Raw genomic sequence first — 57,671 nt, forward strand, 5'->3', positions numbered from 1 at the left:
GTATTGCCCGGCAGGCCGAGCGTGACGTTTTGGATGACTGTGCGCCAGGGCAGCAGACGGGCGTCCTGAAACACCACCGAGAGTTTTTCGGGTGTTTCTAGCGTGCCGGTTCCCTCGACCTCGTGGTCAAGGCCGGCAAGGGCGCGCAGGAAGGTGCTCTTGCCCGAGCCGCTTTTCCCTAGGAGGGCCACGAACTCGCCTTCTCCGATATCGAGATCCACGTCGTCGAGGATCGTCTTTGCGGCGAAGCGGCGGACGAGGTTTTCGACGTGGACAGCAGGTTTCAGTTGGCCAGGGTGCGGCGCCATGAGAGAGCCCTCCGTTCGATGAGGCGGACGAGACCGTCCGAGACGAGGCCAAGCAGCACATAGACCACGAGTCCGACGAGAATGACGTCGGTCTGGCCATAGGTGCGGGCGAGATCGATCATGTAGCCAAGGCCGCTGGTGGAGTTGATCTGTTCGACCACCACCAGCGAAACCCAGCAGAGAGTGACGGCAAAGCGCAGGCCGAGAAGGAAGCCGGGCAAGGCGCCGGGCAGCACGACCTGGAAGATGAAATCCTTCTGGCTCATGCGCAACGTTTCGGCGAGTTCGACATAGCGGCTGTCGATGCTGCGCAGCGCATTATGCGTGTGGATGTAGATGGGGATGATGACGGCAAGCACGATGGTCGTCACCTTCATGCCTTCGCCGATCCCGAACCACAGGATGAAAAGCGGGATCAGCGCCAGCGTCGGGATGGCGCGCTTGATCTGGATCGGCCCATCGATCAGCGCCTCGCCGACACGCGAGAGGCCAGCAATGACCGCAAGGGCTGTGCCGATGACGAGGCCGATGCTGAGGCCGAGCAACGCGCGGGTCGCAGAGGTCACGAAGTTATCCTGCAGGCGGCCCTCGGCGATCAGCCGTCCAAAGGCCTCTACGACCGTCCAGGGTGCCGAGAGAATGCGCGGGTCGATCCAGCCGAGTGCCGATCCGGCAACCCAGGCCAGCACCAGCAAGGCCGGGCCGATCTGCAATCCGAAGGGTACCTCGCGTCCGGGCCCGAGCCTGCGGCGAGCGCGGGAGGCTGCGGGTTTTGCCGTGGGTGTTACGCCAACACTTTCACGCTGCGATATCCGTGATGTCTTGACGTTATCTGCGTCCCAAGTGGTTGCCATGCTTGCGATCTCCTCTCTTCGCTATGAAACGGCACGTGCGATCACTGGCTTCTCGTCAGAGCGCCTGCAGCGATTTTCTCGAAGCGATTGTCGAAGATCTGTTCGACGTCGAAGGGCTTGTAGCCAAGCTCGTCGGCCAAGAGGTTGATGGTTTCCTGGTGACGCTTCTTCACGTCGGCCCAACTGTCGGGGATGACCTGGGTGCCTGCGAGCTTGACGAGAAAATCGGCGTCTTCACGGCTCAGGCCCTGCTGGCCGATATAATATTCCTTGATCCAGATTTCGGGATTCTGATTGACCCATTCGGTGGCGCGAGCCCAGAGCCGGATATATTCGGCAAGGGCGGTTGCCTTGGCGGGATCGTCGAGAACCCATTGCGGTGCATAGAGATGCGAGGGGTCGTCTCGCAGGCCATGCTCGACGAGGCTCGCGCCATCCTGGCCGTATTGGCCGATGTAACGACGGATATAGACAGTTCCGAGCGGTGCGATGTCGACCTGCTTGCTGGCGAGCGCCTTCGGATAGACATCGCCGGTGCTTGGCAGCTCCACCAGCGTGGCGTCTTTCTTCGTCAGCCCCGCTGCATGCAGCGCGCGAAGCACGAGTGTCCCCTGGGCCTGGCCGGGGCTGAAAGCGATGCGCTTACCGCGGAAATCCGCCAGTGACTTGACGTCGACACCGGGTGCAATGCCGAAACGGTAGATCGGATTGGCAATCGGGTCTTTTCGTTCGCGATAGGCGATGTTGCGGACGGGCAGGTTGTTCCAGGTGGCGAAGATCGACGGGATTTCGGCGACGGAACCAACATCGAGCGCATGCGCGCGGAAGGCTTCCGAGGTTTGTGGACCACCGCTGAGATTGGCCCATTTGACCTCGAAGGTGAGTTCCTTGATGAGGCCGGAAACCTCCAGAGCTTTCTGCGTGACCGGATCACCGATCGTCAGCACCGTTCCCGGCGGCACCTTGTCGAGCAGCGGTGCGCTCGTCTCGGCCGCCGCCACGTTGCCGAACATGCCGAGGGAGATGAGGCCGAGCACAGCCGTTCCCAATGTTTTTGCCAGTATCATCGTTGATGTTTCCCGTTTCAGGTCGCAGTGTCAGGGAGCGATGACGGAAAGGGTGTCGAATTCTCTATTAAATCTATAGACTATTTATTCCTTTCGTTCGCCGGTTAATGAAAAATCCTACCAAGCGTAAAAGACATGGCGGATTCCCGTGTTGCTTGTCGAAGGCGGGGTGATTTTGGTCTCGGCGAGAAGACGCGGCCTGAAGTTGTGATCAGAGCGAAGTCACTGCAGTGAAGCCAATGCAATCGTCAAGCCGTTCGTCATGGAACCGTACAACCGGATCTTCTCTTAACTTTCTGGAAACCCTATCTTGCTTCGGAGGTGGCATGAAAATCTCCTGCTGCGAGACATGGTTACATTCCTTTACGTTCCGCTGTTAAAGTGACAGCAGAAAGATCTGCTGCAGCGACTTTACGGTTGGGATAACGATGCTTGGTGCTGAGATCGTTGCATTCCTGGAGGCGTGTCCGATGGCGGTGCTCGTGCTCGACGCCGCTGGGCAGGTCATGTTTGCCAACGCCCAGGCCGAACATCTCCTTGATCTCGAAGACCGGCTTGCCGGCGCTGATGTTGGCGAACTCATGCCGGAATGGCCGTTGTTGCCAGGCGTCTCCACCGTATTCATCAGCGATCGTCTCGGTCAGCGTCGGCTATGTCGCGTACAAGTCTTGAGCTGGCCCACAGGCACGGAGATGGCAACGGCAGCTTTCCTCGAGCCTGTCGATGACGAGCCTCCGGCAGGCCATGCGGCGCGCGAGGCCAATCTGCGCCTGCGCTATGTCATCGAAATGTTGCCGGAGGCGGTCTGCGTGTTCGACGCCAACGACCGCTATGTGCTCTGGAACCAGAAATATGCAGAGCTCTATGCCGACATAGCCGAGCACCTCAGACCTGGTGTCGCCTTTGAGGATATTTTGAGGACCAGCCTAGCCGGCGACGGGATGCGCGAACTTGTCGACGACAAGGAGGCTTGGCTCAGCGCCCGCATGCAGAAATTCCATCAGCCGGTTTCCCAGGACGAACAGCAGTTGCGGGACGGCCGATGGCTGCGCCATGACGACCGGCGCACGCCGGACGGCGGCGCGATCGGCATGCGCATCGATATTACTGGCCTCAAGCAGCGGGAGGACTGGCTTCGCCAATTGTTCGACGCCAATCCAATGCCGATGCTTTTGTGCGATGGCGATAGTCTCGCCATTCTGCAAGCCAATAGGGCAGCCGTTGATTTCTATGGAGTCCAGCCCGCGGTGCTGCAGTCTAAGCGGGCCTGCGACATGCATACCGATAGCGAGCTCCGGGCATTCGAGAAGGCCCTCCTTAATCTCGACGGTGACTGTGACGCCCGGACGATCTGGCGTCAGAAGACGAGCGACGGATTGGAGCGCCACGTGCTGATCTATATTCGGCTCCTGCACGAGGGATCCGAGCGCCGGCTGCTGCTCACCGTGGCTGATGTCAGCGACAGAATCCTTGCCGAAACTGAAGCCAATCGTCTGGCACATCACGACATTCTGACAGGCTTGCCCAACAGGATGCAATTCTACAAGGCACTCGGAAAAGCACTGGCATCGGATGAACGTGAAAATGTCGTTATCTGCTGCCTGGATCTAGATGGCTTTAAGCCCGTCAATGACACGTTTGGCCATGCCGCTGGCGATGAAGTACTGAAAAATGTCGCCCACAGGCTGGAAGTGCATGCGCCTGGCCATCTGGTCGCCCGCCTCGGGGGCGATGAATTCGCAATCCTGATGACGGGAGAACGGGTCGACGCAGTTGATCTAGCCGAGCGCTGCATCGCCGCCTTCGAGCAGCCCTTTGCCATCAATGGTCTTGCCATCCGCCTTGGCGTCAGCATCGGCATTGCTGCTGCTGAAGGGCTGGACGGCGAGGCCCTCATGCAGGAGGCGGACCGGGCGCTCTATCGTGCCAAGGCCGGCGGTCGCAATACCTGGCGCATGATGTCTGAGGATTTGCATATTCCAAAGCGAGCCAAGGCCTGATCGGTCCCGGCCGGATCGTCAGCCCTCGTCCTGTCTTGCCGCAAGCAGCCAATCCCGAAGCGTTTTTGCCTCGCGCGAGAGGCCTTTCGCCTCGATGAGCCAGTAGGCCTTGTCCGTATCGGACGCCCTCTCGAAGAGGGAAATCAGCGAACCCGCCGCGATCTCGTCTGCGATCAGCGCTGTCGGGCAAAGGCCGACACCCTGGCCACCGATCAACGAGCCGATCATGAGATTGAAGTCGGCAAAAACAGGTCCGAGCTTCGGTGCGGAATGGATGCCGGTGCCTGACAACCAGCGTGCCCAGGCATCGGTCGTCTCGTCGTGCAGGATTTCGCAACCAAGCAGGTCGGCAGGCGTATGAAAGGGACCATGTCGAGCGAGGAATTCCGCCGAGCAGGTTGGTCTCGTCTCGGCATCCAAGAGCTTGATGGCGCCGGAACTCGGCCGCATCCCGTGGCAGATCAGCAGGTCGGCGCCGGCCGCTTCCGGCGTCTTGGCATCGAGCGCATAGACGATGTTGATCCGGATATCAGGATAAGCAATTCTCAGCCTCGGCAGCTGCGGAATGAGCCATCGCACCGCCATGGAGGGAATGCACGCAACGCTGACAGGACGGCTGTTCGCCTCCAGCCGTAATTGCCCGGCGGCGATTTCGATATGCGCCAATGCATGCGTGACGGCTGCGCCGAATTCCCTGCCGGCGGCTGTCAGCGTCACGCCGCGGCTATGGCGCAAAAACAAGGGAACACAAAGCCAGTTCTCTATCGCCCTCACATGCTGGCTGATGCCGGCGGGCTTCAGGTTTAATTCGGCAGCTGCCCTGACGAAGCTTTCATGACGTGCGGCGGCTTCGAATGCCCGCAATGATGCGATGGGAAGGTTTCTCATGTGAGATGGCTAAGCAAAACTTGCCCATTGAGCAAGAAACATCTCGGTTGCCCCATGGTGCAACCGCGCTAAGAGTGCTCGTCGACTTATCGCGTGTCGCGGGGCAGAGCACCCGAAGATCGCCAGCCGAGCGGAAACAACAAGATGTCGAAGCAGTCCATGATGCCAAGCCCTTCTGACGCAGCCGAGCGACGTTCAGCGCCGCCCGTGGTCGTCTATCCCGTAGAAACGCTTCCCTCCGCCGATCTCGAGCTGCTTGCGGCCGCCCGCCAAACGTTGACGAAGGTCACCGAGGTGATCGTGCCGCCGCGCGAAGCAGGCAGCTTCCACGTTGCGCAGGGGCATTTCTTCCGCATCGTCAGCATGGAGGGCCCTCAGGTCGGCGATCTCAATCTGTGGAATGCCGGCGATCTCACCGAACGTTTTTTCAGCGGCAAGACGCGGGCCTTGCACGCCACCCATGTTGGCATTGGTGATCGTCTCTGGAGCACGCTGCCATATCTGCGTCCCATGGCAACCATCACCTACGACAGCCTTGGCTGGTACGGCTGGGACGATGATGGCGCCGGCGTTCACGATGTCATCGGAACACGCTGCGATCCCTATACCAACCGGTTGCTGGAAGGTGGCGATTATCATCACTGCTGCCATTCGAACCTGACACGGGCGCTTGCCGCCGACTGCGGCATACCGATCGAGCAGGCCGAGATGCATGTCCATGACGTGCTGAATGTCTTCATGTGCACCGGCTTCACCAGGGATACACATCAGTATTTCATGAAGGCTAGCCCTGTGCGCCCGGGAGACTTCATCGAATTCTTTGCTGAGATCGATCTTCTCGGTGCCCTGTCTGCCTGCCCGGGAGGCGATTGTAGCGCAAGTCATTCCAGTGATGCGGCCGCCTGCTATCCTTTGAAAGTCGAGGTATGGAAGCCCGATCCCGCGACGCTCGCCAACTGGACGCCGCCGGGGCCCAATCCCTATCCGAGAACGCATCGGTAAAGCGGTGAACCGCACGGGCGTTCGTGGACGAGCGGTCAGACGATTAGGATTGCCCTGAAGTCGTTGACATTGGTGCCGGTCGGGCCGGTTTCGAACAGGTCGCCGATGGCCGTGAAGCCGGAATAGCTGTCATTGCCGTCAAGCACGCGGCGCGGGTCGAGGCCGGCTGCGCGCAATCTCTTGACCGTGCCGCCATCCGAGAATGCGCCGGCATTGTCTTCCGAACCGTCGATGCCATCGGTATCGGCGGCAAGCACGTGAATGGCGTCATGCCCGTCGATTGCCAATGCGAGTGCGAGCGCGAATTCGCCGTTGCGGCCGCCTTTGCCGCCCCTGACGCGCAGCGTCACCGTCGTCTCGCCGCCGGAGAGGATGACGACAGGCTTGGTGAAAGGCCGGTCGCGACCGGCTACCTCGCGGGCGATCGCCGCATGCACCTGTGCCACGTCGCGCGATTCCCCTTCGACGGAATCCGACAGGATCGCCGGCGTTATACCCTCAGAACGGGCCAGTTCGGCGGCCGCTTCGAGCGACACGCCGGCCGAGGCGATGATGTGATGTTCATGACGGGCAAAGACCGGATCGTTCGGGTGCGGCGCATCGGCCCTGGGGGAGTTCAGATGATCGATCGCCGCCTGGGGCAATTTAAGGCTGTATTGCTTGATGATTTGAAGCGCGTCGTGACGGGTCGAGCCGTCAGGAACGGTTGGGCCCGAGGCGACATGGGCCGGGTTGTCGCCGGGAATATCCGAGACGATCAGGCTGATGACGCGGGCTTTGGTCGCAGCGGCGAGCCGGCCGCCCTTGATGGTGGAAAGATGCTTGCGCACGACGTTCATGGCAGAGATCGGTGCGCCGGAGGCGAGCAGCAGCTCGTTGAGCAGGATCTCGTCCTGCAGCGTCAGGCCCTCGGGCGGGGAGGGCAGGAGCGCCGAGCCGCCGCCGCAGATCAGGGCGATGACGAGATCGTTTTCGCCAAGGCCGGCGACTGCTTCCAGCAGGCGTTTACTGGCGGCAAGACCGGCGGCATCGGGAACCGGATGGGCGGCTTCGATGATGTCGATATTCTGTGTTTCACAGCCGTAGCCGTAGCGGGTGACGACCACGCCTTCGAGCGGGCCGTCCCACACGCTTTCCAGTGCGCGCGCCATCTGCGCAGCACCCTTGCCGGCGCCGATCACAACCGTCTTGCCGCCAGGCTTTTCCGGCAGATGCGCCTTGATGCCGGTCACCGGATCGGCGGCGCGAACGGCCGCGGAAAACAGGCTGGTGAGGAACTCGCGGGGAGAGGATAGGGCCATGATGATCTCTCTTGAGATACGACAGGAGGGGAAGCTTACCGCTACCCTACGCTTGGACTGACGGCATATGGATTGTCAATCTCGAAGGCAACTATCCTCTCGGTGCGATTGATAATCGTCGGGCCGCGCTATCTATTCGGGGGAAAAGCAACAATCATTTGGAGAATTTGCAATGGTCAACGAACAGCAGTTGATCTCGAAGATTACCTGGCGCCTCATGCCATTCCTCGGAATCCTTTACCTCATTGCCTATATCGATCGTCAGAACGTGAGTTTCGCCAAGCTGGAAATGGTCGATGCGCTCGGTATGAGCGAATATGCCTACGGCCTTGGCGCCTCGCTCTTTTTCATCGGCTATTTCCTCTTCGAAGTGCCGAGCAACCTGTTTCTCGACAGGTTCGGCGCACGCGTCTGGTTCGCGCGCATCCTGGTCTCCTGGGGTATCGTCACCATCCTGCTCTCCTATACGCAGAACGCGACGATGTTCTATATCCTGCGCTTCCTGCTCGGCGTCTGCGAGGCGGGCTTCTTTCCGGGCGTCCTCTACCTTCTGACACTCTGGTTCCCTTCGGATTATCGCGGCCGCATGGTGGGGCTCTTCATGATCTTCAGCGCGCTTGCCAATGCCGTCGGAGCGCCGGTCGGCGGCATGCTGCTCGATCTTGACGGCTTCCTTGGCCATGAGGGCTGGCAATGGGTGTTCCTGGCAACCGGCATTCCGGCCGTCATCGCCGGCATCGTCACCTTCTTCTATCTCTACGACCGGCCCGAAAGTGCAAGTTTCCTCAGTGACGAGGAGAAGGGCTGGCTTGCAAACCGGCTTGCATCCGAAAATTCCGGCATGGACCACAATGCCGGAAACGGCTTCAAGGCGCTTGTCGATCCCCGCGTCCTGTTGATGGCGCTCTGCTACATCGCCTTTCCGCTCGCAGCTTACGGCCTCAGCTACTGGTTGCCGACCATCGTGAAGTCATTCGGTGTCAGCAACACGGTAAACGGCTTCATCAACATCATCCCGTGGATACTGGTCGCGATTGCACTCTGGGCGGTGCCGGCTGCTGCCGACAAGGTGAAGGTGAAGACGCCCTATATCGTCATCCCGGCCTTCATTGGGGCGGCTTGCCTGCTGCTCTCCGCGCTCGTGCCGAACAACACGGTGCAGTTCATATTCCTCTGCATTGCCGCAGCCGGCATCTTCGCGCCGCAGCCGGTCTTCTGGAGCCTTCCGTCACGCTTCCTGAAGGGAGCCGGGGCTGCAGCCGGCCTCGCCGCCATCAATTCCGTCGGCAATCTTGGCGGCTTCGTCGCCCAGAACGTCGTGCCCTGGATCAAGGATGCGACTGGAAGCACGATTGCGCCGATGTTCTTCCTGTCAATCTGCCTTGCCGTCGGCGCGCTGCTCGTCTTTGTCGTTGCCACGGTGATAGCACGCAAGGAGCATGACGCTGTACCACGCGGCGCCTGAAAGCCTTGAAATATCGAAGTCCCGACACGCTTGTGCCGGGACTTCTCTCCACGGAGCGTGCAGGGCACGGGGTGACGGCACCTAGGAGGATATTTCCTCGAGCTTGCGTCCACCGGTCTCGATCATCTGCGTTGCGGCCAGCGCGCCGATGACGGCGACGATCCCGAACATGATGAAGACCGAATTGATGCCTTGGGCGCCGACCATGTAGCCGACTGTCATCGGACCGACGGCTGAGGCGATGCGCAGCCATGATGTGGCAAGACCCGTTCCGACCGCACGCATGCGCGTCGGATAGATTTCCGGCGTATAGAGATAGAGCACGGCATTGACGGAACCGACGACGCCGTAAGCAAGCGTTGCAAGTAGAATGAGTGACCAGAGACTGTTTGCCCCGCCGGCGGCGAGCGCTGCCAGCAGAACCGCGCCGACGAGGAAGGAAACGACGGCCCAGGTGCGCCTTCCGATGCGGTCGATGCAGAAGGCGCAGGCAAGCAGGATGACGACCTGGGCGACATTGGTCATCGAGGCTGCTCGCAGCGCACTCCCGAGTTCCAGCGAATAGACGGTGTGATAGAGTGTCGGCATCCAGTTGTTCAGGCTGTTGGCGACAAAGAACGAACTTGCCCAGAGGATCCAGGCGACGATAGTGCGCACACGGAAGGTCGGTGACAACAGTTCCCGCCAGCGGCTGCGTGGCCGCGGTGCGGCGGCCTGGCTCTGACCGCCGAGCGCCAGTGTGGCTTCGTTATAGGCGCGGTCGTCGAAGGAATAGCCGGGATCCTTGCGCCGCGCACTTTCCTCGGCCTGGCGGATCACCTTTTCGGCTTCGTCGAGCCGGCCCTGGCCGATCAGCCAGCGCGGCGATTCCGGCAGGCGGTACAGCAGATAGGCAATCAGCAGGCCGGGAATCCCGCCAAGCAGGAAGAGCGATTTCCAGCCGAAGACCGGCACGATCAACGTGCCGACCTGCCCCGTCACCATCAACCCGATCGGGAAGATCAGCTCGTAGAGCATGAAGTTGCGTCCGCGACCCTTGGCGCGCAAAAGCTCGCTGATATAGGTGGCAGCGACGGGCATTTCGCCGCCAACCCCGATACCCTGGATCAGTCGGCAAATGAACAGCATCCGGAAATCGCCGACCAATATGCAGGCCAGACTCATGACCGACATGAGCGCGGTCGCGGATGCGGCCATGTGAACGCGGCCGAACGTCTCTGCAAGCCGGCTGAAGAGCAGCGCGCCGACGAGCTGGCCGATATAACTTGCCGCGATCATCCAGCCGATCTCGGCCGGCGTCAACGCCCAAAGCTTGATCAGGATCGGCAGGACAAAGGCAAGCGAAAGCGCATCGAAGGCATCGAGAAAAGTGGCGCTGCCCATGACGATACGCGCCCGGCGATGCCAGGACGTAAAGGGGATCGCTTCGAAACGCGCGGTCAAGACCACTGCGCGGCCTGGCAATCGCATCTGCTGCGGGCCATCTTGCGAGACTTCACCTGCAGCCGAGCCAGCGACCAGTATGCTATTGTTATCGTGCATATCATCCTCCCAGATCGGCACGGTTAAACAGGCTGGCGGCGCCTCCTTGCCGCCAGCTTCGCCCTATTTGGCGGCAGCTTCAATCATCTTGCCGATCGCCTCTGCGATGACATCGCTGCATTCTATCGGCGTCAGATGCCGGGCGCCCGGCAGGATCGTCAGGGACGCCCCAGGGATCGCCTCTGCAAGCTGGCGCGCACTCTCGACAGGGGTTGCATAGTCCTCTTCGCCGACAATGACGGAAACCGGGAAATGGAAGCCGGGAAGGGCGCCGCGAAGGTCGGCATTGCCGAGCATGATGCAGGTCGCTTCATAGGCGTCGAGATCGTTGCGGACAAAGATCTCCATCATCTCCCGGATCTTGACGGGGTTTTGCGCCCTGAACCCGTCTCCGAACCAGCGGGTCGCCTGGAAGGCCGCCATCGAGGCGAGGCCTTCAGTCCTCGCTTTTTGAGCCCGCGCCCGCCATTCCTGCGGGGCCTTTTCTCCATACCAAGCGGTAGTATCGATGAGGGTCATCGCCGAAACCCGTTCCGGGTGATGGGCGGCGAAGGCCTGCGTGATACAGCCGCCCATGGAACAGCCCGCAACCACCACTTGGTCCCAGCCGGCCTTGTCGAGAACCTCGGCAGCATCGTCGGCGAAGCGCTCGATTGCGTTGGAAAGGGGGGCACGGCTGCTCCAGCCATGCCCCCGGCAGTCGATACAGATTATCTCGGCCTGTCCTTCCAGTCTGGAGACGACATCCGTCCAGATGCTGCCATCAAGGGCAAGCGAATGGATCAGCAGCAGGCGCGGCTTTCCCGGTGTGCCGTATCGCCGGAAGGCGATGGTTGCGCCATCCGAGACGGTCACGAACTCATAGTGACCGTCCATTGCGCGGGTTTCTTGCTTCAGCATCTTGCCGTTCCGATCAGCCGGCCATTGCCAGGTCATTTTCGCCGACCAGCGGCACGTTCCAGGCGTCATAGCCGTAGAGCCATGTCGTATCTTCGTTGCCACCCGACATCCATGTATTGGCGCTGGAGATCGCCTGGATGCGAGAGGTGCGCGGCTTGCGGTTTGCCTCGTAGCGGCGGAAGGCGCCTTCGATGTCGTCATTGTCGACGGCCTCGAGGCAGCGTGCCAGCACGGCGGCATCCTCGATGGAGGTTGCGGCACCCTGGGCCATATAGGGCGTCATCGGATGGCAGGCGTCGCCCAGAAGCGCAACGCGCCCATCGCTCCAGCGTGGCAGCGGTTCGCGTTCGAGAATTGCCCATTTATGGCAATCCGGGCAGGCGTTGAGCACCATCTGAACTTCCGGATGGAAGCCTTCATAGGCGGCGCGCAACTCCTTGACGTCGCCCTTTGACGACCAGGATTCGGTTGTCATCCAGTCGGCCGACTCGGGAACACTGGTGACGAAGTAGAGCGAGCTCCGGTCTGCTGCCGTATAGTAGATGACGATGTGCCGGTCGAGGCCCCACCACTTTGTTCTGGAGGGTGCAATCGTGCCACCGTTCATCAGGCTGGCATCGAAGACTGCGCGATAGGCGATGCGTCCCTTGTGGAGCGGCGCGTCGGGACCGACGATGGTCTCGCGCACCAGCGAGTGAACGCCATCTGCGGCAATGACCGCATCCGCTTCGACCTTCGTGCCGTCGGCGAAAGAAAGGCTCACGCCGCCGTTTTTCTGATCGAGGCCGATGAGCTTCTTGCCGAGATGAACAATCTCGGGCGGAAGCACTGAATAAAGCGCCTCATGCAAGTCGGCGCGATGCATGCAGAGGAACGGCGCGCCATAAAGATCTTCCGGCATCGGCAGCTCGCGCTTGATCTCGCCGGTGTCCCAGACGCGGTTGAGGTGGGAATAGGGTTCGAAGGCAATCTTCTTGAGGCGATCCAGCACGCCGATGCCGCGCAGGACATGCGATGAATTCGGCAGCATCTGAATGCCGGCGCCGACGCGCGCAAATTTCGGCGCCTGCTCGTAAACCTGGACATCTATGCCGACCTTGCGCAGTGTCGCCGCTGCGGCAAGGCCGCCCATTCCGGCACCAATGATTGCGATTTTCGGTTTGCTCTTGGCCATGTCGTCTCCTCCGTGTCGGTCAAGTTGGGACGAGCCTAGAGGCGTGACATGTGCATGTAAAATATTTATATTGTTCAACACTTAAACTCAAAAAGTTCTAGGTTATCGATGGAACTCAGGCATCTCAGATATTTCGTGGCCGTCGCGGAGGAGGGGAGCTTCAACCGCGCCGCCGAGCGCCTGCACATCCAGCAGCCGCCTCTCGGCCAGCAGATCAGGGATCTCGAATATGAGCTCGGCGTCTCGCTGTTCGACCGGTCTCCCCGCCGGGTCGCCCTGAATAGTGCGGGCGAACTGTTCCTGCAGGAGGCACGCGATATCCTTCGGCGGTCGCAGTTGGCGGTCGACAATGTGCGCCGCTTCAGCAAAGGCGAAAGCGGCCGGCTGTCGGTCGGCTTCACCAGCTCGGCCTCGCTGCATGTGCTTGCGCCGCAATTCCTCCAGCAGTTCCGCCGCGCCTTTCCGCTTGCCGAGATCGTGGTCGAGGAGAGCGAGACCTATGAGCTAATCCTTGCCCTTCAGCAGCAGCGCGTCGATGTCGCGCTGCTGCATATCGATGCGAAGCGCTTTCCGGAGCTGACGGCACGGGCTCTCTCGGAAGAGGACATGCTGGTCGCTATCCCGCGCGGCCACCCCTACGCCGAGGCGGAGGGTGAACCGCTGACGCTCGGTATGCTCCACGATGTCGATATGGTCGTCTATCGACGCACGGATGGACCCGGGATCTTCGAGCGCCTGATGGAAACTTTCCGCACTGCCGGTGTTACACCGCGGATCGTCGATGAGGTCTCGCGAATCATCGCTGCCATCAATCTGGTGGCCGGCGGGCGCGGTCTGACTGTCGTGCCGGCATCGATGCGGGTGCTGCATCGGGAATCGGTCGTCTATCGGCCGCTCTTTCCGGGCGATCTGCCGCCGCTACCGCTCTATGTCGCCCACCGCGCCGACGCGCGCCTTGCGCTCATTCGCAATTTCGTCGATCTGACGGAGAGGATCGCATCAAGTTCATCCCCGACCAGCGAGGCTGGGCGAACAACCTAGTAGGTTTAGGCCAATTCATCCTGCAGAGAACGGCCGACGAGCGTCAGGAGATCGTCCCTTACCCGGGGCGCTGCGGCGATGACCGGGCCGCCGGTCAAAAGTGTGCCCTTACCGGGGAAGGCTTCGGTCCATCCGCCGGCTTCACGGATCATCAATAGCCCGGCCATGCAGTCCCAGGCGTTGATATGCGGTTCGTAATAGCCGGCGAGCCGGCCGCAGGCGACCTGTGCCAGCATCAGTGCGCCGGAGCCATTGCGGATGAACATGCCACCGGCTTCCAGCAGCAGGTGGATGAAGATCGAGACCTGCTTCAGCGGGATGCGGAAATTGGCGCCGACGCCGAGAAGGCCGGTACCAATCACCGTCGCCTTGTCGATGCTGATCGCATTACCATTCAGGAAGGCACCTTCGCCTTTCTTCGCCACGAAGAGATCGCCTGTCGTCGGCTGGCAGATAAGGCCGAGCACAGTCTCATCAGCCTTCATGACGGCAATCGAGATGCACCACTGGTCGATGCCATGCACGAAGCAGCTCGTGCCGTCGATCGGATCGACGACCCAGAGATAGCCCGAGGGACCGTCCGCCAGCCCTTCCTCTTCACCGAGCACGCCGTCATCCGGGAAGGCGGCGGTTATGCGGTCGCGGATCATCGCCTCCACGGCCTTATCGGCCTGGCTCACCACATCCTGGCCGTTCAGCTTATGGCCGGTTTCGAGCGAGGCGAGATCGGAGAAGTAGGAGAGCGCCTTTCCGGCCGCATCGAGGATCACGTCTTTGGCAAGCACGAAGCGGGCATCATCAGGAAATTCGCAATGCGTGGGAATCTTTCGGACAGGAATCAGGGCCTGAAGCTCTGGCGGATGACGAGCTCAGGAATGACGCGTTCATACCCCGGCGGCAAGTCCGGATTTTCGAGGCGGCGCTCCATCAGTTCGACGGCACGCAGCGCCATGACGAGCGGATCCTGGCGGAAGGTCGTCAGCTGGTAGCTCAGCCAGGATGCCTCTGGAACATCGTCGAAGCCGATGATGGCGACATCCTCGGGAATGCGCAGTTTCACCTCCTGCCGCACGTAGTCCATAAGCCCGAAGGCGATCTGGTCGTTGGCGCAGTAGACGGCATCAGGGTGCACGGATTTCGAAAACAGGGCGCGGCCGGCGGTAATGCCGCTCTCATAATCCGAATCCGCGCCGCGGCCGATGAACACGTCCGCACCCAGACCTTCTGCCGTCGACAGGAAGGCGTTTTCGCGCTCGATGATGCTCGGTGTGCCGGTGTTGGAGCCGGCGACTGCCAGGCGGCGTCGTCCAGCTTCGAAGAAAACCGTTGCTGCCTTGCGGGAGGCTTCCGAGTTACCCGCGCGCACGTGGTCGGCATCCGGTTCGGAACGGCCGATGACCACAAGCGGCTGGCCGTTGCGCTGGGCAAGTTCGAAGAAGCTTGCTGGCGGCGAACCGGAGAGGATGATGATCGCTTCGGCACGGTGACCGATCAGCATCTTCTGGGCGGCCAGCAGTTCGTCCTCCGTCTGACCGGTATTGATGAGGATTGGAATGCTGCCGCGCTGGATCAGGAATTTGGCGAGGGCGGCGGCGAGATGCGCGCGGAAGCCGACTTCCGGCTTGGTGGCGACGATACCGACGAGGCGGCTCTGATTGGCCAGCACGCCGCGCGCAAGATCGTTGACGTGGTAGCCGAGTTCCTCAGCCGCGCGCAGCACCTTCTCGCGCGTCGCCGGCGCAACGCTTGCTCCCGGCGTAAAGGTGCGCGATACGGCCGAACGGGAAACGCCGGCAAGTTGCGCCACCTGTTCGGCGCTCACGAAGCGCATACGCTCCTTCTTCGGCGTCTTGACGTCGTTCACCGGACCATCAGTCATCGGTTTTCCCTCAATGTCTCACGCACGACAACTTCCGCCTTCTGAAACCGCTCAACAACGGTCAGCATTGAAAACCAGCGCTGGATGAGCCGCCGAAGGACGGGTGATGAGATTCGGCAATCCCCGCCGGCACATATATAGAGAGCGATGGCAGCAAGTTGACATGGGTCGCGGAGCGGGTTGCAACGTTCTGCCGTTTCAGGAAATCGTCCCGGTTCATTTCTCTGCCCGTTGCATTGGTGCAATCATGTCGCACAGCCATGGCCCCAGGCCGACACCTAACGGCGGTTCTTTGCAGGCAAATGACAGATGAGGATTTTCCGCTTGGCTGGAATGGTTCGCAGCTGATGTCGCTGGCAGCTCTTGTCAATTGCTGGAAAAGTACGGCCGGGATTGCAGCTGCAATCCCGGCCGAAGGGGCGAGAGGCAGCGGCGATAACCAAGGATCAGGTCAACGCCGCTTTAATGCATCAGGCGCTTCTCGAAGCCACTAGTCGCAGACCCGTACGGTTTCGGTATGATAGCCGCCATCATAGCGGTTGCGGACGTCACGATCCTCGTACCAGCACCTCGGCGGCGGTGGGCCTGCATCATAATAACGGGGGCCGTCGACATAGCGGGGACCGCTGTTGACGATGGCGCCGCCGATCAGACCACCGACGACACCCGCTGCCAGTCCGCCGGCAATGGCACGGCCGGTGTTGTCGTGGTGATGATGGTCGCGTGCGGCAGCAGGCTGAATAGCCGAGCCCACAAGGGCCGTCGCAATCAACAGACTGCTAACAATTCTCTTCATAACATTCTCCTTAGTCGCAAATCGCCCCTATAGAACATAAAATGCTCCACGGGGGCGTTTGTTCGTTCAAATCTTGCACCTTTTGAGGCAAGCCCCCCGGAAACGGCGCGTAAGGGCCTCAATTTATGTTTTGCACTGAAATCCTCAGGGCGAATTCGGCCGGGTCAAACGCGCAATCGCAACTGCCGGCATCAGGTAGCCGATTGCGTCGCCGTCTCTTCCAGCACATCCTCGGGAATATCGTCGAAGGATGCATAGTTGAGGTTATAGAGTTTCGAATAAAGCTTGCCGTTCTTCATGAGTTGCTGGTGATTGCCGCTCTCGACGATCTCGCCATTCTGCAGCACGATGATGCGGTCAGCTTCCCGGATCGTTGCCAACCGGTGGGCGATGACGAGGCCGGTCCGGTTTTCGAGCAGCTTTACCAGCGCCTTCTGGATCAGCATTTCGGTATAGCTGTCAATATTGGCCGTTGCCTCATCGAGCACAAGGATCTTGGCATCGGCCACCAGCGCGCGGGCAAAGGAGAGTAGCTGGCGCTGGCCGAGCGAAAGATTGCCGCCGCGCTCTCCAAGCATGCTGTCATAGCCGAGCGGCAGGCGCATGATGAAGTCATGCGCGCCGACGGCCTTGGCGGCCATGATGACCTGTTCCCGTGTCGCTTCAGCCTTGTGGTAGCGGATATTTTCGAAGACGGTGCCTGTGAAGAGGAAGGGTTCCTGCAGCACCATGGCGATCTGCTGGCCGAGAGAATCCTGTGTCAGCTCGCGCACGTCGTGCCCGCCGACCACGACCTGTCCCTGCTGCACTTCATAGAAGCGGTGGATCAGCGACATACAGCTCGATTTGCCCGATCCCGTCGGGCCGACGAGAGCGACCGTCTCGCCGGGATTTACCCTGAAGCTCACATGTTTGAGCACCGGATGCTTCGGATTGTAGCCGAAGACGACGTCGCGGAACTCGACCGATCCGTCCATATCGGGCGACAGCACCTTGGCGTCGGGTGCGTCCTTGATATCGACGGGCACGTCAAGCACATCGGTCAACCGCTGGCCAGACGCCATGGCGCGCTGCATGACCGAATATTGCAGGGTCAGTGAGCGGATTGGGTCGAAGAAACGCTGAATGTAGAAGAGGAAGGCGACAAGCACGCCGACGTCGAGCGCCTGGTTCAACACGCGCGAACCGCCGACAACGATGACGAGCGCCATGGCGATACCGGTCAGCGAATCGACGATCGGGACCATGACCTGGGCGTACCGCGCCGCCGTCAGATGCGTCAGCAGGTTGGCATGCGCCTTGTCGTCATAGAGCGTGAAGTTGACATCCTGCCGGTCCATGCTCTGGACCGCGCGCACGCCGTGAATCGCTTCCGCCAAGGCGCCGTTCGCCACCGAATTCGTCTCATGCGCGGCCATGAAGGATTTGCGCGCAAGCGGCAGCCAGAAGAGCCGCACGATGAAGAGCACCGGCAGCACGGAAAGTGTCAGCAGGCCGAGCTTGAAATCCAGATAGAGCATCACGAAGACGATGCCGAACAGCAGGAAGATATCGCCGACCGACAGCACGCAGGTCTCAAGGAATTCCTGCATCGAATTTACGTCGCCCTGCAGGCGCGACATCAGCCGGCCGACTTCCGTCTTGTCCATGAAGGACAGTGAAACGCGCTGGAGATGCGAGAACATGGCCCTGCGGATATCGAAGAGCACGTTTTCCGCCACGCCGCCAACCAGTGTTTCCTGAAAGTAGCTGGCGCCGTAGTTGATGAGGATGGCGATCAGGAAGGCAACGATTGCCCATGTCAAAGCCGAGCTGTTGGTGTCTGGCGGCATGCCATGGTCGATGGCGTAGCGGATGATCAGCGGGATCATCAGCTGCATGCCGGTGAAGACCAGCACTGAAATAACCGACAGAATGACGTCGCGCCGGTAGGGATGCACAAAGGCCCAGATGCGTTTGACGATGTTGGAATCGAAGACCTTGCCGAAAATTTCCTCTTCGACGCGCTGCGACCCGACGACCGCCCGCGGCGGGCGTCTGCCATCCTCGCGAACGTCGGGACGTTCGGTTTCCAGTTCCTCGGCCATGTATTTCCTCCAGCGCCGGTTTCTTACGCGCTCAAAGCGTCGTCGCCCGGTCGCACCTGCAAATCGTAAAGTGCCTTATATCGTCCGCCGAGCGCCAAGAGCTCGTCATGCGTGCCCTGCTCGACGATGCGGCCGCCCTCAATGAAAAAGATCCTGTCGGCATGCATCAGCGAACTCAGACGGTGGGCGACAATGATCGTCACCCGATCAGCGGCGTAGCGGCGCATGGCGCTGCGGATGCGCTGTTCGGTGGCTGCGTCGATCGCAGCCGTCGAATCGTCGAACACCATCACGGCGGGTTTGAGCATCAGCGCGCGGGCGATCGAAAGCCTCTGGCGCTGGCCGCCCGAAAGTGAGACGCCGCGCTCGCCGACGACAGTGTCGTAGCCGGTCGGCAGGCCGAGCACATAATTGTGCAACTGCGCGCTTTCGCTGGCGCGCTCGATCCTGCCTTCCTTGGCCCAGGGATCGCCGTAAGCGATGTTGTTTTCGATCGTCGTGGTGAACAGGAAGGAATCCTGCTGGACGACGGCGACGGACCGGCGAAGCGATTGCAGCGTCGCCTTGCGGATATCCTGACCGTCGATGGTGACCTTGCCGCCTGTCGGGTCATAAAAACGCGGGATCAAATGTGCGAGCGTCGACTTGCCGCTGCCGGGCGGGCCGACGATGCCGATCGTCTCACCGCGCTTTGCCTCGAAGCTGACATCATGCAGTACCTCGTGCATGGGTGAGCTCGGATACGCGAAGCTGACATTTTCAAAGCGCAGCGTGCCGTCGGTGATCGTCAATTCCTTGGCATCGGGTGCATCGCGCACGGCGATCTCAAGGTCGAGCAACTCGAACAGGCGCGTACCGCAGGTCGAAGCACGTGCGAAGGCGTTGACCATCAGACCGAGCTGACGCACTGGCATCTGCAGGATGGTCATGAAGGTGAGGAACGAGGCGAGCGTACCGACGGTGATCTCGCCAGAATGCACCTTGCCGCCACCGACCCACAGCACCAGCCCCATGGCCACAAAGAAGGAAAAGGTCATGGCGCTGGTATTGATGACACGAATGCCGACACGCTGATGGGCAAGTTCCAGTGCATTCTTCGAGGCCTCGTCGAACTTCGAGAGTTCGTGGTCCTGGGCTGCGAAAGCGCGCACGACACGAATGCCGCCAAGATTTTCTTCCATGATGCGCGTCAGCACCGAAAGCCGCTGCTGCAGGTCGAGCCAGGTGGCGCGCAGGCGAAGCTGGGTCGCAGAAGAGCGCCAGCCGACGAAGGGCACGAAGGAGAGCGCCAGCAGACCGAGCACCACGTCGGTCGAGAGCAGCATATAGGCGCCGATGCCGATCAGCATGGTCAGCAGAAAAACCCGCACGAGCGCGGTGGAAAAATACATGCGCACGCCTTCCAGATCGAGCAGGCCGACCGTGATCAGGTCACCCGAATGCACGCTGTCATGGAAGGAGAAGGAGAGGCGCTGGATCTTCTCGTAACACGCAAGGCGCAGCTCGTAGCCCATATGGTGGCCGACCGCCTCGCTGTAATAGTTCTGGACCATCGTGAAGAGGCCGCGCAGCACGCTGGCGCCGAGCAGAAGCAGCGCCGTCGTCAAAAGCGCATCCTGCGCCTGCTGTCCGACCGTGCCGCCATGAAGCGCCACCTGCGTATGGTCGACCGCCTGGCCGAGCAGGCGGGGGATCAGAAGCTGGAAGGTTGAGGCGATCAGGGTAGCGCCGATGGCGAGGCCTGCTTGCCAGGGATGGCGGAAGGCCATGACGGTGATGCGGAACAGTGTGTAGAGGCCCTTGCCCCACCCTGCCGCGGTTGCAAGCGCCAGCGAAGCCGAAGGCTTCGTCGCGCGTGTGGACGCATCGCTGCTCACGGTATTTTTCCAATAAATGTGTGCTCGGACCAAGTGGCCCGGAAGGACGGCAAATCCATGAAGGGATTGATAGCGCATTCAGTTTTGCCGATTCCGGCAGGGGGTTCAAGTAAAGAATTCACCAACCGGTTATTTTTACGTGAGCCTTTCTCGGATTGGGCGGCAACGTCATGTCGAGGCCTGCCGACCACACGCGGCAGGCGTATTGTTCTGCCTGAAACTGAAAGTCTCAGAGCGTAGCATCACCAGTGGAAATCCGCTTACCGGGCATGTATGGTCCGCTCGCCAATCAGCACGAAGGGGCGTTCGATGTCATCCACGGTCCGGATCTCAAATCAGTTTCTTACCGTCGACGTTTCCTCGCTCGGTGCGGAAATGCAGGCGCTGACATCGAGCGACGGGCGCTCCTGGGTCTGGAACGGCGACGCCGCCTTCTGGACCGGCCGTTCGCCGATCCTGTTTCCGATCGTTGGCAAGGCGCCGAACGGTATTCTTAAAGTCGATGGCCATAGCGCGCCGATGGCCCAGCACGGTTTTGCCCGCCGCAGCGAATTCATACTGGCATCCTCGTCCGAAACGAGCTGCCGCTACGAGCTTTCCGCTTCCGAATCGACAAGGGCGGTCTATCCCTTCGATTTCCTGCTGGCCGTCATCCATAGCGTCGAGGGCCGGGCGCTGACCGTTGCTGGAGAAGTCACCAACCGCGATACCAGGCAGATGCCTTTCGGTCTCGGCTTTCATACGGCTTTCCTCTGGCCGCTGCCCGGTGCTGTCAACAAGCCGCATACAGTCACGCTCGACAATGGCGCCGAACCTGCGCTTGTCCGGCTCGAAGGTGGGCTGATCTCGCCGACGAAGCTTGCCTCGCCCTTCAAGGCGGGCAGCCTGGTGCTCGATCATTCTATGTTCGAGCAGGATGCGATGATCTTCCCCGAAGGCACAGGCGCTGGCCTGCGCTATGAGGCTGAAGGCGGTCCGGCCATGCATTTCAGCTTCGAGAACCTGCCTAATTTGGCGCTCTGGACCAAGCCTGGCGCTCCCTTCCTCTGCGTCGAGCCCTGGCACGGAACCGCCGCCGAAAATGGCGGTTCGGACGATCTGGAGGGGCGCCCCTATACGAAGGTACTTGCTCCGGGCGAAACGGCGCGCTTTTCGTTCACTGCTGAAATCCTGACATAGGCCGAACCAATTTCCGTTTTGGATCAGCGTGTTGTGCAGGTGGTAAAATAAACTTCTTGCCACCTCGCGCTTTTCACGCTTTCATACACGACTAGTTTAATAGACTATGGGTCGGCATAAGAATGTCTTCTCCAGCCTGGAATGGTTCCAAACGGAACCCGATTTGGCGGCGAACGTTTTGCATGGCCGCATGAACCTGCCCAACGCATGGCCTCAGACGTCCTGCGTTGAAACCTTGATCGAGACACATGCGGATGAGCCGCAAGGGAGTTGAGATGACGGTTCAGGGACTTTTTTCCGGCAAGGCGAATGCGGCGGCGCAGATTTCCGCCATGCCGCGCATTGCGATCGTCGGCCGCGGTTTTTCCGGCATGATGATGGCGGTCGCGCTGATGCGCACCGTGCGCACGCCATTCCACCTCCAGCTTTTCGATCCGAATTCTACTGTCAGCGGTGGTCAGGCTCTCTCCGCGGCGCGGTCGTCCACCATTCTGAATACGCGCGTTCGCGACCTCTCCGTCTCGCTCGGCGACACCGACGATTTCAACGACTGGCTCTGTAGCAACGCCGAATTCCGCGCCGCCGTTCCGGCAGCGATCCCCGGCTTCCGGCAGATTTTCGTACCCAGGGAAATCTTCAGCGACTATGTCTACCAGCGCTTTTCCGAAGCGCTCGCCGCTCGCAGGGATATCACCGTTCAGGTCTGCCATGATCCGGTCGTGGCGATCCGCAGAAGCCATGGCAGCCGCTTCCTCTTGGAAAGCGCCAATCCGTCCAATCCACTTTTCGATACCGTGATCCTGGCGACAGGTTACGGGCTGCCTCGACCCGAGGCCGGGGAGCAAGAGGTTTCACCGGTCAGGGCGCAGCGCCTCGTCGCCCGGCCGCATACGGTGCTTCTCGGCAGCGGCATTCGCGTCGTGGACCAGCTGCTGCAGCTTCGCGACGCCGGTTATACCGGCCAGGTAACGATCATTTCACGGCACGGTTTCCTGCCGCAGAGCCACACGCCGAATTCTGCCGATCCGGTTTTCCCGGTCGAGGCGCTACCCCAAAGCCTGCCTGACATCGTCAGCTTCATCCGCCAGGCCTGCCGCGAGGCGGAGGAGGAGGGGCGAAGCTGGCAGTCGGTCATGAACGGCCTTCGCAGACACGCTCGTTCGCTTTGGCAGTCGCTGCCGGCGCGCGAGAAGCGCCAGTTCAACAGGCATCTGCGAGCGATCTACGACAGCCACCGCAATCGCCTGCCGGAGACCATGCATCTGCGCCTCAAGCGGGAGCTTGCCGAGGGCCGCACGGTGCTCAGGCGCGGTCGCGCCGGGCGTCGAGGTATTAGCGGCCTGTTCTTCACGCCGGTCGGTTCGTCGAGCGAGGAGGTCATCCATGCCGAACGCATCATCGATTGCCGTTGCCATGCGCCTGATCTTTCCGCTCCTGTGATCGAGAGCTTGCTCGCGGCGCATCTCGCCATGCCCGACGAGCTTGCGCTTGGACTGGCGGTCAATGCCCGCGGCGAAACGTTCCTGGACGACGGCTCGTCAATCGATGGGCTTTTTGCGGTCGGCCCGCTTGGCCTCGGCAGCCTGCCAGACATCGATCTCGTGCCTGAGATCGTCACTCAGGCCTATTCGGCGTCGGAACGAATTGCCGAACGCTTTTATCCGCAAAGCCAAGCCGTCTGAGGGAATCGTCGTTTCAACGGGAACCATCGGCCCGAGCCGGCGTTATATTGCGCTGGTGGATCGTTTAGAGGGGCAGATGGAAGCCGTGGATCGATATGATACGTCTCTTCAGGACGAGGGGCGTTTCCGGTTGCTCGTTGATGCAATCACCGACTACGCGATCTACATGCTGAGCCCCGAAGGTTATGTGACGAGCTGGAATTCCGGCGCCCAGCGTTTCAAAGGGTATCGTGCCTCCGAAATCATCGGCCAGCATTTTTCCCGCTTTTATCTGGATGCCGACCGGGAAGCCGGCCTGCCAGCCCGCGCGCTCTCGATTGCTACGAATGAGGGACGCTTCGAGGGGGAGGGCTGGCGCCAGCGCAAGGATGGTACGCGCTTCTGGGCCCATGTCATCATTGATCCGATCCGCCATTCCTCGGGCGAGCTGATCGGGTTTGCCAAGATTACTCGTGACCTGACGGAACGCAAGGCGGCAGAGAACGCGTTAAAGCGCAGCGAAGAGCAGTTTCGCCTTCTCGTTCAGGGCGTCTCCGATTATGCGATCTATATGCTCGACCCCGAAGGCAACGTGACGAGTTGGAATGCCGGTGCCGAACGCATCAAGGGTTATCGGTCGCAAGAAATCATCGGCCGACACTTTTCCACTTTCTATACGGATGAGGATCGCCTTAACGGATTGCCTGAGCAGGCGCTGGCCACCGCCAGCCGCGACGGACGGTTCGAAAGGGAAGGCTGGCGCCAGCGCAAGGACGGCTCCCGCTTTTGGGCCAGTATCGTAATCGACGCAATCAGGGACGATTTCGGCGACATTATCGGCTTTGCCAAGATCACCCGCGACATCACCGAGAAGATGGAAACGCAGCGTGCTCTGGAGCAGACCCGCGAAGAGCTTTTCCAGGCGCAGAAGATGGAAGCGATCGGCCAACTGACCGGCGGCATCGCCCACGACTTCAACAATCTGCTGATGGCGGTGCTGGGCAGCCTCGAAATCCTCAAGAAGCGCATGCCGCAGGATCCGGCTTTGTCGCCGCTTGTCGACAACGCCATGCTCGGCGCGCAGCGCGGTGCGGCTCTGACCCAGCGCATGCTCGCCTTTTCCCGCCGCCAGGAGCTGCAAGTGGAGAGGATCGATGTTTCCGAGCTTTTGCGGGGCATGATGGACATGGTCTCGCGCTCCCTCGGTCCGGTCGCCTCGCTCGAAACCGTATTTCCCGAGAGCCTGCCGGCGATCGCCACCGATCCGAATCAGCTCGAGACCGCAGTGCTCAACCTCGTCGTCAATGCCCGTGACGCGATGCCTGACGGCGGGTCTATCAAGATCAAAGCCACTGAAGAGGTCGTGCTCGACGGCGGCACTCTGCCGGCCGGCCATTATGTGCGCGTCGCCGTTACCGATGAGGGCGAAGGCATGGCCGAAGAGACGTTGAAACAGGCGGTGACCCCCTTCTTCACCACCAAGGGTGTCGGCAAGGGCACAGGTCTCGGCCTTTCCATGGTACAGGGGCTTGCAGGCCAGTCCGGTGGCAGGCTCGTGCTGAAAAGCCGGCTCGGTGAAGGCACGACAGCCGAGCTGTGGTTTCCAGTCACGAAAGCCGAAAAACTCTTCGAGCCGTCCGAACTGACCGTGCCCGGAGCCGTAATCGGCCTGCGGCCGTTGCGCATCCTTGCTGTCGATGATGACGGACTGGTCTTGATGAACACGGCGCTGATGCTGGAGGATCTCGGTCATACCGTGTTCGAGGCGACGGCTGGCGCCGACGCGCTCGACGTCCTTCGACGGGAAAGCGTCGATCTCGTCATCTCCGACCACGCCATGCCGCGCATGACCGGCTCGCAGCTTGCCGTAGCGATCCGCAGGGAGTGGCCGGACATACCGATCATCCTGGCGACCGGCTTTGCCGAGATTCCGGAAGGTGCTGGTATCGCCGACGTACCGCGGCTGGGCAAACCGTTCTCGCAGGCTCAGCTTGCTGAGGCGATCGGTCGGGCGGTGGTTTGATGTTAAGATTGACGACTGACCGCGAGGGCAGGCTGCGTCTCTACCCTGTGACCGCTTAGGCTCTGTGACGAAGCCTGATCTCGTTCCGCACGATATAGACGAGCAGCCCCGCCACCATGATCGCCAGCACATACCAGGTGATCGCATAGACAAGGTGGTTGTTCGGGAAGTCGAGGACCGTCAACCCGCCGAGCGGAAAGCCGCCGGCATTGGGTGTCGCGTCCGCGTCGATGAAGAAGGGGGCAACGTCCGCAATGCCACGCTTCTCCGCAATGGCTGCGACATCGCGCGAATACCAGCGGTCGCCAGCCGGATCGTTGGAGCGCAGCAGCATGCCCTTCGGCTCGGTCATGCGCATCAGCCCAGTGACATCAACAGAGCCGCTGATCTCGCTTTCGGGCCGCGAGGCCGGGTCGCGGTGGTCGGTCGGCACGAAGCCTCGATTGATTGTTATCGCGCTGCCATCCGCGAGCCTGAGCGGCGTCAGCACCCAATAGCCGGAGCCGAGCGCTGTCGATGCCGTGACCAGCGTTTCCTTGTCGTGTTCGAAGGTACCTGATGCCGTAACCCGGCGGTATTCGTCATCGGCGGCGTTGATTTTGCTCCAGTCGGCTTGTGCGGGCGGTGCGACGGGCTCGGCGTGGACGCGCGCATCGACGCGGGCGATGAGATCGAGTTTCCAGGAGAGTCGGTAGACTTGCCAGGTGCCGAGCGCGAGCAAGGCGGCAATGAGGGCCAGAAGGACGAGCCCAAGGATCGCAAGTGTGACGGGCGAACGCGGCCTGTCCTGTTGGTCGGAAGAAATATCGGTCATAGGTAAACCGCAACGGGCGGCGGTAACGCCGCCCGTTCCCAGCCTTTAGGGCATATTCTTCATCAATTCAGGGCTCATCGGCATCATGTTCGCATTCAGATGATACATGACCCAAAGCGAACCCGACAGCGCGATCGCGACGATGATGATCGTGAAGATCAGTGCCATGATCGTCCAGCCGCCTTCCGACTTCGTGTTCATATGCAGGAAGAAGATCATATGAACGACGATCTGCACGGCGCCAAGTGCCATCACCAGAATGGCTGTCACGATATGGTTTTCGAAGACCTCTCCCATGACCAGCCAGAAGGGGATGGCAGTGAGGATGACGGACAGAATGAAGCCCGTCACGTAGCTCTTGAAACTGCCGTGACCAGCCTGGTGCCCATGGCTGTGGCCGTGGTGAGCCTCGTGGGCATCCTCATGTGCGGGTGCTTGCGAACTCATCCGAGAACTCCCATCAGATAAACGAAGGAAAAGACGCCGATCCAGACGACATCGAGGAAGTGCCAGAACATGGAAAGGCACATCAGACGGCGACGGTTGGCTTCATGCAGGCCGTGCATGGAGACCTGCACCATCAGCGTGATCAGCCAGATGATGCCGAAGGTGACGTGCAGACCGTGCGTACCGACCAGCGTGAAGAAAGACGACAGGAAGGCGCTGCGCTGCGGTCCGGCACCTTCATGGATGAGGTGCACGAACTCGTAAAGCTCGAGGCCGATGAAGACTGCGCCGAAGAGGCCGGTCACGGCCAGCCAGAACAGCGTTTCCGCCTTGGCGTTCCGCTCCATCTGCAGCATCGCAAAACCGTAGGTGATGGAGGAGAGCAGCAGCATCGAGGTGTTGATGGCGACCAGCGGCAGATCGAAGAGATCTGCCGGCGACGGGCCGGCCGCATAGCTGCGGCCAAGCACGGCATGGGTGGCAAACAGCACCGAGAAGATCAGGCTATCGCTCATCAGATAGAGCCAGAAGCCCAGATTGGTGCTGTTCTCCGGATGATGGTCTTCCGTCAGATAGAATTCAGGCTTTTCGGCCGTGTCGATAGTATGATCGCTCATGGTCTCTTACACCTGCTCGGCAAGCAGCCGAGTGCGCTTGCCTTCCGTTTCGGTGACTTCTTCTCCGGGAATGTAGAAGTCGCGGTTGTAGTTGAACGTATGGCCAATCGCGACGACGAGCATGGCAACGGCTGAGACGACCACCAGCCACCACATGTACCAGATCAAGCCGAAGGCGAGCGCTATGCTGATCGCAGACAGGATCGCGCCGGTGCCGGTATTCTTCGGCATGTGGATCGGCTTGAAGCCGCCGAGCGGACGCTCGTAACCGCGATTCTTCATGTCGTACCAGCTGTCGTGATCGTGCACGACCGGCGTGAAGGCGAAGTTGTAGTCCGGCGGCGGCGAAGAGGTCGACCACTCGAGCGTGCGGCCATCCCACGGATCGCCGCTGTCATCGCGCAGCTCTTCGCGCTTCCTGAAGGAGACGACGATCTGGATCAGGAAGGCGGCGATGCCAAGCGCGATCAGGCCGACGCCGAAGGCGGCGATGATGAACCAGATCTGCAGCGATGGATCGTCGAACTGGCTCATGCGGCGGGTGACGCCCATCAGACCGAGGACGTAGAGCGGCATGAAGGCGAACCAGAAGCCGATCTGCCAGAACCAGAAGCTCATCTTGCCCCAGAAGGGATCGAGCTTGAAGCCGAAGGCCTTCGGGAACCAGTAGTTCACGCCGGCGAACATGCCGAAGAGAACGCCGCCGATGATCACATTGTGGAAGTGGGCGATCAGGAACAGCGAGTTATGCAGTACGAAGTCGGCCGGGGGCACGGCAAGCATGACGCCGGTCATGCCGCCGATGACGAAGGTCACCATGAAGCCGACCGTCCACAGCATCGGCACCTCGTAGCGGATGCGGCCGCGATACATGGTGAAGAGCCAGTTGAACATCTTGGCACCCGTCGGGATCGAGATGATCATCGTGGTGATGCCGAAGAAGGAATTGACGGAAGCACCCGACCCCATCGTGAAGAAGTGGTGCAGCCACACGAGGTAGGAGAGAATCATGATCACGCAGGTGGCATAGACCATCGAAGCGTAGCCGAAGAGACGCTTGCCGGAGAAGGTCGCGACCACTTCTGAGAAGATGCCGAAGGCCGGCAGAACCAGGATGTAGACTTCCGGGTGGCCCCAGATCCAGATGAGGTTGACGTACATCATCGGATTGCCGCCGAGGTCGTTCGTGAAGAAGTTCGTGCCAGCGTAGCGATCGAGCGACAGGAGAGCGAGCGTTGCGGTCAGGATCGGGAAGGAAGCGACGATCAGGATGTTGGTGCAGAGCGCCGTCCAGGTAAAGACCGGCATCTTCATGAAGGTCATACCCGGAGCACGCATCTTCACGATTGTCGCGATCAGGTTGATGCCTGACAGTGTCGTGCCGACACCGGCGACCTGCAGGCCCCAGATATAATAGTCGACGCCGACGCCGGGACTATAGGCAGCACCCGAGAGAGGGGGATAGGCAAGCCAGCCGGTCTGGGCGAATTCGCCGATGAAGAGCGAGAGCATGATGATGATCGCGCCCGCCGTCGTCATCCAGAACGAGAAGTTGTTGAGGAACGGGAAGGAGACGTCGCGCGCACCGATCTGCAGCGGCACCACGAAGTTCATGAGGCCGGTGACAAAGGGCATCGCCACGAAGAAGATCATGATGACGCCGTGGGCGGTGAAGATCTGGTCGTAATGGTGCGGCGGCAGGTAACCTTCATTGCCGTTGAAGGCGATTGCCTGCTGGCCGCGCATCAGAAGCGCGTCGGAGAAGCCGCGCAACAGCATGATGACGGCGAGAATCACATACATGATGCCGATCTTCTTGTGATCGACGCTGCAGATCCAGTCGCGCCAGAGCGGACCCCAGAACTTGAAATAGGTGATGATGCCGAGCACCGCGATGGCGCCGATAACGACGCCGATGAAGGTCACGACCAGAATCGGCTCGTGATAGGGGATCGCGTCGAGGGTCAACCGGCCGAAGATGAACTTCAGGAGGTCAGGATTGGAAAACATGGAACAACCCGTTCATTATGTCTTGCGACGCAAAGCGCCAGGTTAATTGTTATTGTTGAGCTGCGCCGGCGCCGGATCGCCGCCGTTGCTCGTGCCAGGCATGGAGTGACCCTCATGCTGCATGTCCATTCCGGGCATGTCCTGCATGTCGCCGCCGCTATTCCTGGCCGGCTCGCTGCGCGCGGGGGCCCCGGTTGCGGGCACGGTCGCCGCAGGTGCAACGATGCCGTCGTCCGCATGGCGGTTGTCGTAGGTCAGCTTTTCGCGGTTTTCTTGGCTTTCCTTGCCGCCGCCGCCCATCATGTCGATGTGCATCATCTCGCCTGCACACATCTTGCCGGGCGTGGCGCACATGTTGAGGATCGCGTCGTAAAGGTCGGCATCGGCACCGGCATAATAGCGCACCGGCTCGTTCTCGCTCGGCTTTTCGAGCTTCAGATAGGTGTCGCGATTGAGCATCGTGCCGCGCTGCTTGACCTGCGCCACCCAGGCGTCGAAGTCCTCTTGGTTCAGGCCGTGGAATTTGAAGCGCATGTGCGAGAAGCCTTCACCGCTGTAATTTGCGGAGAAACCGTCATACTCGCCTTCCTTGTTGATGACGGCGTGCAATCTCGTTTGCATGCCGGGCATGGCATAGACCTGGCCGGCAAGGGCAGGAATGAAGAAGGAGTTCATCACCGAGGAGGCGGTGATCTTGAAACTGATCGGCATGTCGACGGGAGCTGCGAGCTCATTGACCGTCGCAATACCGAGGTCGGGATAGAAGAATAGCCATTTCCAGTCGAGTGCCACGACCTCGACGGTCAGCGGCTTGGTATCTGCCGGAATGGCACGGTCCGCATCGATACGGTCAAGCGGGCGGTAGGGATCGAGCTTATGCGTGGAAATCCACGTGATGGCGCCGAGCGCGATAATGATGGCGAGCGGCGCGGCCCAGATCACGATTTCGAGGCGCGTGGAATGATGCCATTCGGGCGCGTAGTTCGCGGCCGTATTGGAGCGCCGGTAGCGCCAGGCGAAAAACAGCGTGAGAAAGATCACCGGAATGATGATCAGCAACATCAGCACCGTGGAGACGATGATAAGGTCACGCTGTTGGGTGGCGATATCACCCGAAGGCGACATGACCACCAGGTTGCATCCTGCCAAAAAAAACAGCGGCAAGATCAGTAGAAGGCGGGAAAACTTTGACAGTTTTTGCACGTCTCTAAGCTCTTTTTGTTTCGTTCGATTGCCGACTAAAGCACTGGCACGCGCAGCGATATGAGGTCTTTGGTCGCAGTGCAACACGCATTTTGCACTGCGGGAGAAGTCAGCCTCCCTGACGCCGTTGAATCCTGATGAAATCCAGAAGGAATTTGGCGGGCGTCGATTTTTGTATATCCGAAATGTAAGGCTTTGCCCAATAAAACTCTGGAATAGGTCGGCCGGTGTATTGGGCGATTTTTTCGTCCGCATTGATTTTTGAGAATTCGGGAAAACTATTTGCGCAATCGGACTTGATAAGCTGCAAAGATGGAACAAGATCAGCTTGGGGTGCTTTGTCACAGGCACCTTGAACGAGGGAGGCGTTTCGTATGGCTACTGCCAGACATTTAGGACCATCATCTTCATCGCTGGAAAGGGATGCGCGGCGCATTCACGACGACAAACCGGTTTCGCCCGGCAGTATCGCGGTCGGCGTGGTGATCGGTCGCATGTCGGAATTTTTCGATTTCTTCGTTTACGGCCTTGCATCCGTACTCGTCTTTCCGCAGCTCGTCTTTCCCTTCGCACCGGATCGGCTGACAGGCACGCTCTATTCCTTTGCAATCTTCTCGCTCGCTTTCCTTGCTCGCCCCGTCGGGTCGGTCGTCTTCATGACGATCGACCGTTTGTACGGGCGCGGCACGAAGCTCACGATCGCGCTCTTCCTGCTCGGCGGCTCGACGGCGTCGATCGCCTTCCTGCCGGGCTATGATGAAATCGGCTACTGGTCGATCGCCCTGCTGGCACTCTTCAGACTTGGCCAGGGCTTCGCGCTTGGCGGCGCATGGGATGGCCTTGCTTCGCTTCTGGCGCTGAATGCGCCCCCGAATCATCGCGGCTGGTACGCAATGATCCCGCAGCTCGGCGCACCGATCGGCTTTGCGCTGGCGAGCATCCTGTTCGGTTACTTCGTCGCAAACCTCTCCCCGGAAGACTTCCTCTCATGGGGCTGGCGTTATCCGTTCTTCGTCGCCTTCGCGATCAACGTCGTCGCACTCTTCGCCCGCCTTCGCCTTGTCATGACCAAGGAATTCGGCACGCTTCTTGAGCAGCATGAGCTTGAGGCCGCGCCGATCCTCGACGTGCTGCGCGTCCACGGCCGCGATATCCTAATCGGTGCTTTCGTGCCGCTGGCAAGCTTTGCCATGTTCCACCTCGTCACCATCTTCCCACTCGGCTGGATGAGCCTTTACGGCAACCAGCCGATCGGCGCCTTCATGGTGGTGCAGGTTATCGGCGCCATGGTTGGCTTCGTCGCCATCATCGCCTCGGGCATGATCGCCGACCGCATCGGCCGTCGCGCGCAGCTTGCGATCTGCGCTGTGCTCATTGCGATCTTCAGCTTCATCGGTCCGTTCCTGATTGGCGCCGGCAACAGCGGTCATGACGCCTTCGTTATCATAGGCTTCGGCGTGCTCGGTCTTTCCTTCGGCCAGGCGACCGGCTCAATATCGTCGCGTTTCGGGCGCGGCTATCGCTACACCGGTGCGGCCTTCACCTCCGACCTTGCCTGGCTGATCGGTGCCGGCTTCGCACCGCTGGTCGCGCTCAGCCTGTCAAGCCAGTTCGGCCTGACCTTCGTCGGCTACTACCTGCTCTCGGGCGCGATCTGCACGCTAGCGGCGCTTGCCTTCAGCCGGGCGCTGGAACAGCGCGAATAGCGCATAGGCATAACGAAAAGGCCCGCCTGGGAAACCCGGCGGGCCTTTTTGTTTGGGATCTTATTTTCGGGCGTTATTGCGCCATCTGCGGCTGCTTGGCAGCGCGCGCGGCGGTCAGTTCGGCGGTCGTGTGGTTGAGACGGTCGGCGAGCACGCGCATGATCTCCACGGCCATTTCCGGGAAATCACTCAGAAGCTTGAGGAAATGTTCCTTGCTGATGCGCAGGACTTCGAGCGGAGAGGTCGCACGCACGGTTGCCGTACGCGAGACGTCGCAGAGAATGGCGATTTCGCCGACGATGGAATTGACCTCGACATCGGCAACCTTGATCTCGCCGGCAGGCGAGGAAACGATGATATCGGCCGTGCCTGACAGTACGACATAGGCGGCGTCGCCGACGTCGCCCTGTCGGAACAGGTTCTGGCCGACGTGGTACGTCATGCGGTCGGAAGTGAAGGCCAAGAGCTTGAGTTTCGCTGGTGCGATCCTCGAGAAGATCGGCACCCGCCGCAGCATTTCGACTTCATCTCTCAACAGCATGAGCGTTACAATCCCCTGCCGCATGGTCCGTGATCATGCGCTAAAAACCAACTCCAAGCACCTTGCGGGCGCCGTCTCTGCCGCCCCAATAGAATATTACGATAACAGTTCCTTGAACATCCCGTTTTTCGCGGAAAGTTCCGGATAGTTGCCCGCCTCGGCAAGATCGCCGCGATCGAAGAGCAGAATCCGATCGAAGATTTCGGCAAGCTTGGCGTTTGACAACACCCAGATGATCGCCGGGCGCTTGCCCTCCTCGTGCAGGCCTTCGATGATGTTGCGGGTGATCTGGTCCTGGATGCGCTGGTCGAGCGCCGGGATCGGCCGGTTGAAGATGAAGTAGTCGGACCGCTTGAGCAGCGCGCGGGCAAGATTGAGCTTCTGTCGCTGCACCCCCGTCAGCCGCTTGCCGCCGGAGCCGACGTCAAATTCAAGGCCGATCGACAATACGTCGTCATAGAGATCGAGCGCATCGAAGAGCTCACCCATGATGAGGCGAATGCGGTCGGAGGCATCGGCCTGCTGATAGGCGATTCGGCCGAAGAGCACGTTGTCCATCAGGCTTGCGGAGGCCGTGAAGCGGCTGATGTCATAACGCTCGATCAGTTCGGCGAGGTCGTCGGGGATATTCTGATGGAACTGCTTGCGGGCACTGACGATCTTGTCCGTCAGCGCCTGGGTCAGTAGGCCAAAGCGGTGCCGTGGTTCGATATAGGCAAAGCTCAGACGGATGATGCTTGCCCGGTCTTCCGGCGTCGCATCCTCGAAGCGCTTGCCCTGCAGCTTCTGCAGCAGCGCCTGGTAGGTCGGAATGTCATCCGCCGTCATGAAGGTGAGCTGCTGGAAGAAGGGGTGGTCCGGCGGCAGGTCATGGAAGAGTTCCACCGCGTTCTCGGCAATTTCCAGGCCCATAGCATAGAGATCGGTGCTGAGCCCTGTATCGCGGAAGAGCTGCTGGAAATAGGGATGGCCGGCAAGCCGTCGGTTGTTCATCAGCGGCCGCTTCATCGTACCGAAGAGCAGGTTCTCGCCGACGGTTGCCTGCGTATTGTAAGTGTCGAAATCGAAGGGCACGACGATCGCGTCGAGGTTTTCCCCGGCAAGCCGCTCACGCAGCGACGTCCTGAGTTCGACGATATGGCTACCGAGCGCTGTATGAACCTCGGTATTGACGGTCGAGCGCAGCGCCAGATCCAGAATGTCCTGCGACATCATGACGGCGTCGAGCACCGGCCGGATCGCCTTCAGCAGGTCTTCAGGTCCATTTGCGCCGGCAGCGCCGTAGTCGACCCAGTCGCTGTTGAGGTCGAGCGTCGGATTGCCGGCCTTCTGCGATTCCGCCACGTGCCATTTGTATTCCTGGGCAGTCTTGTCATCATATTCGGGTTCTTTCATCGGCGCATGCTTGAGGCCGTAGACGAGGTTGTCGCGCAGCGTGCCGTGGAAGAAATAGCTGTCGGCGGCCGCATAGGAGATGCGCCGGCCGGTGATCGATTCCGGCAGATCCAGCAGATCCTGTCCGTCGATGGTGATGCGGCCGGAATCCGGCCAGACGAGACGGCCGAGCGCTTCGGCAAAGGCCTCCGCGCCGCTGCCGTTCGGCCCGACGATCGCAACTGTCTCGTTCGGTTTGATCTCGACCGAGACGTGATCGACGAGGCGTGCGCCGCTGTCGTCGCTGACCGAGAGGTTTGTGACGACGAAGGCGCTCGTCAGCGGCGCGATCGGCGCCGTTGCAAGCTCCTGGATGCGGCTATCGATCAGCGGCTCGACGTTGAACTGCTCGTAGACCTGCGCATACTTGACCTGCACGTCCTGGCGCATCTGGTCCCAGTCGATCAGCTCCTTCAGCGGGCCGGGCAGGTCCTTGTAGGCGGAAATGACGGCGATGAGCTGACCGATGTCGAGCCGGCCCTGCAGCGCCAGATAACCGCCGATTGCGTAGAACAGGAAGGGCGTGACCTGGGCGAGAAAGTTGTTGATGAACTTGACCAGAAACTTCCACTGATAAAGGTCGTAGCGGATCGAGAAGATGCGGCCGAGGCGGGTTGCAATATCGGCACGCTCGAAATTGGAGGTGTCGTTGCCGTGGATCGTGCCGATGCCGTCGACGATCTCGCCCACGCGTCCCGAAAGTTCACGCGCGGTCAACTGGCGCTGGCGGCCGAGTTCCAAGAGACGCTTGCGCATGCGGGGAATGACGATGGCCTGCACGCCGACGATGCCCGCCGCGATCATGCCCAGCCAGAAATTCTGGATGATGATGAAGGCCAGCGCGGTAATCGCCTGACCGCCGAGCAGGGCGGGTGAAACGAAGGCGTCGCCCGTGAAGCCGCCCATCGGCTCCACCTCGTCCTTGATCATGGTGGCGATTTCGGCCGATTTCACCCGTTTGAAATGGGAGGGCGGGAAGCGCAGCACGCGATCGATAAGCTCGAAGCGGATGCGGCGCAGCATGCGTTCGCCAAGCCGACCCTTATAGGTGTTGATATAAAACTTGAAGAGGCCATTCAGCACCACCAGCGCCAGGAAGACGAGGCTCAGCGCCATCAGCATCTGGAAGCGGTTGAGCTCCAGGCCCTTGAAGAATTCGACATGGCCGATCAGCGGGATGTCGTAGGCGATGTGCATGAAGGTCTGTCGCGCACCCGGCCCTTCGAAGCCGTCACCCTGGATAGGTCCGTTGACGATCTGCTTCGGCAGGTCGAAGGATAGAAAGTAGGGCACCATGGAGGCTGCGACGACCAGCAGAATCCAGAGCTGCTGCAGCCGCGTGTTCTTCCAGATGTAGCGCGCGAGGCTTTTTTCCATGGCTAACCGTCAGACTGTGGGGAAAGTCCGTACAGCGATCCTGATGCCGGGGAAGGGAGAATCTCCGAGTACAGGACCATGCAGTCAGACCGCCGATATCGCAACGAAAACAAGGCGGAGCGGACTAATGTCGAAACGCCGATTCTCGCCGGAAATTTTCTTATATCACATGAATTTTAGAATAGGCGAGGGTTTCAGCCGATCATTGAGCGAATGATGGCCGCACTTTTTGCCGCTCCGTCGAGATTGAGGGAAATGGCCGGACGCAACGGTGCTGCAAGAGCCCGTTCGACCGCAGCCTTGACATCGTCGACGGTCAGCCCGTCCTCCGGGAGGATTTCGGCAAGACCAAGCGCCCGCAGCCGTTCGGCGCGCACGGTCTGCTCCGTCTCACCGGCCGCCATGAAGGGGATGAGGATCGAGTGGCATCGGGTGCGTAAGAGATCACCCACCGTGTTGTAGCCGGCCTGCGAGATCGAGACTTTCGCACCACGCAGCAGCGAGGGGAAGTCCTTGCGGAACCGCACCAGGGTGACATTGGCAGGCGCATCTTCAGACAATGCGGAAAAATCGGCTGCGGGAAGGTTGGGACCTGTAATCAGCAGCCAGCTGATCTCGGCAGGCAGGAGTGCGGCCGCACCGCGCGCGGCGCGCATCAGCTCCAGCCCAACGGCGCCGCCGCCCGCCGAAGCGATGATGTCGAATGTCTCGGATGGTTCCGGTGCCGGCGGTGGAGCAACGAGACCGGTATAGCGCAGCCGGTCGGCGATCTCGACGGCGAACGGAAAAGTGTCCTCCAGGCGCACGAATTCAGGATCGCCATGCACGAGCACGGCGTCGAAATGGTCCTTGATCAGCTTGACCGTTTCCTCGTCGCGGCCGGGCTTGCGGTTTTCCTGCAGGATGTCGCGCACCGAACTTAAGAGCTTCGGCCGCGGCTCGACGGTCTCAATCGCATCGAGCAGCGGCAGCAATTCGAAGCGCATCTGCCGACGGCCGAACGGGAAAGCCTCGATAATGACGACATCAGGCCTTGCTTCCTCAAAGGCTTTGAGAAGCAGGTCGCGTCGCCTGGAAAGAAACTCTTCGCCCGCAGCCTGCCCATCGACATCGGCAAGGCCGGAAAAGCCGATATTGCTGGCAACGACGGGTGGCAGCTCGATCGTCTTGACACCCTCGCCTGGAAAGCCAGGTACTGGCAGGCCGCCGGTGACGACGGTGACCTCGAAGCCATCCTTCACCAGCGTATTGGCGATGCGGCTGGCGCGTGCAATATGACCGATGCCGAGCAGATGCTGAACATAAAAGAAGATGCGGGGAGCTCTCATGACGCCTTCTGCCATTCTGCTTCGAACAGGCCGCTCAGCTGCCGGATGCTGGAATGATAGTCGAAATGGTCGCGCACGCGCTCCTCCGCCGCATCGCCCAGCCGCTCGCGCAGATCGGGATTGCGGATCGCCATCTCGAGCGCCTTTGCAAGGGCTGCCGGATCTTCGGGCGGCACGACCAGACCGTTTTCGCCGTCGCTTAGCAGTTCCGGCACGCCGGAGACGTTGGTAGAGAGACAGACGAGCCGCTGGCTGGAAGCCTCGACCAGCACGTTCGGCAACCCGTCGCGGTCGCCATTGGCGGCGATGCGGCAGGCGAGCGCGAAGAGGTCGGCGCGGCGATAGTGATCGAGCACGTCGTCCTGCGCCAGTGCACCCTTCCAGGTGATGCGATCGGCAAGGCCGAGTTCAGCGGCAAGCTTTTTCAGCTTGGAAAGCTCCTCGCCACCACCGATATGGTCCATGCGCCAGTTGATTTCCCCAGGCAGCAGGGCAAGCGCGCGCAGCAGCACGTCGTAGCCCTTTTTTTCCACCGCCCGACCAACGCTGAGGATGAAGGCGGGGTCGGCGGGATCGCTGCCGTTACGGTTCGAGCGCTCGCCGGCGAAATGGCCGAAGCGGGCGAGGTCGAGGCCATGATAGCTCAGATGTACCGCATTCTGGCGCCCCGTCAGCGCTTTCATATGCTCGTAGCCGCTGCGGGTGCAGGTGACCGCCCAGCGGGCGCTTCCGAGCTTCTGGCCGAGATCCCAGTCGGGTGAAGTCCAGATATCCTTGGCATGGGCCGAGCAGGTCCAGGGCGTGTCTGTCAGAATGCTCGCATATTCCGTCACCGAAGCCGGTGTATGGATGAAATGAGCATGCAGCCACTCGCCGTTGTCAGGCCATTCGCGCGCCAGCACCAGCGCCTGGCCGAGCCGGCGGAAGCGGTTGCGGGAAATGTCGCGCGGCAGATCGGCAAGGAAACGCTTCATCAGCGCGCCGAAACCGGGTTTCGAAAAGCCGGCAAGGAGGCCCTTCAGCACGCGGATCGGCTCTTCGTGCAGATATTCTGGTAGATAGACGACGCGCGCTTTGATCTCGTCATGGACAGGATGACGCTTCTTGTCGGTCGGCCGGCGCATGGAAATCAGCGTCAGGTCGAAGCCGGCCTTTTCGAGGCCGAGCAATTCCTGGGCAATGAAGGTTTCCGAAAGGCGGGGATAGCCTTTCAGCACGACGAGAATCTTGCGACGTGGCGGCAAAGGATGGCTCTTTATTCTGCGCCGACGAGGGAAAGATGGCGTCCGCGGCTATCCAGCCATGTGCCGACGGTGCGGGAAATGTGATCCAGCCCCTCAAGGTGCATATTGCAGCCGCTCTTCGATGGCGGAAGTCGCGCAGGCAGGCGCTTCAGCGTCTCCGCCATGACGGAGGGGTCGCCCGACTGCTCAGGCAGAAGCATGTCGACGAGACCGAGTTCGCTGGCGCGGCGGGCGCGTAGTAGCTGCTCCTCGCGCGGGGCAACGCGCGGTACGATGAGCGCCGGCTTGTCGAAGGAGAGGATCTCGCAATAGGTGTTGTAGCCCCCCATGGCGACGACGGCGGTCGCGCCGTCGATCAGCTCTTCCATGTGATTGTCGAACTCGATTACCTCGATATAGGGGATCTGCTCGCCTTTTTTCACCAGCTTTGCACGTTCGGCCGCCGGCATATACGGACCAAGTACGACAAGCGCTTTCTGCGTCAGCGTCTCATCGGCCTCATAGGCATTCATCACGTCGTGAACGAGATCGGAACCATCGCCACCGCCGCCGGTCGTGACAAGGATATAATCATCCTTGCGGGCGTTCAGCGAGTTCTTGCCCTTGGAGACACTACGCTGCAGGAAGCCGACGAAATCCATCTTGCGGCGAACACTCGGGGGCACGTCGAGGCCAACGAGCGGATCGTAGAAATCCGGCGGTCCGTAGACCCAGATGCTATCGTAATATTGATCGATCTTCTGCATCACGCTGTTCTTCTTCCACTCGGCTTCGAGCAGATGCGGCGCGTCCATGATCTCTCGCAGACCCAGCACCAGAATGGTGCCGCGCGCCTTCAGATAGGCAAGCGTTTCCTCGACCTCGCCCTTCAGACCCATCGGCTCCTTGTCGACGATGAAGATGTCGGGCTGGAAGGTCTCCGCCGTGTGGCGAATGCTGGATTCGCGCATCTTCATCGTCTCGTGCAGGTCGATGTGGCTGGCAAGCGACGTATATTCGCCGTTGCGAAGCTTGATGACGCTCGGGATCTTCACGAAGTCGACGCGGGCACGATAATCGAAGGCGCCGGCAATCGTCGCGCCTGATATGATCAGGATGTTCAGGCCGCGATAGTCCTCGACGAGAGCATGGGCGATCGCGCGGCATCGGCGCAAATGGCCGAGGCCGAATGTATCGTGGCTGTACATGAGGATGCGTGCATCTTCGAGGCGTCTGGCCATGTGTGTGCCCTCTGAGGTGGACGACATACTTCTACCACCCCCGTAAATCGGAGGCCACGAGGCGGCGGACGCGAAGCACCCGGCCGAACTCGACGCTATTTGTAGGGATCTGCCGCATCGCGCAAGCCATCTCCCAGAAAATTGAACGCCAAAATCACCAGCACCACCGGAACGATCGGGAACAGCAGCCACGGATAGAAGGCGATGACGCTGACGCTCTTGGCCTCTGTCAAAAGAATGCCCCAGCTGGTAATGGGCGGCCGCAGGCCGAGGCCAAGGAAGGAGAGCGCCGTCTCACCGAGGATCATACCCGGAATGGAAATGGTGGCGGATGCGATGAGATGCGACATGAAGCCGGGCACGAGATGCCGGCCGATGACACGGGGCGTGCTGGCACCCATGAGCTGGGCTGCCTGGACATAATCTTCCTCACGCAGCGCCAGAAGCTTGGAGCGTACGGCGCGGGCAAGCCCTGTCCAGTCGATGATGCCAAGAATGACGGTGATGCCGAAATAGATGACGATTGGGCTCCATGTCACCGGCATGATGGCGGCAAGTGCCATCCAGAGCGGCAGGGAGGGCAGTGATTGCAGCACTTCTATCAAGCGCTGGACGATGAGGTCGAAGATGCCACCCCAATAACCAGCGAGGCCGCCGATGACGATGCCGAGCACAAAGCTGATGGAAATACCGATCAGCCCGATGGTAAGGGAGATACGGGCGCCGTAGAGAATGCGCGAAAGCACGTCGCGGCCGAGACGGTCGGTGCCGAGCAGGAACATCTGCCCGCCGATCGCAGGGCAGACGAGATGATAATTGGATGCGACGAGCCCCCAGAACTTGTAGCCATCGCCACGGCAGAAAAAGCGGATCGGCTGGATGTCGTTCTGCTTGTCGGTATAGAGACGGTGCAGGGTGTCGATATCGAGCGTCATCTGCCGGCCATAGACGAAGGGGCCGACGAAATTGCCCTGGCTGTCGAAAAGACGGACGCGCTGCGGCGGCGAATGGATGAAATCGACGTTGCGGGTATGCAGTCCGTAAGGTGCCAGGAACTCGACGATCAGGATCATGAAGTAGACGGCGGCGAGGAAAATGCCGGATGCAAGCGCCAGCTTGTGGCGCTTGAACTTCCACCACATGAGCTGCTTTTGCGAGGCGAGGTGGATACGAGACTGCGCAGATGTCATCGTCTCCGTTGCGATCGGATCGAACGGGGCGGTCGAAACATAGTGCGGCAGCGGCGCACCGGGAGCGGGTAGGGGCGACATTATTTGGTGCTCCTGCCTTGCAGACGGATGCGGGGATCAAGGAAGCCGAGCGCGATATCGGAAATCAGCACGCCGATGACGTTCAGGAAGGCGAGGAACATCAGGAACGAGCCGGCAAGATACATATCCTGGCTCTGCAGTGCCTTAATGAGCATCGGCCCCGTGGTTTCCAGCGACAGCACGATGGCGACGATCTCCGCGCCCGAAATAATCGACGGCAGGATCGAGCCGATATCGGCGACGAAGAAGTTGAGCGCCATGCGCAGCGGATATTTGACCAGCGCGCGCACCGGATGCAGCCCCTTGGCGCGCGCTGTCGTCACATATTGCTTCTGCATCTCGTCGAGCAGGTTGGCGCGAAGGCGACGGATCATGCCGGCTGTGCCGGCCGTTCCGACGATGACGACGGGGATCCAGAGGTGAGAAAGAATCGACCTCGCCTTCGCCCAGCTCATCGGCTCGTTCAGATATTGCTGATCCATCAGATGGCCGATGGAGAGTCCGAACCAGACATTGGCGAAATACATCAGGATCAGCGCCAGCATGAAGTTCGGGATGGCGATGCCGAGCAGGCCGAAGAAAGTCAGTCCGTAGTCGCCCCAGCTATATTGATGGGTGGCCGAATAGATGCCGATCGGGAAGGCGATCAGCCAGGTGAGAAGGATGGTCGAGAAGGAGACGAGGATCGTCAGCCACAGGCGGTCGCCCACGACGTCGGAAACCGGCAGCTGATATTCGAAGGAATAGCCGAAATCGCCGTGCAGCATGCCGCCGACCCAGAAGAAGTAACGCACGATCTCCGGCTGGTCGAAACCGTATTGATGGCGCAGTTCCTCGATTTCCTGCAGATTTGCGGTCTCGCCCTGGGCGCGCAGTTCGGCGATCTGGCTTTCGAAGAAGTCACCCGGTGGCAGTTCGATGATGACGAAGACCAGCGCCGATATCACGAGCAGGGTCGGCACCATGGCGGCGATACGCCAGAGGATATAGCGGATCATTGCTCAGGCCTCCTTGAACCAGAAGGTGTCCGGCATGTAGACGCCGAGGAAGGAGGTCGGATCGAAGCCGTAAAGTCCGTGCTCCGGCACGTTCTGCATCTTGGCGGACGTGAGGATCGGCTGCAGAGTGCTGTTGATGAGGCCGATCGAAAAGACCTGCTGGGTATAGAGGGACAGCATCTTGTGCCAGATAACCTCACGCTCTTCCGTCGTAGCACTTGCGCCCCACTGGTTCAGGAGATCCACAAGTTCGGCCGCCTCCGGCAGATCGGGAGCTTTGCCTTCCTGACCGGCCGAAAGATAGTACATGCCCCAGAGCGGCCATTGAAGCTGGTCATCCAGCGTAGGGGCTAGTCCATAGGGAGACATGTCGGCGGTTGGCACACCGTTATCCAGCCCGTACCAGATCGACATCATGATCGAGCCGCTCATGGCGCGATTGCGGAAGACGTCGCGCTGCGAGGTGCGGGTGAAGAGCGCCAGGCCGATCTTGGCCCAGTGATCGTGCACGAGTTCCAGAACATCCGTGTCGAGATTGCTCTCGCCGGCTGTCTCGACGGTGATCTCGGCGCGGCGTCCATCAGGCAGCAGGCGGATGCCATCGCTGTCGCGCTTGTCGAGGCCGAGTTCGTCGAGCAGCTTGTTGGCCGTGTCAGGGTCGAAATTCACATAGGCGTCGGCATATTCCTGCTTGAAGAGCGGGCTTTCGGGCAACACCGTATCGGCACTCGCCTTGCCGAGGCCGTAGAAAGCGACCATGTTGATCTCGTGCCGGTCGATCGCCAGCGACAAGGCCCGGCGGAAGCGCACGTCGCGAAAGAGCGCGCGCCAGGCTTCGTCGGCGACATTGAGGTTCGGCAACAGTGTGATGCGCGAGCCGCGCGCCATCTTCCAGAGATCGACCTTCACCGGGAAGCGCTTTTCTGCCTCTTTCAGGAAAGTGTAGTCGTTGAAGTCGATGCCGGTCGCTTGCAAATCGGATTCGCCAGCACCCGCCTTGGCGGCGATGATAGACGAAGACGAGACATTGAGGATGAAGCGGTCGAGATAGGGCAACTGCATGCCGTTCTCATCGACGCGGTGGAAGAAGGGATTGCGGTCGAAGATGAACTGATCGGCCGGCGGAGCCGTGCGGTTCTGCCAGGGATCGAGCGTCGGCAGCTCGGGATTGTTGGGCCGAGAAGCGAGGGCCATCTTGATGTGCAGATCGGCCCACTTCTTGGCGCGGTTCTTTTTCATCAGCTCTTCAAGCTTGGCCTTGTCCTGAAAGCCCTTGTGGAACTGCTTCAGGTAATGGCCGGGGCCATAGATGACGAGCGGCAGAGGCCCGGCAAGCGCCGACAGAAAAACCGGGTTAGGCTTGTCCCAGCTATAGCGCACAGTCAGTTCGTCGAGCACTTCAAAGCGCGGCAGGGAGCCGTGAGGACGCAGCTCCAGAGCGCCGCCGCCGGGCGTCAGTTCCTTGTTGAGGATGACTTCTTCCCACCAATAGCGGAAGGCTTCCGCCGTGAAGGGGTGACCGTCCGACCATTTGTGCCCCTCGCGCAGGCGGAACGTGAAGACCGTGTCATTCTCCGAGGTGAAGTCCCGCAGGATATCGGGCTGCAACTGCAACTTCGTGTCGTAGCCGACCAGCCGCGAATAGCCATAGACCGTCATGTAGCGGATATCGCGCACGCCGCCGATGATGGTGCGCACATTGCCGCCATAGGTGCCGGGCACGCGGCCCATCTCCTTGAGATTGACGATACGCGGCTCAGTCGGAATGCGCTCTGCCATTGGCGGCAAGCTACCGTCAGCGACCCTGGCCTTCAAAAATTCTGGCTCGGCGATCGGTTGAGCCCGCAGCACCGAAGGCGCTATGGCCGAACCGATCAGGCCGCCGAGAAAGATGCGGCGCGTTACCATCAGACCAGCTCCTTAGCATCGGCACCCTTGCGGGCGCGCACCAGATGGCCGCCGCCGAGATCGGCATAAGCGAGTTCGGAGGCGTCATCGTGGTCCGCCCGGAAGACAGGCCCCCAGTTCTGCTTGTCGGCCGCGCCGTTTTCCTGCAGCGCCTTGAAGTCGAGTGGCCTGTCGAGATCCGGGAAGGGAACGGCGGCAAGCAATGACTTCGTATAGGGGTGAACCGGATTGCGTAGGATGATCTCGCGCGGTGCGATTTCGACGATGCGGCCCCTGCACATGACGGCGATGCGGTCGGCCATATAATCGACGACTGCGAGGTTGTGCGAGATGAAGAGGTAGGTGAGCCCCAGCTCCTTCTGCAGGTCCTTCAACAGATTGAGGATCTGCGCCTGAACCGAGACGTCGAGGGCCGAGACCGGTTCGTCGAGGATGACGAGCTTGGGGCCGAGGGCGAGGGCGCGGGCAATGCCGATGCGCTGGCGCTGGCCGCCGGAGAAACTGTGCGGATAGCGGTTGAGATAGCGACGGTCGAGGCCGATTGCGCCCATCAACCCCTCGACCTTGGCCTTGCGCTCGGCGCTGTCGCCGCGGTCATGAATCTCCAGCGGTTCGCTCAGGATATTGCGAACTGTCATGCGCGGCGAAAGCGAGGAGACCGGATCCTGGAACACCATCTGGATCTTGGTGCGCAGGTCCTGCAGTTCCGAACCCTTGACGGAGAGGACATCGATGACCTCCTTGCCGTCGTTGAAGACGACCGCCCCGCTATCCGGGGTAATTGCGCGCATCAGGATTTTGCTGACCGTCGTCTTGCCGCAGCCGGATTCGCCGACCAGTCCGAGACACTCGCCGCGGCGGATATCGAAGCTGACATCGTCGACAGCATGCACGACGGCTGCTTCCTGCCCACCGAAAAAGCCGCGCTTGCGCGTCTTGTAGGTCTTGGAAAGGTTGGCAACGGAGAGCAGCACGCCCGGCGCTTCCTTCTCGACCGGCTTCTTCTTACCGATCAGCGATTCTAGATTGACCGGAACCTCGCGAAGCGCCTTCAGCCGCTCGCCTGGCTTCATGTCAAAGTGCGGAACAGCGGCCATCAGGGCCTTGAGATAGGGATGCTGCGGATTGCGGAAGATCGCTTCGACGGGGCCTGCTTCCATGATTTCGCCGTGATAGATCACCACCACCTCGTCGGCCATATTGGCGACGACACCGAGGTCGTGGGTGATGAGCAGCATGGCCATGCCGAGCTTGGCCTGCAGGTCGCGCAGCAATTCGAGGATCTGCGCCTGGATCGTCACGTCGAGCGCCGTGGTCGGCTCGTCGGCGATCAGCAGTGCCGGCTTGCAGATCAGCGCCATGGCAATCATGGCGCGCTGGCGCATGCCGCCGGAAAGTTCGAACGGATACATGTCGTAAGTACGCTTCGGATTGGAAAAGCCGACGAGGCTGAGCATTTTCTCGGTGCGCTCGCGCGCTTCCTTCTTGTCGGCATCCGTGTGGATCAGCAATACTTCGCCGATCTGGTTGCCGACCGTATGGAGCGGTGAGAGCGACGTCATCGGCTCCTGGAAGATGGTCGCCATGCGGCGGCCACGCAGGTCACGCATCTCGGCACTGTCACGCGAAAGCGACAGGATATCGGTCGCCTTGCCGTCCAGCGGATCAGTAAACAGAATACGGCCGCTCGCATGGGCGGGTGCCGGCAGGATGCCCATGATCGCCTGGCTGATGACGGATTTGCCAGAGCCGCTTTCGCCGACGAGGGCAGTCACTTTCCCCGGCAGGATGCGGAGATTGGCTTCCTTTACGACGCGCAGCCGGTCGCCGAAAACGGAGAAGGCGACATCCAGATTCTCAACACGCAACAGATCGGCAGCAGACGCCATACCAATGAAATTCCCCAGTCCTTATGTGTTCCCGTTAAGGCACACTATCGTACCGTAAACGGGGTGTCCAGTTGATGACAGACATGGGAAAAAATGGCACATGGCGCCCATTTTACAGGGCGCTTGATGCGAAGGTTCTGATGTGCGGCGCAGCGGCTGAAGCCTCTGCAATGTTCGCGCGTGGTTACTGAATGAATTTTTCGATCGGCGGGTGTTTTACCTGTTTCTTGTCGCGGTGAAGCATGATGACCTGTTCGGCTTCCGAAAGGCCGTTCTGAACGGATTCGCGGAAGCCTTCGTCGACGTGAATGGCAGATGCCGGGGCCCGCGGCTGGAGCACCGTCACCTTCTGGCGGATGCCGCGCAGCTTTTCCTCGCCGAGCGTGATCCATTCGCCGCCGCAATAGCCGGCAAAGGCCTGGCTCGCGACGACCTCGCGAGCGTATTTCTTCGTCAGCACCTGCAGGCGCTGCACCTCGTTCACAGCCGAACCGAAGGCAGAGAAGGTAAGCCGATCCTTCAGGCCGACATTGCCGAACATGACGTTGCCGACATGCAGGCCGATCCCGTAGCCGATCTTCGGAAGCCCCTTCGTCTCGCGATCCTTGTTCAGTTCGGCAACACGCGCCTGCGCATGATGCACGGCGGAAAGCGCTGCCTCGCAGGCGATCTTCGACGGGTCCTTGTGGCGACCGCAGGGATAGACGGCCAGGAAGCCGTCACCGAGGAAGCTCAGGATTTCACCGCCGTTGCGGTTGAAGGGTGCGGCGATCGCATCGAAGAACTGGTTGAGCGTATCGATATAGGCCTGCCGGCCTTCCTTTTCGGCATACATGGTGGATTCACGCATATCCGCCATGACAAGGGCGGCACGGATCGTCTCGCCATCGCCGCGGCGGACCTGGCCGTTCAGCACGCGCTTGCCGGCATCGCCGCCGAGATAGGTGGTCAGCATATTGTTGGCGAGTTTGGCAAGCACAGCCATCTTGGCGGCGACCGCCAGATGGTTCTGCATGCGCAGCAGCGCGTCGATCATGTCGTCTGAAAATCCGGCCGGGCTGTCGGTCGACCAGGAACCCATCATGCCCTGCGCCGATCCATCGCCGAAGGGCTGCACGAAGGCAAGATAATCGGTGATTTTTTCCTGGCGCAGATCCTCGAAGATCGGAAATTCACTCGGCCCCTCCGCCATGATGCGGCGACGGATATGCTGCAGATTGTTGTCGAGAAGATAAAAATAAGGGCTCTGCAGGAAACGGTCCGGCTTCTGGCCGGCCGGCATGCGGAAGCCCTCGATGGTGACACCGCTGGCGCGCTTCCAGGTGAAGCTCAGTGCGTCGTAGAGCGGATGCAGCATCGAGAAGGTCAGGTGGACGCGCGCAAGTGGCAATCCGGCGGCCGCAAGCCGCTCGCAGAAACCGCGCACGATGTTTTCAAGGTCGTCACCGGCCAGCGAAGAATTCGTCAGCCATTCAGCAACACGGTCCAACAAAATGGAGGATACGCTGGATTCGATCGTGCTCATTCTTGGTATGATCCTCATGTCGCACGTCCATCCCCAAAGACAAAAACAACCCGGACCTGCCCATTCACGGTGAGCAGATCGCAAAGAATTCAGGATGTACGAGCGGTATTATCGTGTCAACGATGTGCCGATGACCCGGCACTGACACCCGCCGGCTTCCGACCTCCTGGAAACGGGCGAGCAATCTTTGCGAAGTGGTTCATTATCATTTGCCCAAATAGGCACGTCGGAAGTGCGAAACAATGGGATACGCATTTTTTTGTGCGTCCTGGTTGCCGGGACCGGCGGTCCCGGGTCATTTCGGCAACACCCGGCTAATGAATCCAAGGCGCGGCACGGTCAGACGCTGCGAAGGGGCTGGGTTTAATTTGCCGCGATCATGCATTAGATCAGCGTTCGGATTCACTTTTCGCAAGAGGCATGGCCTTGGACGCACGCTCTTCCACCTTCGAGACGCTTTCAAAGAAGATTGAGGCCCGCACGGCGCGCGCTGGCATTATCGGCCTTGGCTATGTCGGCCTACCGCTGGCGATGGCTGTGGCACGCAGCGGCTTTGCCGTGACCGGCTTCGATATCGACCCCAAGAAGATCGTCGCACTGGATGCCCGCCGCTCCTACATCGATGCGGTGACGAACGAGGCGCTGACGGCCGAGATCGATGCGGGGCGTTTTTTCTCGACGACCGATTTCGCCAGCCTTTCGGATTGCGATGTGATCGTCATCTGCGTGCCGACGCCGCTTACCAAACATCGCGATCCCGATCTTTCTTTCGTGGAAGCCACGTCGCGGGCGATTGCCGCCCATCTGCGGCCGGGCCAGCTCATCGTGCTGGAATCGACTACCTACCCGGGTACCACCGACGATATCGTAAAGGTCATTCTCGAAGAGACCGGGCTGAAATCCGGTTCCGACTTCTTTGTCGGCTTCTCGCCGGAGCGTGAAGACCCCGGTAACCAGCATTACCACACCGCGACCATCCCGAAGGTCGTTGCAGGCGATGGTGCGGCAGCACTGTCGCTGATGAAATCCTTCTACGGGACAGCCGTCTCGACCGTCGTTCCGGTCTCCTCCAATGCGACGGCGGAAGCAGTCAAGCTCACCGAAAACATCTTCCGCTCGGTCAATATCGCACTCGTCAACGAGCTGAAGACCGTCTACGCGGCAATGGGCATCGATGTCTGGGAAGTCATCGACGCTGCCAAGACCAAGCCGTTCGGTTATATGCCCTTCTATCCCGGTCCCGGTCTCGGCGGCCACTGCATTCCGATCGATCCCTTTTATCTCACCTGGAAGTCGCGCGAATACGAGCTGCCGACCCGTTTCATCGAGCTTGCCGGCGAGATCAATTCGGCGATGCCGCGCTATGTCGTCGGCAAACTGGCCGAGGCGCTGGATATCCGGGCCGGTAAGGCGCTTAGCCGCTCACGCGTCCTCGTGCTTGGCCTCGCTTACAAGAAGAACGTTGCCGATATCAGGGAAAGCCCGTCGCTGCGTCTGATCGAAATCATCGAGGAGCGCGGCGGCAAGGCGGATTATCATGACCCCTTCGTCGCGGAAATTCCACAGACGCGCGAATATCAAGCGCTGAAGGGCCGGAAATCCGTCGACCTGAGACCGGAAGCCATTGCAGGATACGACGCGGTTCTCATCGCGACCGATCACGACATGATCGACTATGCGGCTCTTTCGAAAAACGCCAGACTGATTGTCGACACCCGAAACGTCTTAAGCCGGCTCGGCCTCTCGGGCGATCACGTCATCAAGGCGTAACGAGCACGCCGGAAAGCTGCTTGCCGGTGATCTGGCTGGCGGCGACGGCATAGCCGCCGGCTGCGCCATCGATGAAGTGCATGTGGTCACGCGACAGTGGCGTCGGCACAAAGCAGGTCATCAGTGCCGATGACTGGCGGTGCAGGCCGTAGCGCGCCACTCCCTCCTGCTGGGCCTGCTTCAGCAGCATCTCGATGCGGGCGAGGTGGGCGGCGTCGACATCGATGGTCATCTTCAGCCCGTCGTCGAATTTGCGGAAATCCGAATTGCCCGAGACGTCCTTCTTATAGCGGCGCGCGTTGAAATGCGCGAAAGTGATGCCGAATTTGTGCAGGAAAACGGTCAGTCCGATCTGCAGGAGGATGAAGAGCTTTTGTCGCAGGCGTTTGCCCTCAGGTGCGGTGGCATTCACCTCGCGATTGATGCCCTTCATCGAGAAGGCAAGCTCCGGCCCATCTTCGGGCACCGGATGCCCGCCGCGGTTCTGTTCTGCCGTGATGGAAACGATGCCGGCGACAAGAGCCTGAAATTCTGGCCCTGGACCGTCGTCGCCGGGAACGGCGATGATCGAGACGATCTCGCCATTGCGCGCCTCGATCGGGCTCCAGCGGCAGGAGAGACCGTTCAGATCCGGGCGAGCGCCGGGCGCGGCCTTTTCGACGCCGTACCATCCCATCTTCATGTTCTTCTCGGCCCAGATCGTGCCACCGCCGGAAAACATCGCATAGGTGACAAAGGGGCTTGCCGAATAGCGGGCGACGCGCACATCGAGACCTTCCGCGCGGATATCGGCGATCGGCACGATGGCGATACGGAGATCAAGGTCAAGATCCTCCTTCACCCAGGCCTGTGTCGCGGCAAGCGCTTCGCGCGCCTCCTTCTCAAGCGAAGCGGGCAAGGCGATCAGCGCGCCGTCACCAGCGAAGACGAAAGGATAGTCGCCCTTGCCGACGGCATTCAGCACCGCGGAAATGACGCTGGCGCCGGCCATGTTGACGTCCTTGTAGCGCCCGCCGGCGATCGCCTTGGTCGAGCCGACGATATCGGCCATTGCCAGCACCCACCCTTCGGGCAGCGGCCGGTAATGGCTCTCATCGGTCACGCCTTCGAAGTCGCTGAAGACCGGCACGTTGGCGAAGAATGCGTCGTTGGAGATCTCGTTCATGGGCCGAGTTTATCACAGACCCGTGTTACCGCTGCAACGGCAATTTGCGTTTCGGGCAATCGACTTGCACCGCATCGATATGGTAGCACCGCTGACATATTTTATGACGGACAGGATAAGATGAGCCGCCTCGATAGCTTCATTCGCCGATTGACGGCTCAACGCGATATTCTCAATGCCATCATCGATCTTGTGGAAGAGGTGGAGGGGCCGGTGCTCGAATTCGGCCTCGGCAATGGCCGCACCTACGACCATCTGCGCGAGCATTTTTCTGACCGGCGCATCATCGCCTTCGATTGGGAAATACGATCCTATTCCGCCTCCACGCCGCCGGCCGAAAATATGGTGACAGGCAATATCCGCGATACCGGCCAGACGTTCCTCGGGATCAATGCCGCGCTCGCCCATGCCGATATCGGCACCGGTCATGACGAGATCGATGCCGTGACGCTGACCTGGCTGCCGCAGCTGATGGCCGGCGTGCTTACCCATCACGGCATTGCCGTCAGCGGCCTGCCGCTGGAACATCCCGAGCTCTTGCCTCTGCCTTTGCCCGGCGGCATCAAAGAGGGGCGATATTTTCTCTACCGCAGGAAATGATCCGCGCTTATGAGGCGCAGGAATAGGACGTAGCCGAGACCGCGGCAGATTTAGCTTCGAAGTCGGCCGCGATTTCGTTCAGTGTCACGCTGCCCAATCGCCGCAGGAGCAGGGCCTGTGCCTCCTTCATCGCATCCTCGAGGGCGGCATTCACGGCCTGTTCCACAAGGCACTTCGGTTGATCGTCGGCCGGGCCGATGGCGAAAAGATGTGGTTCGCCGATGGCGCGGTAGACATCGAGCAGGGTGATTTCCGACAAAGGCCGCACCAGCGTCCAGCCCCCGCCGTGCCCTTTTTCGGAACGGACATAGCCCTGTTCACGAAGGCCAGCCATGGTGCGGCGGACGACCACGGGATTGGTGTTCAGCATCTTTGCAATCATCTCGGAGGTCGCAGAATGCTCATGCCGATCCATGTGGATCAGCACGTGCAGCATGCGTGAAAGGCGGCTGTCATTGCGCATGAAGTTCTATTTCCGTCGATCGAACGGGCCATTATCACAAGCGGATCGTAACAAGACAAGTAACATGATGCTTGACTGCGTTGTTTCATGTAACTTATGTTGCTGCAAGATAGAGGCGTCGTCAAAGGAGGGTTTCATGTCATTCGAGGTCATCGTTATAGGCGGAAATTTCGCCGGCCTGTCCGCGGCCATGCAGCTTGTACGGGCGCGACGCCGCGTTCTGCTGATTGACGCGGGCGCGCCGCGCAATCGGTTTTCGCAGGCGTCACATGGCTTCCTGGGCCAGGACGGGCAGACGCCGGCGGCGATCATGCGGGAGGGAAAGCGGCAGCTTTCGCTTTATCCGACCATCACCATCCGCGACGGGGAAGTCATTCAGGCGCGTGCCAATGGCGACGAATTCGTCATTGGCATCAAGGATGGTGGTGAAGAAAGGGCCGCGCGCATCGTCCTGGCAACCGGCATCAGCGACACGCTGCCCGAGATATCCGGTCTGCGCGACCGATGGGGGCGTTCCGTGCTGCACTGCCCCTATTGCCACGGTTATGAGGTGAGCGGCGGCAAGCTCGGCGTTCTCGCAAACCATCCGCACTCGGCACATTCGGCCATCCTAATCCCCGACTGGGGGGAGACAACCTATTTCACCCAAGCGCTGTTCGAGCCCGATGAAGAGCAACTCGTACGGCTGACCGCGCGCGGCGTTCGGATCGAACGCAGCCCTGTCGTGGAATTATTGGGCGGCAATCCCAAACTTGATGCCGTTCGCCTTGCCGATGGCCGGGTCGTGCCGCTGGATGCTGTGTTTGTCGCTCCGAAAACGGCGATGGCGAGCCCGATTGCCGAACGGCTCGGCTGTGTCTTTGACGACGGCCCGTTCGGCCCGCTCATCCGGACCAGCGATAACAAGGAAACCACCGTCAAGGGTGTCTTTGCCGCCGGCGATGCGGCAAGCGCCATGCATAACGCCACACTCGCTTCCGCCTCAGGCGTGCTTGCCGGCGTGCATTGCCATCAATCGCTGGCAATGCAGTCCGCCGCCTAAGGCAGGAACAGCACGTCGTACTGGTCGATGCTTCCAGGCAGGTCGCGCACCTTCATCTGCTGCTCGTAATCCTCGAAGAAGACCAGGCAATCCTCATAGAAGCCGGCGAGCCAGGCAACGAAATCCCGCGTTCCCTCCGGACCGTAGAAAAGCGGCGTGAATTCCATATAGAGCGGCGTGCGGCGGGAGAGCAGCGGCAGCATTGAGCGGCAGGCAACGGGCTCGTATCCCTCGATATCCATCCAGACGAGGCCGATGGCAGCCTGGTCGATGCCGAGCCCGTCGAGGATGCCGGTAACCGGCTGCACCGGCACGCTGATCTTCTGGTCGGTGGCACTTTGGCGGATCGCGCTGCTTTTGCCGTGATTGGCGCTGTTCAGGAAGAAGTCGATCTCGCCTCCAGCTTCGCCGGCAGCGCAATTGACGAGACGCACCGTGTCCATAAGGCTGTTCTGACGGATATTCTGTTCCAGAAGGCGAAAATTGCGCGGGTCTGGCTCGACGCTGACAATCCCCTGAAATGCCCGGGCGAGCGCGAAATAGACGGTCTGCGTGCCGATATTGCCGCCGATTTCCAGCAGCATGCTGTCCTTCTTCAACAGGCCGCGCTGGCGCAAGATCACGAGCAGCCGGTCGACGGCCTGCCGTTCGAAATGGCCCTTCCGGAAGACCTTGCGGCCGATATAGTCGGCGGGCGAAAAACTCATCAGATGATCGCCGGCGTCGACGGTCATGGAGGTGACGCGCAGTCCGATATTTTCGATCAGCAGCCGGCGGCCGGTGCGGGTGTCAAAGAAGCGCGTGGCCAACGCATTACGCGCCTTTCGCAGGCGGCGTTTCCAATATTTGGCGGTAAGCCATGCTTGGCCGGACATTATTGTCTTTCCTTGAGCGGTTCAGCCGCTTTCTCTCTCGGAACGACATAGACTTTCAAGGGGAGCGCCCGACCGCGCACGTTGATTTCGAAGCTTTCTACCGTTTCCGCATCAATGCCGGCGCGCATTGCGACCGGCTCGGAAATGACGATCGCGGCATTGAGCTCCTTAGCCGCCGTCTCCAGACGGCTTGCGACATTGACCGTGTCGCCGACGGCGGTCAGGCTGCGCACGCGCCCATAGCCCATGGTGCCGACGACCGCCGGGCCGGTGTGGATGCCGATGACGATCTGCAGCGGCAAAGGCAGTTCGTCGGAGAGTTCGGCGGCAAGCTTCTCAACCTCGGCAACAATCGCGGTTGCGGCTGCTACAGCCTGCCGGCAGGCTTCCTCAGGCGTGGTGTTGAGGCCGAAGAGTGCCATGGCGCCGTCACCGATGAATTTGTCAAGCCGTCCGCCGGCCTGTTCCACCGCTTTGCCGACGATGCCGAAATACCGGTTGAGCAGGAAGACGACGTCGAAGGGCAGGCGGGTTTCGGTCAGCGTCGTGAAATGGCGCATGTCGCAAAAGAGTACGGCGATCTCGCGCTCGCTGCCGGGGCTGGTTTCCTGGCTGTTGGCGGGAAGGGCAGTTTCCGTCTGTGGCACGAGCAGCGGCGCCACGGTCAAATCCTTATCCGGGCGGAGCTGACAGGCAAGGCGCACGTCCTGCGCGGCATTTATACGCTTCAGCGTCGTTTGCTCCAGCTTGTCGGGCGGCGGCAGGGTCCAATAGTCGCCGAGTATCTGCACACGGCAGGTGGAGCATTGACCCTTGCCGCCACAGACCGAATAATGCGGCAGGCCGCCGAGCCGACTTGCTTCCAGCACCGTGAAGCCGCGGGGTACGCGCACCGTCTCGCCGCCGGGATAGTGAACGGCGACCTGGTTCGCCCGCTCTCTCAGCCTGCGGCGCGCCCGCGCCAGAATGACGAGGGCAAGCGCTGCGGAGAAGCTGCCATAGAGCACGGCGCGGATCGTCGCGATTTGCTCGCGTGCCTCAGGATCGTTGTAATAGCGGGTATTGATCGTTTCTTCATAATGTCCGGATTCGGCCGCGATGTAGGAGGGATCGGACAGCGTGCGGCCCATCTCGACGAAACCGAGCAGCGCCAGCACCGGCAGGAGGATGGCGATCGCCAGAAGCAGCGATGAGGAATTTTCGTACCAGGGCCGATAGCGCAGCCAGAAATGTACGCCGATACAGCCGTGGATCCAGACCGCAAGCAGTGCGAAAGTCTGGCGAACGCCGTTCTGCGGTGAGTTGATCCAGAGCGTGCGAACGATCGTCTCGTAATTATCGGTATAGCTGTAGAGTGCATGGACGATGCGTGTGCCAATGACATGGTCGATGAGCAGCAGCGGAATCAGAAGGCCGAGAACGATCTGTGCCATTTCGTTCTTCGGCATGACGAGGCTGCGGCGCATATAGAGCCCGCGCAGCACCAGCGTCATGTGGACGAGGACCGAGCCGTAGAAGAGCAGGGTGCCTAGCGGATTGCGCCAGATCGCCAGAAACAACCGGCGCGCATCATCGGCCGCCGTCAGCGAAACGAGCCCCAATGCATGGTTTGACATATGCAGGATGATGAAGACGAACATCACAAGGCCGGAACCGAGTCTGGCCTTCCTGATCGTACGCTCCGAAAAAATCCCTGTGGCCCAGACCGTGGTCATCAATTCCTGTTCTTGAAGCTCAAATCGCAAATGCACTAGAGAGGACGAACAAGGGCGGAATTATCGTCTCGTCTAATCACGATCGCTTCGGTATGCCTGTCTGTATCATTCAAGGATAGTGACAATAGCGGAAATTTTCGCCTACGGCGCGAGCGCCGATTGGAAACACACTGTCATACGCGGGGTGTCGCGATGCGGATCGCTTTCTACGCGCCGATGAAATCGCCTGGTCATCCGGTGCCTTCGGGCGACCGGCTGATGGCGCAGCTGTTGATCCGAGCGCTGGAAATGGCCGGGCATTCGGTCGACGTCGTGTCCGAATTCCGTGTCCATGCCGGCACGCCGGAGGCGGCTGCAGATGTGCTGGCGAAAGCCGAAGGGGAGCTCGAGCGGCTGCGGAGCAAATGGCGGGAGGAGCCGAAACCGGAACTCTGGTTCTGCTACCATCCCTATTACAAGTCCCCCGATCTCTTCGGCCCGGCAATCTCGGCGGAATTCATGATTCCCTATGTCACGGCCGAAGCCTCCTATTCGCGCAAGCGCGACGGGCTGGGCTGGGCCTTCTTTCAGAAACCGGTGGGTGACGCGATCCGCCAGGCGGCGGTCAATATCGCCTTCACCGAACGCGACCGGAAAGGACTGGAAGAGGTCTTTCCAGAGGCGCGCATCGCCGGAGTAAAGCCTTTCATCGACACGGCGCTCTTCGAGGCGGTGTCGCCTATCCCCGATCCGCAACGCTTGATGACCGTGGCCATGATGCGGGCCGGCGACAAGCTGGAGAGCTACAAGATGCTCGCCGCGGCACTTCGGGTGATCGAGCAGCGTCCATGGACGCTCGGCATCGTAGGAGACGGTCCGCTACGGGCAGAGGTGGAGGCGCTGTTTGCCGGCTTTGGGCCCGGTCGCATCGACTGGCTCGGCCAAAGGGCGCCGGAAGAGATCGCCGGCTTGCTGGCAAGGGGCGGCATGTATGTGTGGCCGGGCTGCGGCGAAGCCTATGGGCTTGCCTATCTCGAAGCACAGGCGGCGGGCCTTCCTGTGGTGGCGCAGAAGACCGCAGGCGTGCCTGCCGTGGTGAAGGCCGATGTGACCGGGCTATTGACGCCTGATGGCGATCTGAAAGCCTATGCGCAGGCCATTGCCGGACTGCTGGATGACCGGGCGGGCCGTGACGCCATCGCGTCAGCCGCCCGCCGCTTCGTCATTGGCGAGCGCTCGCTCGCCGGCGCGGCGAAAGAACTGGATTTGATCCTACGCAATCATGCAGGAGCAGCACATGATCGATAGCACCATCCGCGAACCGTTGTATCGGGAGCTGGAGCGCTGGCGCGACGCCGGCCGCGCGGCCCGGCTCTGGCTGCGGGATGACGATGCGATCGAGCCGACGGCGGCGCTGGAGCGACTGCTGTCCGAGACGAAAAGCTACGGCATCCCCGTCACGCTTGCGGTTATCCCGGCGTTTACGGGCGCCCCGCTCGCTCAGCGGCTTGCGGAAGAGGTGCATGTCAGCGTGGCGGTTCACGGCTGGGCGCATCATAATCATGCCGGCCCTGACGACAAGAAGCAGGAGCTCGGCGGATCACGCCTGCAAGAAACCATTCTCGGTGAACTCTACGAAGGCGTCCTGAAGCTCAAGGGTCTCTACCCGACACGCTTTCTGGCAATGCTGGTTCCGCCCTGGAACCGGATCGACAAGGGTCTCATTCCCAAGCTGCCGGCGCTCGGTTTCGAATCCCTTTCGACCTACGGGCGCGTCAAGGGAGAAAACCCGATCGCCATCATCAACTCCCATGTCGATCTCATGGACTGGCACGGCACACGCGGCGGGCGGCCGATGGCAGACCTGATCGGCGCACTGGTCACGGAGTTGCAGGACAGGTTCGAGGGTAGCAGCGAACCGATCGGCGTGCTCGGGCATCATCTGGTGCATGACGCGGCGGCCTGGGATTTCCTTGCCGAACTCTTCGAGGCGACTGCGGGCCACCCCGCAGTGGAATGGGTTTCAGCAGGCGCGCTGGTGCAGCATCAGATGTCGACGACCTGATTGTCGCGGGCGGCAAATGCGCCGGCAAAGACGGCCTGCGCCTGGCTTTCCATGACAGCGAGCTGTTCATCGGTGCGCGAGGGCGCATGGTGAAACAAGGCGAAGCGCTTGGCGCCGGCCATCGTGGCAAGTTCGGTGCCGTGCTGCCATGTGGAGTGGCCGAAGCCCTTGAAGCGCTGCATCTCGTCTTCATTGTAAGTGCAGTCATAGACGACGAGGTCGGCGTCCTTCATCATCTCAAGCACGACCGGATCGTACGTGCCTGGAATGTGCTCGATGTCATAGATCAGTGATACCACGCGGCCTTTCCAGCGAATGCGGTAACCGATCGCGCCGCCCGGATGGTTCAGCATATAGGTCTGCATCTCCACGCCTGCGTGTGGGGTCAGTGTCTGGCCCGCATGGAAATCGCGGAAGTTCATCGTTGCCTGACAGATATCTGTCTTCACCGGGAACCAGGGCGGGCTGATGAACTGTTCGACCATCTCGCGCGTGCTCATCTTGCCGTCCAGGTGGCCGGACCAGATGTTGACGTTGATCGACGGGTAGTAGATCGCTTTGAAGAAGGGCAGGCCAATAATGTGGTCATAGTGGCAGTGGCTGAAGAAGAGGTCGACATCGTGGACCTCATCGGCAAGTAGCGACAGGCCCGCCTCGCGCAGACCCGAGCCGGCATCGAAGATCATCCGGTGCTCGTCGCAACGAATTTCTATGCAGGAGGTGTTGCCTCCATATCGGTCGAATTCCGGGCCTGACACGGGAATGCTTCCCCGAACGCCCCAAAATTTCACCTGAAACAGATCGTTACTCATTTTCCTTCAAACCAGCTTTCCCGCTTCGTCATCGTAGTCACCATCGATCCCGATGCGAAGCTGCAGAATTCCACGGGTTTGCCTATATCCCCTCGCACTCTTCTAACGGCTAGCCGAAGAAGAAGTAGATTTTCCTAAGCAATCGGCTTTTGGCTCAGAATGCAAGCCGGTATGGTTCGTTTTCTGTAAACGTCCCGGCGTATGCGAGGTCGCGACATTTCCCGCGGTATCATGCATCTTAAATGGTTGCGCGCGACCGAAAATGCAAATCCCCTGCTTTTGGCGGTGCTGAAGCACCGAGACGGCATGAAAACTGCGTCGAAGACGGCCAGCGGCAAGGCGCGGTTGCGGGAGGGACTGCTTGTTCCGGTCATGGATTCCGGCGCGAAACGCTAACGTATCCCCTGGAGGATATTGTCATAAAATTGAAATAAATCCGTCACAAAGCTGTCGTCCGGGATGCCTAAATGTCGCCATACTTTTTTTAAAGCGACATTTGGTCTGCCCATGAACGCCCCCTCAATCCGATCGTCTTCTGCCGTTGTCGCGGCGGGTCTGGCATTGAGTTACGGGTCGACGCAGGTTCTCAAGGGCATTGATTTTTCTCTG

General features: G+C 60.5%; 47 protein-coding genes (2 of these 47 cut by a window edge). 14 read left to right on the top strand and 33 right to left on the bottom strand.

Annotated features, from left to right (window positions below):
- The 3 genes in view from AC1DUP_RS13675 to AC1DUP_RS13685 are tightly spaced (at most 41 nt apart) and all read right to left on the bottom strand, a layout consistent with a single transcriptional unit that may run on beyond the window.
- Positions 1–308: the start of an ABC transporter ATP-binding protein gene (locus tag AC1DUP_RS13675; RefSeq protein ID WP_113296907.1), read on the bottom strand. It extends 433 nt beyond the left edge of the window; only the first 308 of its 741 coding nucleotides appear in the window; its start codon is at positions 306–308; its stop codon lies off the left edge, out of view.
- Positions 284–1,162 (bottom strand): ABC transporter permease, encoded by an 879-nt coding sequence (locus AC1DUP_RS13680; protein ID WP_477832914.1) that lies wholly within the window; start codon positions 1,160–1,162, stop codon positions 284–286. Before AC1DUP_RS13680 ends, AC1DUP_RS13675 begins: the two co-directional genes overlap by 25 nt.
- Positions 1,163–1,203: 41 nt before the next feature.
- The gene (locus AC1DUP_RS13685) at positions 1,204–2,229 is read right to left on the bottom strand and encodes an ABC transporter substrate-binding protein (RefSeq protein WP_477832915.1); all 1,026 of its coding nucleotides are present in this window, start codon (positions 2,227–2,229) and stop codon (positions 1,204–1,206) included.
- Positions 2,230–2,657: 428 nt separating this feature from the next.
- Here AC1DUP_RS13685 and AC1DUP_RS13690 point away from each other — a divergent pair, with 428 nt between their 5' ends.
- On the top strand, positions 2,658–4,229 hold the full coding sequence (locus tag AC1DUP_RS13690; RefSeq protein WP_477832916.1) for a diguanylate cyclase domain-containing protein: 1,572 nt from the start codon (positions 2,658–2,660) through the stop codon (positions 4,227–4,229).
- A gap of 18 nt (positions 4,230–4,247) precedes the next feature.
- Here AC1DUP_RS13690 and AC1DUP_RS13695 read toward each other — a convergent pair whose 3' ends face one another.
- A complete protein-coding gene (locus AC1DUP_RS13695; RefSeq protein ID WP_113296903.1) occupies positions 4,248–5,117 on the bottom strand; it encodes a LysR substrate-binding domain-containing protein in 870 nt (289 codons plus the stop codon).
- A gap of 144 nt (positions 5,118–5,261) precedes the next feature.
- Between AC1DUP_RS13695 and AC1DUP_RS13700 the strand changes: the two genes are divergently transcribed.
- Complete coding sequence (locus AC1DUP_RS13700; RefSeq protein WP_113307956.1) at positions 5,262–6,119, top strand: DUF1989 domain-containing protein; 858 nt, start codon at positions 5,262–5,264, stop codon at positions 6,117–6,119.
- 35 nt (positions 6,120–6,154) lie between these two features.
- On the opposite strand, the gene AC1DUP_RS13705 is transcribed toward AC1DUP_RS13700, so the two are convergent.
- The gene (locus AC1DUP_RS13705; protein ID WP_115036876.1) at positions 6,155–7,420 is read right to left on the bottom strand and encodes a glycerate kinase type-2 family protein; all 1,266 of its coding nucleotides are present in this window, start codon (positions 7,418–7,420) and stop codon (positions 6,155–6,157) included.
- 172 nt (positions 7,421–7,592) lie between these two features.
- Between AC1DUP_RS13705 and AC1DUP_RS13710 the strand changes: the two genes are divergently transcribed.
- Positions 7,593–8,885, top strand: a complete 1,293-nt coding sequence (locus tag AC1DUP_RS13710) for an MFS transporter (RefSeq protein WP_113307954.1) — start codon at positions 7,593–7,595, stop codon at positions 8,883–8,885.
- Between the two features lie 81 nt (positions 8,886–8,966).
- Here AC1DUP_RS13710 and AC1DUP_RS13715 read toward each other — a convergent pair whose 3' ends face one another.
- The 3 genes from AC1DUP_RS13715 to AC1DUP_RS13725 all read right to left on the bottom strand — a co-directional run bounded on the left by AC1DUP_RS13715 (position 8,967) and on the right by AC1DUP_RS13725 (position 12,501).
- Positions 8,967–10,427, bottom strand: a complete 1,461-nt coding sequence (locus tag AC1DUP_RS13715; protein ID WP_113307953.1) for an MFS transporter — start codon at positions 10,425–10,427, stop codon at positions 8,967–8,969.
- A gap of 63 nt (positions 10,428–10,490) precedes the next feature.
- Positions 10,491–11,327: an alpha/beta fold hydrolase gene (locus AC1DUP_RS13720; RefSeq protein WP_477832917.1), complete on the bottom strand. Its 837-nt coding sequence runs from the start codon at positions 11,325–11,327 to the stop codon at positions 10,491–10,493.
- Positions 11,328–11,340: 13 nt separating this feature from the next.
- On the bottom strand, positions 11,341–12,501 hold the full coding sequence (locus AC1DUP_RS13725; RefSeq protein ID WP_113307952.1) for an FAD-dependent monooxygenase: 1,161 nt from the start codon (positions 12,499–12,501) through the stop codon (positions 11,341–11,343).
- A 108-nt stretch (positions 12,502–12,609) separates the two neighbouring features.
- On the opposite strand from AC1DUP_RS13725, the gene AC1DUP_RS13730 reads away from it, so the two are divergent.
- Complete coding sequence (locus tag AC1DUP_RS13730; RefSeq protein WP_113296896.1) at positions 12,610–13,542, top strand: LysR substrate-binding domain-containing protein; 933 nt, start codon at positions 12,610–12,612, stop codon at positions 13,540–13,542.
- Between the two features lie 5 nt (positions 13,543–13,547).
- Here the strand turns inward: AC1DUP_RS13730 and AC1DUP_RS13735 are convergent, their stop codons facing one another.
- The 5 genes from AC1DUP_RS13735 to AC1DUP_RS13755 all read right to left on the bottom strand — a co-directional run bounded on the left by AC1DUP_RS13735 (position 13,548) and on the right by AC1DUP_RS13755 (position 20,181).
- A complete protein-coding gene (locus tag AC1DUP_RS13735; protein WP_477833033.1) occupies positions 13,548–14,366 on the bottom strand; it encodes an inositol monophosphatase family protein in 819 nt (272 codons plus the stop codon).
- A gap of 14 nt (positions 14,367–14,380) precedes the next feature.
- Positions 14,381–15,421 carry a LacI family DNA-binding transcriptional regulator gene (locus AC1DUP_RS13740; RefSeq protein WP_113296894.1) on the bottom strand — a complete coding sequence of 347 codons (1,041 nt, stop codon included), beginning with the start codon at positions 15,419–15,421 and terminating at the stop codon, positions 14,381–14,383.
- Positions 15,422–15,911: 490 nt separating this feature from the next.
- A complete protein-coding gene (locus AC1DUP_RS13745) occupies positions 15,912–16,217 on the bottom strand; it encodes a hypothetical protein (RefSeq protein WP_112546130.1) in 306 nt (101 codons plus the stop codon).
- A 191-nt stretch (positions 16,218–16,408) separates the two neighbouring features.
- A complete protein-coding gene (locus AC1DUP_RS13750; protein ID WP_477832918.1) occupies positions 16,409–18,304 on the bottom strand; it encodes an ABC transporter ATP-binding protein in 1,896 nt (631 codons plus the stop codon).
- A 23-nt stretch (positions 18,305–18,327) separates the two neighbouring features.
- Positions 18,328–20,181 (bottom strand): ABC transporter ATP-binding protein, encoded by a 1,854-nt coding sequence (locus tag AC1DUP_RS13755; RefSeq protein ID WP_477832919.1) that lies wholly within the window; start codon positions 20,179–20,181, stop codon positions 18,328–18,330.
- 309 nt (positions 20,182–20,490) lie between these two features.
- On the opposite strand from AC1DUP_RS13755, the gene AC1DUP_RS13760 reads away from it, so the two are divergent.
- From AC1DUP_RS13760 to AC1DUP_RS13770, 3 genes are all read left to right on the top strand, one after another.
- Positions 20,491–21,360, top strand: coding sequence for an aldose 1-epimerase family protein (locus tag AC1DUP_RS13760; protein WP_477832920.1), 870 nt, complete (start codon positions 20,491–20,493; stop codon positions 21,358–21,360).
- 275 nt (positions 21,361–21,635) lie between these two features.
- Positions 21,636–23,042 (top strand): FAD/NAD(P)-binding protein, encoded by a 1,407-nt coding sequence (locus AC1DUP_RS13765; RefSeq protein WP_113508339.1) that lies wholly within the window; start codon positions 21,636–21,638, stop codon positions 23,040–23,042.
- Between the two features lie 76 nt (positions 23,043–23,118).
- A complete protein-coding gene (locus AC1DUP_RS13770; protein ID WP_113296891.1) occupies positions 23,119–25,044 on the top strand; it encodes a hybrid sensor histidine kinase/response regulator in 1,926 nt (641 codons plus the stop codon).
- A gap of 55 nt (positions 25,045–25,099) precedes the next feature.
- Here the strand turns inward: AC1DUP_RS13770 and AC1DUP_RS13775 are convergent, their stop codons facing one another.
- Genes AC1DUP_RS13775 through cyoA form a run of 5 tightly spaced genes read right to left on the bottom strand, consistent with a single transcriptional unit; the run spans position 25,100 to position 30,135 of the window.
- On the bottom strand, positions 25,100–25,858 hold the full coding sequence (locus AC1DUP_RS13775) for an SURF1 family protein (RefSeq protein ID WP_113307949.1): 759 nt from the start codon (positions 25,856–25,858) through the stop codon (positions 25,100–25,102).
- Positions 25,859–25,903: 45 nt separating this feature from the next.
- Positions 25,904–26,305, bottom strand: a complete 402-nt coding sequence (cyoD, locus tag AC1DUP_RS13780) for a cytochrome o ubiquinol oxidase subunit IV (RefSeq protein ID WP_113296889.1) — start codon at positions 26,303–26,305, stop codon at positions 25,904–25,906.
- The gene (cyoC, locus tag AC1DUP_RS13785; protein ID WP_113296888.1) at positions 26,302–26,922 is read right to left on the bottom strand and encodes a cytochrome o ubiquinol oxidase subunit III; all 621 of its coding nucleotides are present in this window, start codon (positions 26,920–26,922) and stop codon (positions 26,302–26,304) included. Before cyoC ends, cyoD begins: the two co-directional genes overlap by 4 nt.
- A 6-nt stretch (positions 26,923–26,928) precedes the next feature.
- Positions 26,929–28,932, bottom strand: coding sequence for a cytochrome o ubiquinol oxidase subunit I (gene cyoB / locus AC1DUP_RS13790; protein WP_113296887.1), 2,004 nt, complete (start codon positions 28,930–28,932; stop codon positions 26,929–26,931).
- A gap of 42 nt (positions 28,933–28,974) precedes the next feature.
- On the bottom strand, positions 28,975–30,135 hold the full coding sequence (gene cyoA, locus AC1DUP_RS13795) for a ubiquinol oxidase subunit II (protein WP_113296886.1): 1,161 nt from the start codon (positions 30,133–30,135) through the stop codon (positions 28,975–28,977).
- 374 nt (positions 30,136–30,509) lie between these two features.
- Here cyoA and AC1DUP_RS13800 point away from each other — a divergent pair, with 374 nt between their 5' ends.
- Positions 30,510–31,841, top strand: a complete 1,332-nt coding sequence (locus tag AC1DUP_RS13800; RefSeq protein ID WP_113296885.1) for an MFS transporter — start codon at positions 30,510–30,512, stop codon at positions 31,839–31,841.
- Positions 31,842–31,914: 73 nt separating this feature from the next.
- Here the strand turns inward: AC1DUP_RS13800 and AC1DUP_RS13805 are convergent, their stop codons facing one another.
- From AC1DUP_RS13805 to AC1DUP_RS13850, 10 genes are all read right to left on the bottom strand, one after another.
- On the bottom strand, positions 31,915–32,382 hold the full coding sequence (locus tag AC1DUP_RS13805; protein WP_113296884.1) for a Crp/Fnr family transcriptional regulator: 468 nt from the start codon (positions 32,380–32,382) through the stop codon (positions 31,915–31,917).
- Positions 32,383–32,478: 96 nt separating this feature from the next.
- Complete coding sequence (locus AC1DUP_RS13810) at positions 32,479–35,193, bottom strand: ABC transporter ATP-binding protein (protein WP_113307948.1); 2,715 nt, start codon at positions 35,191–35,193, stop codon at positions 32,479–32,481.
- 194 nt (positions 35,194–35,387) lie between these two features.
- The gene (locus AC1DUP_RS13815) at positions 35,388–36,521 is read right to left on the bottom strand and encodes a glycosyltransferase (RefSeq protein ID WP_113508340.1); all 1,134 of its coding nucleotides are present in this window, start codon (positions 36,519–36,521) and stop codon (positions 35,388–35,390) included.
- Positions 36,518–37,765, bottom strand: coding sequence for a glycosyltransferase family 4 protein (locus tag AC1DUP_RS13820; RefSeq protein WP_113335333.1), 1,248 nt, complete (start codon positions 37,763–37,765; stop codon positions 36,518–36,520). The genes AC1DUP_RS13815 and AC1DUP_RS13820 overlap by 4 nt, the downstream gene beginning before the upstream one ends.
- Before the next feature lie 11 nt (positions 37,766–37,776).
- Complete coding sequence (locus AC1DUP_RS13825; RefSeq protein ID WP_113296880.1) at positions 37,777–38,985, bottom strand: glycosyltransferase family protein; 1,209 nt, start codon at positions 38,983–38,985, stop codon at positions 37,777–37,779.
- 95 nt (positions 38,986–39,080) lie between these two features.
- Positions 39,081–40,256, bottom strand: a complete 1,176-nt coding sequence (locus AC1DUP_RS13830; protein ID WP_162747080.1) for an ABC transporter permease — start codon at positions 40,254–40,256, stop codon at positions 39,081–39,083.
- Positions 40,256–41,254, bottom strand: coding sequence for an ABC transporter permease (locus AC1DUP_RS13835; protein ID WP_113296878.1), 999 nt, complete (start codon positions 41,252–41,254; stop codon positions 40,256–40,258). The genes AC1DUP_RS13830 and AC1DUP_RS13835 overlap by 1 nt, the downstream gene beginning before the upstream one ends.
- A gap of 3 nt (positions 41,255–41,257) precedes the next feature.
- Positions 41,258–43,162 (bottom strand): ABC transporter substrate-binding protein, encoded by a 1,905-nt coding sequence (locus AC1DUP_RS13840; RefSeq protein WP_113296877.1) that lies wholly within the window; start codon positions 43,160–43,162, stop codon positions 41,258–41,260.
- Positions 43,162–45,051: an ABC transporter ATP-binding protein gene (locus AC1DUP_RS13845; RefSeq protein WP_477832921.1), complete on the bottom strand. Its 1,890-nt coding sequence runs from the start codon at positions 45,049–45,051 to the stop codon at positions 43,162–43,164. Before AC1DUP_RS13845 ends, AC1DUP_RS13840 begins: the two co-directional genes overlap by 1 nt.
- Before the next feature lie 184 nt (positions 45,052–45,235).
- Positions 45,236–46,576 (bottom strand): adenylate/guanylate cyclase domain-containing protein, encoded by a 1,341-nt coding sequence (locus tag AC1DUP_RS13850; RefSeq protein ID WP_113307944.1) that lies wholly within the window; start codon positions 46,574–46,576, stop codon positions 45,236–45,238.
- 420 nt (positions 46,577–46,996) lie between these two features.
- Here AC1DUP_RS13850 and AC1DUP_RS13855 point away from each other — a divergent pair, with 420 nt between their 5' ends.
- Complete coding sequence (locus AC1DUP_RS13855; protein ID WP_113296874.1) at positions 46,997–48,346, top strand: nucleotide sugar dehydrogenase; 1,350 nt, start codon at positions 46,997–46,999, stop codon at positions 48,344–48,346.
- Here AC1DUP_RS13855 and AC1DUP_RS13860 read toward each other — a convergent pair.
- Positions 48,336–49,511 carry a DUF3095 domain-containing protein gene (locus AC1DUP_RS13860; protein WP_113508190.1) on the bottom strand — a complete coding sequence of 392 codons (1,176 nt, stop codon included), beginning with the start codon at positions 49,509–49,511 and terminating at the stop codon, positions 48,336–48,338. The genes AC1DUP_RS13855 and AC1DUP_RS13860 overlap by 11 nt on opposite strands.
- Before the next feature lie 120 nt (positions 49,512–49,631).
- Between AC1DUP_RS13860 and AC1DUP_RS13865 the strand changes: the two genes are divergently transcribed.
- Positions 49,632–50,111 carry a class I SAM-dependent methyltransferase gene (locus tag AC1DUP_RS13865; protein WP_113307941.1) on the top strand — a complete coding sequence of 160 codons (480 nt, stop codon included), beginning with the start codon at positions 49,632–49,634 and terminating at the stop codon, positions 50,109–50,111.
- 7 nt (positions 50,112–50,118) lie between these two features.
- On the opposite strand, the gene AC1DUP_RS13870 is transcribed toward AC1DUP_RS13865, so the two are convergent.
- Positions 50,119–50,574, bottom strand: a complete 456-nt coding sequence (locus tag AC1DUP_RS13870) for an Rrf2 family transcriptional regulator (RefSeq protein ID WP_113508191.1) — start codon at positions 50,572–50,574, stop codon at positions 50,119–50,121.
- A 136-nt stretch (positions 50,575–50,710) separates the two neighbouring features.
- On the opposite strand from AC1DUP_RS13870, the gene AC1DUP_RS13875 reads away from it, so the two are divergent.
- Positions 50,711–51,616, top strand: coding sequence for an NAD(P)/FAD-dependent oxidoreductase (locus AC1DUP_RS13875; protein WP_113307939.1), 906 nt, complete (start codon positions 50,711–50,713; stop codon positions 51,614–51,616).
- Here the strand turns inward: AC1DUP_RS13875 and AC1DUP_RS13880 are convergent.
- Both AC1DUP_RS13880 and AC1DUP_RS13885 read right to left on the bottom strand, forming a co-directional pair.
- Positions 51,613–52,491 (bottom strand): FkbM family methyltransferase, encoded by an 879-nt coding sequence (locus AC1DUP_RS13880; protein ID WP_113296869.1) that lies wholly within the window; start codon positions 52,489–52,491, stop codon positions 51,613–51,615. The two genes, AC1DUP_RS13875 and AC1DUP_RS13880, sit on opposite strands and share 4 nt — an antisense overlap.
- Positions 52,491–54,206: an adenylate/guanylate cyclase domain-containing protein gene (locus AC1DUP_RS13885; protein WP_113508192.1), complete on the bottom strand. Its 1,716-nt coding sequence runs from the start codon at positions 54,204–54,206 to the stop codon at positions 52,491–52,493. The genes AC1DUP_RS13880 and AC1DUP_RS13885 overlap by 1 nt, the downstream gene beginning before the upstream one ends.
- 192 nt (positions 54,207–54,398) lie before the next feature.
- On the opposite strand from AC1DUP_RS13885, the gene AC1DUP_RS13890 reads away from it, so the two are divergent.
- Both AC1DUP_RS13890 and AC1DUP_RS13895 read left to right on the top strand, forming a co-directional pair.
- The gene (locus tag AC1DUP_RS13890) at positions 54,399–55,493 is read left to right on the top strand and encodes a glycosyltransferase (protein WP_113508193.1); all 1,095 of its coding nucleotides are present in this window, start codon (positions 54,399–54,401) and stop codon (positions 55,491–55,493) included.
- The gene (locus tag AC1DUP_RS13895; protein WP_113307936.1) at positions 55,483–56,250 is read left to right on the top strand and encodes a polysaccharide deacetylase family protein; all 768 of its coding nucleotides are present in this window, start codon (positions 55,483–55,485) and stop codon (positions 56,248–56,250) included. Before AC1DUP_RS13890 ends, AC1DUP_RS13895 begins: the two co-directional genes overlap by 11 nt.
- Here AC1DUP_RS13895 and AC1DUP_RS13900 read toward each other — a convergent pair.
- Positions 56,232–57,062, bottom strand: a complete 831-nt coding sequence (locus AC1DUP_RS13900) for an MBL fold metallo-hydrolase (RefSeq protein ID WP_113296865.1) — start codon at positions 57,060–57,062, stop codon at positions 56,232–56,234. The two genes, AC1DUP_RS13895 and AC1DUP_RS13900, sit on opposite strands and share 19 nt — an antisense overlap.
- A gap of 507 nt (positions 57,063–57,569) precedes the next feature.
- Here AC1DUP_RS13900 and AC1DUP_RS13905 point away from each other — a divergent pair.
- Positions 57,570–57,671: the 5' portion of an ABC transporter ATP-binding protein gene (locus AC1DUP_RS13905; protein ID WP_113508194.1), read on the top strand. It continues 1,014 nt past the right edge of the window; 102 of the gene's 1,116 nt are visible here — the first part of the coding sequence; its start codon is at positions 57,570–57,572; its stop codon lies beyond the right edge, outside the window.

It is taken from the genome of Rhizobium sp. 01L419, from assembly GCF_056400025.1.

Bases quoted from the DNA above. Each gene is read 5' to 3' on its own strand.
- AC1DUP_RS13680 (WP_477832914.1), bottom strand. From the start codon at position 1,162: ATGGCAACCACTTGGGACGCAGATAACGTCAAGACATCACGGATATCG.
- AC1DUP_RS13685 (WP_477832915.1), bottom strand. From the start codon at position 2,229: ATGATACTGGCAAAAACATTGGGAACGGCTGTGCTCGGCCTCATCTCC.
- AC1DUP_RS13690 (WP_477832916.1), top strand. From the start codon at position 2,658: ATGCTTGGTGCTGAGATCGTTGCATTCCTGGAGGCGTGTCCGATGGCG.
- AC1DUP_RS13695 (WP_113296903.1), bottom strand. From the start codon at position 5,117: ATGAGAAACCTTCCCATCGCATCATTGCGGGCATTCGAAGCCGCCGCA.
- AC1DUP_RS13700 (WP_113307956.1), top strand. From the start codon at position 5,262: ATGTCGAAGCAGTCCATGATGCCAAGCCCTTCTGACGCAGCCGAGCGA.
- AC1DUP_RS13705 (WP_115036876.1), bottom strand. From the start codon at position 7,420: ATGGCCCTATCCTCTCCCCGCGAGTTCCTCACCAGCCTGTTTTCCGCG.
- AC1DUP_RS13710 (WP_113307954.1), top strand. From the start codon at position 7,593: ATGGTCAACGAACAGCAGTTGATCTCGAAGATTACCTGGCGCCTCATG.
- AC1DUP_RS13715 (WP_113307953.1), bottom strand. From the start codon at position 10,427: ATGCACGATAACAATAGCATACTGGTCGCTGGCTCGGCTGCAGGTGAA.
- AC1DUP_RS13720 (WP_477832917.1), bottom strand. From the start codon at position 11,327: ATGCTGAAGCAAGAAACCCGCGCAATGGACGGTCACTATGAGTTCGTG.
- AC1DUP_RS13725 (WP_113307952.1), bottom strand. From the start codon at position 12,501: ATGGCCAAGAGCAAACCGAAAATCGCAATCATTGGTGCCGGAATGGGC.
- AC1DUP_RS13730 (WP_113296896.1), top strand. From the start codon at position 12,610: ATGGAACTCAGGCATCTCAGATATTTCGTGGCCGTCGCGGAGGAGGGG.
- AC1DUP_RS13740 (WP_113296894.1), bottom strand. From the start codon at position 15,421: ATGACTGATGGTCCGGTGAACGACGTCAAGACGCCGAAGAAGGAGCGT.
- AC1DUP_RS13745 (WP_112546130.1), bottom strand. From the start codon at position 16,217: ATGAAGAGAATTGTTAGCAGTCTGTTGATTGCGACGGCCCTTGTGGGC.
- AC1DUP_RS13750 (WP_477832918.1), bottom strand. From the start codon at position 18,304: ATGGCCGAGGAACTGGAAACCGAACGTCCCGACGTTCGCGAGGATGGC.
- AC1DUP_RS13760 (WP_477832920.1), top strand. From the start codon at position 20,491: ATGTCATCCACGGTCCGGATCTCAAATCAGTTTCTTACCGTCGACGTT.
- AC1DUP_RS13765 (WP_113508339.1), top strand. From the start codon at position 21,636: ATGACGGTTCAGGGACTTTTTTCCGGCAAGGCGAATGCGGCGGCGCAG.
- AC1DUP_RS13770 (WP_113296891.1), top strand. From the start codon at position 23,119: ATGGAAGCCGTGGATCGATATGATACGTCTCTTCAGGACGAGGGGCGT.
- AC1DUP_RS13775 (WP_113307949.1), bottom strand. From the start codon at position 25,858: ATGACCGATATTTCTTCCGACCAACAGGACAGGCCGCGTTCGCCCGTC.
- cyoD (WP_113296889.1), bottom strand. From the start codon at position 26,305: ATGAGTTCGCAAGCACCCGCACATGAGGATGCCCACGAGGCTCACCAC.
- cyoC (WP_113296888.1), bottom strand. From the start codon at position 26,922: ATGAGCGATCATACTATCGACACGGCCGAAAAGCCTGAATTCTATCTG.
- cyoB (WP_113296887.1), bottom strand. From the start codon at position 28,932: ATGTTTTCCAATCCTGACCTCCTGAAGTTCATCTTCGGCCGGTTGACC.
- AC1DUP_RS13800 (WP_113296885.1), top strand. From the start codon at position 30,510: ATGGCTACTGCCAGACATTTAGGACCATCATCTTCATCGCTGGAAAGG.
- AC1DUP_RS13805 (WP_113296884.1), bottom strand. From the start codon at position 32,382: ATGCTGTTGAGAGATGAAGTCGAAATGCTGCGGCGGGTGCCGATCTTC.
- AC1DUP_RS13810 (WP_113307948.1), bottom strand. From the start codon at position 35,193: ATGGAAAAAAGCCTCGCGCGCTACATCTGGAAGAACACGCGGCTGCAG.
- AC1DUP_RS13815 (WP_113508340.1), bottom strand. From the start codon at position 36,521: ATGAGAGCTCCCCGCATCTTCTTTTATGTTCAGCATCTGCTCGGCATC.
- AC1DUP_RS13825 (WP_113296880.1), bottom strand. From the start codon at position 38,985: ATGGCCAGACGCCTCGAAGATGCACGCATCCTCATGTACAGCCACGAT.
- AC1DUP_RS13830 (WP_162747080.1), bottom strand. From the start codon at position 40,256: ATGTCGCCCCTACCCGCTCCCGGTGCGCCGCTGCCGCACTATGTTTCG.
- AC1DUP_RS13835 (WP_113296878.1), bottom strand. From the start codon at position 41,254: ATGATCCGCTATATCCTCTGGCGTATCGCCGCCATGGTGCCGACCCTG.
- AC1DUP_RS13840 (WP_113296877.1), bottom strand. From the start codon at position 43,162: ATGGTAACGCGCCGCATCTTTCTCGGCGGCCTGATCGGTTCGGCCATA.
- AC1DUP_RS13845 (WP_477832921.1), bottom strand. From the start codon at position 45,051: ATGGCGTCTGCTGCCGATCTGTTGCGTGTTGAGAATCTGGATGTCGCC.
- AC1DUP_RS13850 (WP_113307944.1), bottom strand. From the start codon at position 46,576: ATGAGCACGATCGAATCCAGCGTATCCTCCATTTTGTTGGACCGTGTT.
- AC1DUP_RS13855 (WP_113296874.1), top strand. From the start codon at position 46,997: ATGGCCTTGGACGCACGCTCTTCCACCTTCGAGACGCTTTCAAAGAAG.
- AC1DUP_RS13860 (WP_113508190.1), bottom strand. From the start codon at position 49,511: ATGAACGAGATCTCCAACGACGCATTCTTCGCCAACGTGCCGGTCTTC.
- AC1DUP_RS13865 (WP_113307941.1), top strand. From the start codon at position 49,632: ATGAGCCGCCTCGATAGCTTCATTCGCCGATTGACGGCTCAACGCGAT.
- AC1DUP_RS13870 (WP_113508191.1), bottom strand. From the start codon at position 50,574: ATGCGCAATGACAGCCGCCTTTCACGCATGCTGCACGTGCTGATCCAC.
- AC1DUP_RS13875 (WP_113307939.1), top strand. From the start codon at position 50,711: ATGTCATTCGAGGTCATCGTTATAGGCGGAAATTTCGCCGGCCTGTCC.
- AC1DUP_RS13880 (WP_113296869.1), bottom strand. From the start codon at position 52,491: ATGTCCGGCCAAGCATGGCTTACCGCCAAATATTGGAAACGCCGCCTG.
- AC1DUP_RS13885 (WP_113508192.1), bottom strand. From the start codon at position 54,206: ATGACCACGGTCTGGGCCACAGGGATTTTTTCGGAGCGTACGATCAGG.
- AC1DUP_RS13890 (WP_113508193.1), top strand. From the start codon at position 54,399: ATGCGGATCGCTTTCTACGCGCCGATGAAATCGCCTGGTCATCCGGTG.
- AC1DUP_RS13895 (WP_113307936.1), top strand. From the start codon at position 55,483: ATGATCGATAGCACCATCCGCGAACCGTTGTATCGGGAGCTGGAGCGC.
- AC1DUP_RS13900 (WP_113296865.1), bottom strand. From the start codon at position 57,062: ATGAGTAACGATCTGTTTCAGGTGAAATTTTGGGGCGTTCGGGGAAGC.